This is a genomic window from Micromonospora sp. SCSIO 07396 (assembly GCF_053667945.1).
The window spans coordinates 710,172-766,072 of record NZ_CM132210.1 but is presented as its reverse complement, the minus strand read 5'-3'; the positions used below and the strand labels follow the sequence as shown (position 1 = coordinate 766,072).

Sequence of the window (55,901 nt, the reverse complement as noted above, 5' to 3'; positions counted from 1 at the left end):
GGCGGTGAGTTCCCGGATGATCCGGAACAGGTTGTCCACCTCGTCGTGCGCCAGCACCGCGCTCGGCTCGTCCATGATGATCAGCCGGGCCTCGTGGGACAGCGCCCGGGCCATGCTGACCACCTGCTTGCCGGCGGCCGGCAGCGCGCGCACCATCCGGCCGGGCGGGATCTCGCCGTGGCCGAGCCGGGTGAGGATCTCCCGGGTACGCCGGGCCATCAGCCCGCGCCTGACGAACCCGGCGACCTTCGGCTCGTGGCCGAGGAAGGCGTTCTCGGCGACCGACAGGTCCTCGACCAGGTCGAGTTCCTGGTAGATGGTGGCGATGCCGGCACGCATGGCGGCCTGCGGGTTGGCGAAGTGCGCCGGTTCGCCACGCCATTCCACCTGACCGGAGTCGGGCCGGTGCACCCCGGCGAGCACCTTGATCAGGGTGGACTTGCCGGCGCCGTTCTGCCCGAGCAGGCAGTGCACCTCGCCGGCCCGTACCTCCAGCTGCACACCGTCGAGGGCGCGGACGCCGGGGAACGTCTTGACCACGTCGGTCAGCCGCAGCACCACCTCACCGGCGACGGTGTCGCCGGGTGCCTCGACCAGCGGGGCCTTGTCCCCGGCGGCGGCCTTGTCCCCGGTGGGGGAGGTCGGTTGCTTGCTCATCGCGGGTACTCCGTTCGCGACTGCGGGGCTCGCAAAACCGGCTCACTCCTCGCGCTCACGATGCCTCCCCGAAGGCGACGTCGCTGGCGAGGACGGCCGCGCCGGCCACTCCGGCGCGCGGTCCCAGCTCGGACAGGACGACCGGCAGGTTGCCGGTGGCCAGCGGCAGCGAACGGCGGTAGACCACGCTGCGGATCTCGGCGAGCAGGATGTGCCCGAGGTGGGCCAGCCCGCCGCCGATGACGATCATCGACGGGTTGGTGAAGCTGACCAGCCCGGCCAGCACCTGCCCGACCCGGCGGCCCCCGTCGCGGATGAGCTGGATGCAGGTGACGTCGCCCTCGATCGCCGCTTCGGCGACGTCGCGGGCGGAGACCGCACCCCGGGCGGCGAGCCGCTCGGCCAGCGCCGGCGAGGTGCCGGTACGCGCCGCGACGGCGGCTTCCCGGGCCAGTGCCGCGCCGCTGAACACGGCCTCCAGACAACCGGCGTTTCCGCAGGTGCAGGCCGGTCCGCCGGCCTCGGCCTGAATGTGTCCGATGTCGCCGGCGCAGCCGTCGGTGCCCCGGTAGACCTCGCCGCTGAGGTAGATCCCACACCCTATTCCGGTGCCGATCTTGACGAAGAGGAAGTCGTCGACCGAGTGGGCCACCCCGCCGTGCCGCTCGCCGATCGCCATGATGTTCACGTCGTTGTCGACCACCGCCGGGCACCCGTGCTCACGGCTGATCAGCTCGCGCACCGGGTAGCGGTCCCAGCCCGGCATGATCGGCGGCGAGACCGGCACCCCGTCGCGGAAGCTGACCGGACCGGGGACGCCGATGCCGACGCCGTTGAGCCGCTCGTACGCCCCATCCACCCGGGCCTTGTGCAGCAGGTCGTTGACCCGGTGCAGGATGGCCTTCGGGCCGGAGCGGATGTCGGCCGGCTCGGCGTACGCGGCGACCGGTTCGAGCCGCCCGTTGACCACCTCGACGTCGATCGAACTGGCGCCCATGTCGATGCCGGCGAACCGCAGGTCCGGGTTCAGCTCCACCAGGGTGGACCGGCGGCCACCCCGGGAGGCGGCCAGCCCGGCCTCGGCCACCAGGCCCAGCCCGACCAGCCGTTCCAACTCGGCGAGGAGCCGGGGCCGGGGCATCTGCAACCGGTCGCCCAGCTCGGCCCGGGACGCTGGCCCCTCGTCACGGAGCAGCCGCAACAGCTGCACGTGCAGGGGATCTGCCGTCCGCACGGGACTCACCTCCGCCTCAGGGTTCACATTGACGTCACGCCGTTGTGTTGTGGTCGACACAGTAGGAGACTTCCGTGGCGCGTGTCCATAGCTTCGTTCGTTCCTCCGGCAACTTTTGTCCGAACGAACAAAAGCTACTAGTGGATCAAGAAAAGGTTGACAGACCGAGAAATCTCCGCAACGACCTGCTACCGGGGCCCGGCTAGTGCCTCCCCGCAGGCCCCGAACGGGCGGGGGAAGCATTACCCGATCACCCCCGGACATGACAAGACCCCACCCCGCCAGCTCGATCGTGGCGGGGCGGGGTCGGTGGGTCCGACGGGCCTCCCGGAGGCGGGGTCAGCGGCCGGGGGCGGCGTTGCGCTTCTTGCGCAGCTTGCGGTCGTCGCGCAGCTCGACGTACGGCTCCTCGTCCGGGTCGTGGCCGGCGGCGATCGCCCGACCCCGCTCCAACTCGGCGTCGAACTCCGCACCGAGCAGGATCGCGATGTTGCTCAGCCAGAGCCAGACCAGGAAGATGATCACCCCGGCCAGCGCCCCGTAGGTCTTGTTGTAGGACCCGAAGTTGCCGACGTAGAGGGCGAACAGGCCGGAGACCAGCAGCCAGAGCAGCACCGCCAGCACACCACCCGGGCTGACCCAGCGGAACCCGCCGTGCCGGGCGTTCGGCGACGCCCAGTAGAGGATCGCGAACATCAGGCTGACCAGCACCAGCAGCACCGGCCACTTGGCGATGTTCCACACCGTGACCGCCGTCGAGCCCAACCCGATGGCGCTGCCGGCCTGCTCGGCGAGGCCACCGGTGAAGACCACGATCACTGCGGCGGCGAGCAGCAGCACCCCCACCAGGGCGGTCACCCCGAGCCGGATGGGCAGGGTCTTCCACACCGGCCGCCCCTCCGGCACGTCGTAGATGCTGTTCGAGGCCCGCATGAACGCGCCCACGTAGCCGGAGGCCGACCAGAACGCGGCGACCAGACCGATGATCGCGGCGATGCTGGCCAGCCCACCCGACTGGCCGGCCTGGTCGATCGCGGTCTCGATGATGGTGCGGATGTTCTCCTCCGGCACCACCTGCCCGACGGTGTCCCGGACCCCACTGGTGGCCCGCTCGCCGAGCAGACCGAGGATCGAGATCAACACCAGCATCCCGGGGAAGATCGACAGCACCCCGTAGTAGGTCAGCGCGGCGGCCCAGTCGGTCAGGCTGTCCTCCTGGAACTCCCGCCCGGTGCGCTTGAGCGCCGCCTTCCAGTCCGCCCGGTGCAGGTCCGTGGGGCTGTCCGGGCCGTCGTCGGGACCCACCGGCCGGGTACGCGCGTCGGCCTCCCGCCGGTCGCCCCGCCGCCGGTCGCCGGACCCGGGCTCACCCGACGGGCGGTCACCGGAGCGCCGGTCACCCGACCGGTCCCGGTCGTGCCGGGCTGCGGTCACGGTGGCCGCGTCGTCGCGGTCGGCGTGGGTCTCGTCGGAGGCCATCGCCCCTCCTCGGGGATCTGCGAATGTCGCCCTCCGACATGCCCCACCGACCCCGCCGACTAAACCGGCAGCACCGACCCGTCACCTGGCCTGCAGACGACGACCAAGCCCCCACAGGGCCCCTCGACCATCCGCTCCGGCCAGGGTTCATGACCATGGGACCGAACCCCCGCCGCGTTGCCCCCTGGTTCGACATCGCAAGTTTGCTATAGTCGGCAACTGTCCTGGCCAGTCTTCTACCACCCTGAGGCCGAAACCGAGCTTCACGCCCTCCCCACCACCGAACAAGCAGCAATCGGTCACGCTGTCGAAAAGTTGGAAAGCCAGGGCGTGAACCTCGGCTACCCCCACTCAAGCTCCATCAAGACTGCGAACGGCCTACGGGAACTGCGCCCACGTGGTGGACGCAGCCGATGGCGAGCCATCTACGGACAGGCCGGCGCCGCGTTCATCGTCGGAGCAATCGGCCCTGAAGCCAGCGTCAACCAGCGAAGATTCAACCGAGCAGTGACAGCCGCAGAACAGAGGATCAAAGACATAGAGGACGCGTGATGAAGCTCTCCGACCTGAAAACCTCGCAGCAAGTCATCGACGAACGCCGCAAGGATCCGGCGTTCCGCGCCGAGTGGGACCGGACAGCATTCGCCCGCGACGTGGCTCTCCGCATCGTGAAGTACCGCGAAGACAACGGTCTCACCCAGACTGCCCTGGCGCGCATGGTGGGCATGACCCAGTCCGTCATTGCACGCTTGGAGTCCGGCGACCAACCACCCTCCATCGCCACCCTGGCAAAGCTCTCCAGGGGAACCGACATGAGCTTCGACGTCAAGATTACCCATGGTGAGGTCGAGTTCATAGCCGCCTAGAGTCTCGATCCCGGGGTGAGACTCTGTGTAGGCCTTCCCTGCGCGGCAAGCGACACATCGACGTTTCGATCAAATCCACGAGGTGCCGCTACGGAGCGCTGCGCCACGGATCGCCGCAGCCGTTAAGGTCGGCCGCCCACCTGTGCCACGAAGGCACACCAGGCGCGCGGTCCGAAGGCCAGCACCGGCCCGTCCGGGTCCTTGGAGTCCCGCACGACCACCACACCGGGCAGATTATCCGCCACCTCGACGCAGGCACCGCCGCCTCCGTTGCTGCGCGTGCTCTTGTGCCACCGGGCGTCGCTCAGATCCATGTCTCCGCCACCTCCGATATCAACTCGATGGACTGCTGCTGCGAGAGTGTCTCACCACGGATCGACTCCCATACCTCAACCACCTCCCGTAAGTAGTCGGTGCGGTCGACCACCTGCCCGTGACGCTGCCCCTCCAGATAGACGACGTCCTCACCGGTGGGCGCGGTGGCAATCACAAAGGGGCCGTCGAGGCCGGGGTAGGCACCTGCAGACAGCGGCACCACCTGGATTCGGACTCGCGGCAGTGTCGAGCCGACCTTCACCAGGTGCTGCAACTGCCCACACATCACCTCCGGCTGACCGATCTGGCGGCGCAACACGTACTCGTCAATGACGGCAGTGAGCAGCGGCGGCCGGTCTCGGGTAAGCACGACCTGTCGCTCGATTCGCGTAGCCACCTGCTGTTCGATTTCGTCGGCACCGAACAGCCCTGCACCGTCCAGAATGGCGCGAGCATATCCTTCAGTCTGCAGCAGACCGGGCACATAGAGCGGCTCGAACCAGCGGAGGGCCCGCGCCTCCGCCTCCACTGCCGTCCAGTCCCGGGCCCAGGGCACCACGGTTTCCCGGCTGATCCGGCGTTGGATTCGTTCGAAGCGGCCGTCGGTGGTGAACACCGTGTCGCAGCGGCGGGCGAAGTCCAGGCTCGGCCGGCGTTCGCAGGTCTCCACCTTGGCGACGAGTGCGCCCGAATAGCTCAACGCCTCGGCCAGCGCCGCCTGGGACATACCGTGGGCGGCCCGGGTGAGCCGCAGTTCCTCCGCGAAGTGGTCCAGCATGGACGGGCGTTCCACCAGACAGCCTCCGTACATTGTCGGACCGCTCGGGCTCGACCGGTCCACGCCTGCGTCGTCGGCACGGCGGACCTCCCACCGTAGTCGGATCATCAACAGAATGTCACCCAGCGGGACCGCTCCCGGGATCGGACGGTGGGCGGAACCAGGCCGGGAGCGTCCGTCGGTGTCGTCGGCGGGCGCTCCCCTCCACCAGTGACGGAGGCTCGACCATGCGCCAGACCAGCCGATCCCGCTGCGGATTCCCGCGTCACCCGCACCCCCGCAGCGGCCGGCCAGGGGTGCGCTGATGCCCCGGTACCGCCCACATGTCGCGGCCCGTCCCTCCTGGCGTTGCCGGGTGTGCGGGGCGGCCTGGCCGTGCTCGCCGGCCCGGTTGGCGCTGCTCGGCGAGTACCGCGAGGATCGCACCGCCCTGCTGTTCTATCTGGGCACACTGTTGGGCGAGGCAATGAGCGATCTCACCACCCTGCACGACGGTGTCGCCCCACCCGACCTGACCGCACGCTTCGTGACCTGGGCAAGAGCCCACTGAGCCGCTCGGAATCGGTCCGCCTGGGTCGGCCTCGGCCGGCCTGGCCGAGACGTACCCGCCGAGAGTCAGAGGTCGGCCGGGGCGGTGGCGGCGCGGGCGGCGGCGACGAGCTGGTCGGTTTCGGCGCGTACGTCGTCGGCGTCGACCGGGGTGCCGGGGTCGTAGCGGACCGTCCAGGTCAGACCGTCCGCCCCGGCCACCCGCCGGGCCGCGATCCGCCCCGAGCCGCCGGGCACCGGGTGCTGCTGGGTGTACGCCACCGAGCGGGTCACCCGGGCCCGCACCTGGTGCGGCAGGTCACCCGGATCGAGCAGCAGGTACGTCTCGGCGGGACCGTCGGCGACCACCAGGTAGCCGTCCCGCTCGGCAACCGTCGCGGCCGGGGTGACCGTCAACTCCCGCCCGGACCAGACGGCCTTGAGGATGTCGTGCCAGCCCAACCGCTGTCCCCGGCCCGCCAGCCAGAGCCCGAGGTTCGTGGCCACCAGCACCCCGCCACCGGCGCCGACCGACGCATCGGCACCGGCACCGGCACCGGTCGACGTGCCCTCGGCGGGCGACGCCTCGTCGACGGCGGACACCCGGTCGGCGGGCGGTGCGCCGTTACTGCTGCCGTTACCCGTGGCGGCCCAGGCCAGGACGCGTTCACCGGCGGCCAGGGGCGGGCGGACGGCGGACGGCAGCTTGCGCCTGCGGCCGAACAGTCCCATCAGAGTCCTCCTGCGGCCTGCTCGCGCAGGGCCCGCGCGTGCTGTTCCAGCGAGAGCAGTTCCCCGAACAGGGCGAAGTACTCGTCCTTCTGGGTGACCGGGTTGATCCGCTGGATCTTGGACTTGAGGTCCCTGATCCGGGCGGTCACCGAGCCCCACTGCAACCGGGCCATGGTGATCGAGACGTACCTCGGGTCGGGCTCGCCGTCGAGCCGCAGCGGCTCCACGGCCAGTTCGCCGACCAGTGCCTGGGCGGCCAGGTCGGCGCAGGCGTCCCGGACCGCCTCGATCCACACCGCGCCGCCGGCCGCGACGGCCACCCCGCCCGCCGCCGCGATCGCGGTACGCACCGCGACGTGCACCGGGTGCCGGTACTCGGCGGCCCCGACCGCGTCGAACATCGGGCCGGCGAGGACCGGCTCCTGGAGAGCGAGCTTCAACGCCTCCCGCTCGACCATCGACTCCGGACTGTCCACGGCGGGCACGGCGGTACGGCTCCGGCCCCGGGGCGGGGCGGCCCCCTCCCGTTCGCCGGGGGAGTTGGCGGCGGCCAGCACCGCACGCTGCACCGGCTCGATCTCCATGCCGAGGTCACCGGCGAGCTTGCGGACGTACTCGGGACGCTTCTCCAGGTCCTTGATCTTGGCAACCAGGGGCGCGGCCCGGCGCATCGCCTCCACCCGGCCGTCCACCGTGTCCAGGTCGTAGCGGTTGATGACGTGCCGGAGGGCGAAGTCGACGAGCGGCTCGCGGCGGGCCACCAGGTCACGGATCGCCAGGTCACCCTTTGCCAACCGCAGGTCGCACGGGTCCATGTTGTCCGGGCTGACCGCGATGAAGGTACGCCCGACGAAGCGCTGGTCGTCCTCGAAGGCACGCAGCGCGGCCTTCTGCCCGGCGGCGTCCCCGTCGAACGTGAAGATCACCTCACCGGCCACCGCGTCGGTGTCGAGCAGCAGCCGGCGCAGCACGCCGATGTGGTCCGCGCCGAAGGCGGTGCCGCAGGTCGCCACGGCGGTCGGCACCCCGGCCAGGTGGCAGGCCATCACGTCGGTGTAGCCCTCGACCACGACCACCCGGCCCTGCTTGGCGATCTCCCGTTTGGCCTGGTCGATGCCGTAGAGCACGTGCGACTTCTTGTAGATCGGCGTCTCGGGGGTGTTCAGGTACTTCGGGCCGTCGTCGTCGTCGAAGAGTTTCCGTGCCCCGAAGCCGATCACGTCACCGGCGATGTCCCGGATCGGCCACATCAGCCGGCGGCGGAACCTGTCGATCAGGGTGCCCGAGCGCGACGGCCGGGACAACCCGCCGGTGACCAGCTCGTCGTGGCTGAACCCATGCTGGCGCAGGTGCTTGGTGAGCAGGTCCCAGGCGTCCGGGGCGAAGCCGCAGCCGTACCGCTGGGCGGCGGCCCGGTCGAAACCGCGCCGGGCCAGGAACTCCCGCGCCGGACGCGCGCCGGCCGTGGTGAGCTGCGCCTGGTAGAACTCCACGGCGGCGGCGTGCGCGGCGACCAGCCGCTGCTTCTGCCCCTGCTGCGGGCGGGCCCGGGGGGCCGACTGGTCGTTCTCGACGTACCGGAGCTGGATGCCGGCGCGGTCGGCGAGCCGCTCGACGGACTCGACGAAGGTGAGATGCTCGGCGTCCATCAGGAACTTGATCGCGTCGCCGCCGACGCCGCAGCCGAAGCAGTAGAAGACGTTGCGGGCCGGCGAGACGTTGAACGACGGGCTCTTCTCGTCGTGGAACGGGCACAGCCCCTTGAGGTTGCCGCCACCTGCCGACTTGAGGGTCACCGTGTCCGAGATCACCTCGGCGATGGAGGTGCGCTCGCGGACCAACGCGATGTCCTCGTCCCGGATCCGCCCAGCCATGCGGTGCCACCCCCTCGGCCCTCCATCCTGCCCTGCCGGACCGACGATCCGTCGGGCGGGGGACGGGCGGGTGGCGAACGCCCGGCTCAGCGGGGAGGACGGTGCAGCCAGCGGGTGACCGGAGGCGCGTCCTCCTCGTCGTACGACCGGGCGGCCCGCACGGCGGCGGCCAGCCCGGACCGGCGGTCCCGGTCCGGGTGCGGGTTGACCGTCGGGTCCCGGGCCAGGTCGCGCAGGAGCGCCACGGCGAGCCCGAGCATCACCACCACGAACGGCAGCGCCACCATGATGGTCGCCTGTTGCAGTGCGGCCAGGCCCCCGGCGAGCAGCAGCGCGGCGGCGACCGCCCCGATCAGCACCCCCCAGAGCACCACGAGTACGCGGTGCGGGCGCAGCGCGCCACCCGAGCTGAGCGACCCCAGCACCAGCGACGCCGAGTCGGCGCTGGTCACGAAGTAGAGCGCGATGAGCACCATGGCCAACACGCTGGTGACGGTCCCCAGCGGCAGCGCGTCCAGCAGCCCGAACAGCGCCTGCTCGCTGCCCGCCCCGACGTCCGCCACCAGGTCGCGGGTGCCGCTGGCCTGGGTACGCAGGGCGCTGCCGCCCATGATCGCGAACCAGATCGCGCTGGCCCCGCTGGGCACCAGCAGGACCCCGACCAGGAACTGACGTACGGTCCGCCCGCGCGAGATGCGCGCGATGAAGGTGCCGACGAACGGTGCCCAGGAAATCCACCAGGCCCAGTAGAAGATCGTCCAGGACCCGAGCCAGGCCGGATCGGAGAACGCGCCGGTACGGGTGGACATGAACACCAGGCGGCTGAGGTAGTCACCGACCGACGCGGGCAGCACCTCCAGCGTGTAGATCGTCGGCCCCACCACGAACACGAAGATCATCAGCAGTACGGCCAGCAGGACGTTGGTGGTGGACAGCCACTTGACCCCCCGGTGCAGGCCGGAGAAGGCCGAGACGACGAAGGCCAGGGTGAGCGCGCCGATCACCGTCAGTTCCACCGCCCGGGTGTCCGGTACGCCGGCCACCAGGTCCAGACCGGCGGCCACCTGGAGCGCGCCGAGCCCGAGGCTGGTGGCCGAACCGAAGACCGTGGCGAAGACGGCGAGCAGGTCGACGGCCCGACCGGCCACCCCGTCGGCCCGCGCGCCGAGCAGCGGGCGGAACGCGGCCGAGATCCGGTTGTCCCGCCCCCGCCGGAAGGTCGAGTACGCCAGCGCCAGCGCGGTGACGGCGTAGATGCCCCACGGGTGCAGCGTCCAGTGGAAGAGGGTGTACTGCATGGCCGCCGCCCCGGCAGCCGGGGTCTGCGCCGCGATGCCGGTCGCCGGCGGCGGCGTGGCGTAGTGCTGGATCGGCTCGGCCACCGCGAAGAAGACCAGACCGATGCCCATCCCCGCGCTGAACATCATGGCGACCCAGGCCAGCGTGTTGAACTCCGGCTGCTCGTCGTCGGCGCCCAGCCGGATCCGGCCGTACCGGGAGGCCGCGACGGCCACCGCGAGCACCAGGAAGGCGTCCGCCGCGACGACGAAGAACCAGCCGAAGGTGCCGATCACCCAGGCCAGTCCGGACTCGCCGAAGTCGGCAAGCGAACCGCGCGCGGACACCCCCCAGAGCACGACCGCCAGCACCCCGCCGACACCCAGGGCGAGCACCACCGGGTCGGGCCGGCCACCCGCCCGCCTACCGACGTCCCGCGCCTGCTCAGCCATGGTCGTATCGTCCCGGCCGGCGGGCCCGGCAGCAGGCGGTTTCCGCCCATTTCCACGCCCCGTGGAGGGCCGAGGTCGTTAGCCGCACGCCCCGGGTGTCGTCGTTACGTGCCCGCACGCGGCGACGACCGATCCGGATCACCCCGCTCAGCCGACGGCGGCGGCCTCCTCGGCCTCGACCTGCCGGTTCCAGTCCGGCTTGGTGGAGCGCCAGCCCTCGTCGTCCATGCCCTGCCGCCAGTAGCCGGAGATGGACAGCGCCTCCCGGGGCACCGACCGCTCGACCCGCAGCAGCCGGCGCAACTCCTTGACGAAGGTGGCCTCGCCGTGCACGAACGCGTGCACCCGACCGGGTGGGAACTCCAGCTCCCGGACAGCCGTGACCAGTGCCTCGCCGACCGGTCGGCCGGCCCGGTGCAGCCAGGTCAGCGCCACCGCGCCGGGGCTGGGCAACACCTGCTCGTCGGCCGGGTCGGCGATCTCGACCAGGACGACCGCCGGGGCGCCCTCGGGCAGCCGCTCCAGCGCGGCACCGATCGCCGGCAGGGCGCTCTCGTCGCCCACCAGCAGGTGCCAGTCGGCCGTCGGGTCCGGCGCGTACGCTCCACCCGGGCCGACGAACAGCACCTCGTCTCCGGGACGCAGCCGCGCCGCCCAGGGCCCCGCCAACCCCTCGTCCCCGTGGTGCACCACGTCGATGGTCAGCTCACCGGCCGCCGCATCCCAGGCCCGCACCGTGTACGCCCGCAGCCGGGGCCACTGCTCCCGGGGCAGCTCCCGCTTGACCGCCGTCAGGTCCAACGGCCTCGGCAGTTCCACCCCGTCGGGCGGGAAGACCAGCTTGACGTAGTGGTCGGTGAACTCCCCCACCGGCAGCCCGGCCAACTCCTCCCCACCGAGAACGAGCCGGACCAGGTGCGGGGTGGGCCGTCCGGTCCGCACCACCCGAGCCGCAGTAACCATCTTGGAGCGCTCCGCCATAAAACTAAGGTTACCCTAACTCCCCAACCCCCTCCCTCCCCCACCCCACCAGCCTCCACTCCTCACCCGTCCGCGCCCTCACCCCCGCCCCTCCGCTCCCGCTCCTCCGCTCCGCTCCGCAGTGATCAAGAGGTTTGCGTCAACCTCCCCGGCGATCAAGAGGTTTGCGTCAACTCAGCGATCAACTTTGACGCAAACCTCTTGATCAACTGACGCAAATCTCTTGATCACCGGAGCGAGGGGCGGGAGCGAGCGGCGGGAGCGAGCGGCGGGGACGGGAGCGAGCGGCGGGGACGGGAGCGAGCGGCCCGGCGGGACGGGGGCGCCGGTCAAGGGCGGCCGGGAGGTGGGGAGAGCAGGGAGGGTGGGGAGAGTGGGGAGCCGGGGTTCAGGTGAGGTGGGTGTGCCAGGTCAGGGCGGCGGGGTCGGTGAGGGAGGCGACCTGGTCGATGATGACGCGCAGCCGGGCGGGGTCGTCCCCGGCCTGCCGCCACAGGGGGGCGAAGACCGGGTCGAGGGCGTCCGGGGCGCGGTCGGCGAGCACGGTGACCAGTTCGGTGAGGACCTCCCGCTGACGGTCATAACGGGCACGGGCGTCCGGGCGGCACATGACGTACCGCCAGGCGATGCCCTTGAGCAGGGCACACTGCGCCCTGATCCGGCGCGGCACGACCAGGTCGGCGGCGTAGCGGTGGTGTGGGCCGGGACCGAAGCGGTCCCGGGTCGCCCCGACCACGGTCGCCACGAACCGGCCGGTGAGCACGCTGGTGGTGGCCTTGAGGGCGACCTGCGCCCGGTGGCTGCCGTCGTACCCGGCCAGCGGGGTGAGCACCGGGTCGGCGAGCAGTTCGACAAGTACCTCTTCGAGGTCGCCCGGGGACTCCCCGGAGTAGACGTCGGCCACGTCGACGCAGAGCGCGGCGCGTTCGTCCGGGTCGTGCAGGAGGGGACGCAGCGAGACGTAGCCGCCGTGGATGCCGTCCTCGACGTCGTGCACCGAGTACGCCACGTCGTCGGCCCAGTCCATCACCTGCGCCTCCAGGCAGCGGCGGGCCGCATCGGACGGGTCGGGATCGGCGGGGGCGGGGCTGCCGGCGCGCAGCCAGTCGAAGACCGGGCGGTCGTCGCCGTACACGCCGAACTTGCGCAGCCCGGGGCGGCGGGGCCACGGGTACTTGCTGACCGCGTCGAGCGCGGCGCGGGTGAGGTTGAGCCCGGCCGGGCTACCGTCCGGGGCGAGCACCTTCGCCTCCAGCCGGGTGAGCACCCGCAGGGTCTGCGCGTTGCCCTCGAAGCCGCCGCAGGACGCGGCGAGCCCGTCGAGGGTGTCCTCGCCGTTGTGCCCGAAGGGCGGGTGCCCGAGGTCGTGGGCCAGCCCGGCGGTGTCCACCAGGTCGGGGTCGCAGCCGAGCCGGGCCCCCATCTCCCGGGCGATCTGGGCCACCTCCAGCGAGTGGGTCAGCCGGGTACGCAGGAAGTCGTCGGTGCCGGCCACGTGCACCTGGGTCTTCGCGGCGAGCCGCCGGAACGCCGCCGAGTGCAGCACCCGGGCCCGGTCCCGCTCGTACGGGGACCGGCCGTGGCCGGTGTCCTTGGGCGTCTCCTCGACCCACCGCTGCGCGTCGGCCGGGTTCCCCTCGACGCCTGGTGGTCGGGTGGGCGGCTCCACCATCCGGCCTCCCCTCCACGTCGTACCCCATGGTCGCGGGAGCCCAGGTTACGCCGCGCCGCGCCGCAGGGCGCGCGCACCGGGAACCCCGCGACCCGGCCGGGCACCGACGCCCCGTGCCGCCCACCGGCGGTGGGCCGGTGGGCGGCACGGGCGGTCAGCGGCTGTCGGAGCCGGTGGTCTCGATGGCGGCCCGGCCGGCCTCCAGCCGGGCGACCGGCACCCGGAACGGCGAGCAGGAGACGTAGTCCAGCCCCACCTCGTGGAAGAAGTGCACCGAGTCGGGGTCGCCGCCGTGTTCGCCGCAGACGCCGAGCTTCAGCCCGGGTCGGGCGGCCCGGCCCTCCTCGGCGGCGATCCGGATGAGCCGGCCGACGCCGTCGCGGTCGATCGACTCGAACGGGGAGATGCCGAAGATGCCCAGTTCCAGGTAGCGCCAGAAGAACGCGCCCTCGACGTCGTCGCGGGAGAAGCCCCAGCCCATCTGGGTGAGGTCGTTGGTGCCGAAGGAGAAGAACTGCGCCGCCTCGGCGATCTGGCCGGCGGTCAGCGCCGCCCGGGGTACCTCGATCATGGTGCCGATCAGCACCTGGACGCCGCTGTCCCCGACCACCTCGGCGATGATCTTCTCGGCTTCGGCGCGTACCGTCTCCAGCTCCTGGACCGCGCCGACCAGCGGGACCATGATCTCCGGGCAGGCCGTGCCGCCGTCGCGGGTGACCGCGACGGCGGCCTCGGCGATCGCGCGGACCTGCATCGCGAACAGGCCGGGGATGACCAGGCCGAGGCGCACGCCGCGCAGGCCGAGCATCGGGTTCTCCTCGTGCATCCGCCGGACGGCGGCGAGCAGCGCCTCCTCCTTGGCGACGTCCTCGCCGCGTTCCTGGGCGACGGCGACGTTGACCGCGAGTTGTTCCAGCGGGGGCAGGAACTCGTGCAGCGGCGGGTCGATCAGCCGGACGGTGACGGGCAGTCCGGCCATCTCGCGGAAGATCTCCACGAAGTCCTGGCGCTGTAGGGGCAGCAGAGCGGCGAGCGCGTCGGTGCGCTCGACGTCGGTGGCGGCGAGGATCAGCCGTTCGACAAGTTCCCGCCGGTCGCCGAGGAACATGTGCTCGGTGCGGCACAGGCCGATGCCCTCGGCGCCGAAGCGCCGGGCACGGGCCGCGTCGGCCCCGGTGTCGGCGTTCGTCCGCACGGCCAGCCGCCGCCGCGCGTCGGCGTGCCTCATGATCCGGTGTACGGCCCGGACCAGCGCGTCGTCGGTCCGCTCCGGGTCGAGGGTGCCCTCGAAGTACTGCACCACCTCCGACGGCGTGACCGGCACCTCGCCCAGGTAGACCTTGCCGGTGGTGCCGTCGATGGAGACGACGTCGCCCTCGGAGACGGTGCGCCCGCCGACGGTGAACCGCTTGGCCGGCACGTCGACCTCGATCTCGTCGGCCCCGGAGACGCAGGTCTTGCCCATGCCCCGGGCCACCACGGCGGCGTGGCTGGTCTTGCCGCCGCGCGAGGTGAGGATGCCCTGGGCGGCGATCATGCCGTTGAGGTCGTCGGGGTTGGTCTCCCGGCGGACCAGGATCACCGACTTCCCCTCGGCGGCCAGCTCGACCGCGCGGGCGGAGGTGAAGACCACCGCGCCGGACGCGGCACCCGGGGAGGCCCCGATGCCCCGGGCGACCGCCTCGATCCCGTGGTCGAGCTGGAAGCGGGGGAACATGAGCTGGGCGAGCTGCGCGCCGTTGACCCGGTGCAGCGCCTCGTCGAGGTCGATCAGGCCCTCGTCGACGAGCTGACCGGCGATGACGAACGCGGCGGCGGCGGTGCGCTTGCCCACCCGGGTCTGGAGCATCCAGAGCTTGCCGCGCTCGATGGTGAACTCGATGTCGCAGAGGTCCCGGTAGTGCCCCTCCAGCCGGGCCATGATGTCGAGCAGCTGGTCGTAGGAGGTCTTGTCGAGCTGCTCCAGCTCCTGCAACGGCACGGTGTTGCGGATGCCGGCGACGACGTCCTCGCCCTGGGCGTTGGCCAGGTAGTCACCGTAGATGCCCTGCGCGCCGCTGCCCGGGTCGCGGGTGAAGGCGACTCCGGTGCCGGAGTCGGGCCCGAGGTTGCCGAAGACCATCGCCACCACGTTGACGGCGGTGCCCAGGTCGGCGGGGATGCGTTCCTGGCGGCGGTAGAGGATCGCCCGCTCGGCGTTCCACGACGCGAAGACCGCCCGGATGGCCAGGTCGAGCTGCTCACGCGGCTCCTGCGGGAACTCCCGCCCGGTGTGCTTGGCGAAGATCTTCTTGTACGTCTCCACCAGCCCGCGCAGGTCGTCGGCGTCGAGGTCGAGGTCGTCGTGGGTGCCCTTGGCCCGCTTGGCCTCGTCGAGGGCGTGTTCGAACTCCTCGCCCGGCACCTCGCAGACGGTCTTGCCGAACATCTGGATGAGCCGGCGGTAGGAGTCCCAGGCGAACCGGTCGTTCTGCCCTGCCTGCTCGCTCAGTCCTACGACGCTGCGGTCGTTGAGCCCGACGTTGAGGACGGTCTCCATCATGCCGGGCATCGAGAACCGGGCCCCGGAGCGTACCGAGACCAGCAGCGGGTCCTGCGGATCGCCGAGGCGGCGGCCCATCGCGCGTTCCAGCGCCTCCAGGTGGGCCTCGATCTGCCCGGCCAGCCCGTCCGGTTCCCGCCCGGTCGCCAGGTACGCCTGACACGCCCGGGTGGTGATGGTGAAGCCCGGTGGCACCGGCAGGCCGAGATTGTTCATCTCGGCGAGATTGGCACCCTTTCCACCGAGCAGGTCCTTGAGATCCTTGTTGCCCTCGGCGAAGTCGTAGACGTACTTGTCCGTCTCGTGCGCTGTCACCAGAAGCCTCCCACGCGCGCCGGAATTGACACTTAACGAAGGTTCAGTTCTGACTTACCCCGGAGCCGACCACCGGATATCCGGCCTGGTCAGCGTTCGGTGGGCGAAGGTTAAGCGAACATCAGGCGGGCTGGGACCGTTCGGTGACAATAGGCACAGCCGTCCCGACTATCCGCGTTCACGCGGGTTTCTGGGAACGCTTCCACGAGCACGATCACGCAATTCCGGTTCCCCCTCGTACTCTTGACGTCACCCGTTGCGCCAAACCTGACCTTTGCCATATCCCTCGCGAATACACCCCTTGGAGCCGCCCCGTGTCGCGTACCCCACGTACCGGCGTCGCGCGCGCCGTCACGCCGGCTGCGGGCGCGCTGGCGCGCAGCGCCGCGCAGGCAGCCGGACGGCTGCTCACCCCGCCGACCGTCGGCCTGGGCGACGTGGTGCCGGCGCCCGCGGCGGTCCGGCCGCGACCGGCCGCCGACTTCGTCCTGGCCGCCGACGCGGCGATCCGGGTCAGCGCCGACGCGGACGCCCGGGAGGTCGCCGACCACCTCGCCGAGCTGCTCCGCCCGGCCACCGGCTACCCGCTCCCGGTCGCCGACCTGCCGCCCGCCCCGGGCCCGCTCCAGCTCACCCTCTCCGCCGCCGCGCCACACGGCCCGGTGGCGACGGTGTCCGGCGACGCCGAGGGCTACCGGCTCGACATCGACCCCGACACGGTACGGATCACCGCCGGCACCGCCACCGGCCTGTTCCACGGCGTGCAGACGCTGCGGCAACTGCTGCCGGCGGCCGTGGAGAGCCGGACCCCGGTGGCGCAGCACTGGGTGGTGCCCGGCGGCAGCATCGTCGACCGGCCCCGCTTCCCCTACCGGGGCGCGATGCTCGACGTGGCACGGCACTTCTTCGGCGTCGAGGACGTCTGCCGGGTGATCGACCACCTCGCCCGGTACAAGCTCAACCACCTGCACCTGCACCTCACCGACGACCAGGGCTGGCGGATCGCGGTCGACTCCTGGCCCCGGCTGGCGACCGTCGGCGGGCGTACCGCGGTGGGCGGCGGCCCCGGCGGCTGGTACACCGCCGCCGACTACCGGCGCATCGTCGCCTACGCCGCCCGGCGGCACGTCACCGTCGTCCCCGAGGTGGACCTGCCCGGTCACACCAACGCGGCCCTCGTCGCGTACCCCGAGCTGGCCCCGGACGGGGTCGCGCCGCCGCCGTACACCGGCACCGAGGTCGGCTTCAGCTACGTCGACCCCACGAACGAGCGCACGTACGACTTCGTCGCCGACGTGCTCGGCGAGTTGGCGGCGCTGACCCCCGGGCCGTGGCTGCACATCGGCGGCGACGAAGCGTACAAGGTCAAGGGGGCGGCGTACACCGGGTTCGTGGAGCGGGCCCAGCGGATCGTCGCCGGGCTGGGCCGCACCGTGGTCGGCTGGCACCAGATCGCCCCCGCCGGGCAGGTCGACGGGCGGGTGCTGCAGTGGTGGGGCACCGACGGCGACGACCCGGCGGTGGCCGAGGCGGTACGCCGGGGCGCCCGGGTGATCCTCTCCCCCGGCAACCACGCCTACCTGGACATGAAATACGCCCCGGACACCCCCATCGGGCACGACTGGGCGGGCCTGATCGACGTGCACCGCGCGTACCACTGGGACCCGGCGACCCACCTGACCGGCGTCCCCGCCGAGGCGGTGCTGGGCGTGGAGGCCCCGCTCTGGACCGAGTCGGTCACCTCACTGGCCGAGATCGAGTTCCTGCTCTTTCCCCGCCTGCCCGCCCTGGCCGAGCTGGCCTGGTCCGCGCCGTCGACCCGGAGCTGGGCGGGCCTGCGGGCCCGGCTGGCCGGCCACGGCCCGCGCTGGCACGCAGCCGGCATCACGTTCCATCCGTCCCCGGAGATCCCCTGGCCCGCCGGGCCGGCCGACCAGGCCCTCACCCCGGCTGCGGACCCGCACCGGGGTCCCGTCCCCCACCAGCCCGCGCCCGGCCGGGACCACACCGCGCCGGACACCCGCTGACCCACCCCTGCGGACCGCTGTTCGGCCCGCCGCCGCCGGCGGCTACCGCTCCCCCTGCGCTACCGCTTCTAGGACCACGATCCGTCACATTCGACGCAGGCGGCCCTACGTCACATTGAGTAATCGATTTCGGGCGGCAATCGCAGCCACCCTCCGCCCCCGCGCCGCCAAGAGCGACCTGACCTGCCCGTTCATGGCAGCCCCCGCCAGCCACCACCGACCCCCTCGACGACCTTTGCTCTGCTGCCGCATAGGCACCAGACACCCACGGTGATCGTCGCGCGGAGAGCAGCAGAGCAAAGGATGCCGGCGGGTCATCGTGGTGTCGGCGAGATACCACGCTGAGTGACCGGATGATTGATCGGGCTCAGAGGGGCACGCCCTGCGTTCCGCCGGCGGCGCGGGCCGGCTCAGCCGCCCGAGTCGTCCAGCTCGGCGCCCTCGGGGACGGTGTCGTCGTCCCGGCTGGCCAGCCAGCCCTCGGGCAGGAAGACCTTGCCTGGAGAGTTCGTCCGGCCGCGCGGCTGCCCCAGGGCGGCCACCGGGAACGGTTCGGCCGCGTCGAGCTTGCCGAGCAGGTCGTCGAGCTGGGCCAGGCTCTCGATCATGGCGAGTTCCCGGCGCAGCTCACTGCCCACCGGGAAACCCTTCAGGTACCAGGCGACGTGCTTGCGGAAGTCGGTGCAGCCGTCCCGCTCACCCCGCGCCGGGGTACGCGAGCCGGCGGTGAACTGCGCCACCAGCAGCTCGGCGTGCCGCCGCATGGTCACGGCCACCTCGCCGAGGGTCGGCAGCCGACGCTCCGGGCGGCCCTCGAACGCGGCCTGCAGGTCGGCGAAGAGCCACGGCCGCCCCAGGCAGCCCCGGCCGACGACCACCCCGTCCGCCCCGGTGTGGGCCACCATCCGCAGCGCGTCGTCGGCCTCCCAGATGTCACCGTTGCCGAGCACCGGCACGTCGAGCGCCTGCTTGAGGGTGGCGATGGCATCCCAGTCGGCGGCGCCGGAGTACCGCTGCGCGGCCGTCCGCCCGTGCAGGGCCACCGCCGCCACCCCGGCGTCCTGGGCGGCAAGCCCCGCCTCGACGTACGTCAGGTGGTCGTCGTCGATGCCCTTGCGCATCTTGACGGTGACCGGCACCCCGGCCGGTGATGCGGCGTCCACCGCGGCCCGCACCAGCCGGGCGAACAGCCGCCGCCGCCAGGGCAGGGCCGACCCGCCACCCCGCCGGGTCACCTTGGGCACCGGGCAGCCGAAGTTCAGGTCGATGTGGTCGGCGAGGTCCCGTTCCACCACGATCCGCACCGCCTGGGCGGTCACCTCCGGGTCGGTGCCGTAGAGCTGGAGGCTGCGTGGCCGCTCGTCGGCACCGAAGGCGATCATGCGCAGGGTCTTCGGGTTCCGCTGCACCAGCGCGACCGTGGTGATCATCTCGCAGACGTAGATGCCGCCGCCCTGCTCCCGGCAGAGCTGCCGGAAGCCGACGTTGGTGATGCCGGCCATCGGGGCGAGCACCACCGGCGGCCACACCCGGTGGGGGCCGATGGTGAGCGGGCGCAGGACAGGGGCGGGACTGGTCACGTACCCAAGAATCCCATGCCGCCCCCGATGGCGACCGGTCAGGAGCCGGCCGGCTCCGAGAGGATCAGCCCGGACACGTCGACGATCACCGCGGCGTTGCTGTTGACGTAGACCGCGAAGCTCAGCCCTTCGCCGTTGTACGCGCCGAGCTGCACCTCGACCAGGTTCGACAGGATCTGGTTCGGACCCCACCAGTTCACCGACGAGGTCTTCGGCCGGGCGATCGACGAGCTGTGGGTGATCAGCACGCCAGACGAGATCGTGCCCGCCACGGTGACGTTGACGTAGGCGGCGGTGGCCCGCTCGGCGAGCGCCCGCGGCACATTACGCACGGTGAGGTGGATCGTCTTGCCGGCGTTGAGCTTGCCAGCCGTCACCACCGACGTGGGGCTCACGATGTTGTGGGTGTAACTGATCAACGAGCGGGTGTCGAGGATCCGCACCGGGGCAACCGCCACCGTACTGTTGGCCCAGCGCGACGTGTTGACGTAGGCCTTCGTCCCACCCTTGCCACCGATCACCAGGTCGCCGGCCGGCGTGAGCGCGAGCGATCCGGTGGGCAGGTCGGTCGGAATCGCGGCCTCCGGGGTCGGCGTCAGCACCAGCGGCGGGTTACCCCCGGCCTGGGTGAGCGCCAGGGCCGGATTGGTCGAGGACCCGCCGACGAGCAGGGTCTCCGCGGTGCCGGCATCATTGACCTGCCCGATCCGCACCGCTTCGCCCACGGCGGCGTTGGCCGGGGTGGAAACGACGGTCGCCGCGCCGACGCCCACACCGGCCACCACGCCCGCCTTGATGATCCGACGTCGGGTCGGCGACGAGTTCCCGTCGGCGCTCATGCTGGTGTTCCCCTCAGCTGCGTGGTCACGCACCGGTCCGCACCTTCCGGTCGGCCCGCTCGGCGGCCGTCCTGATCTCACGGGCCCGCACGTCGGCGGTGCCCGAACCGGCGGCGCGTCCCGCCCGGCCCCCCTCCGGGTCGTTGATGACGGCGGCATCCGGATGCCAGACCAGTAGTCCGGTCACGTCGAGGATCACCGCGGCGGCGCTCTTCTGCACGTAGATCGCGACGACGTCCTCGTAGTACTCGCCGTCGACGGTCTCGTAGGCGCCCAGTTGGGTGAGCACACCGTTGGAGAGCAACTGTCCGGCACTCCACCAGTTGATCGTGGAGGCGTTGGGCAGGTCGCCCCGGCCGAAGACCGTCGCGAAGCCGCCCTTCGCCGTCTTGGCCACGGTGACGTTGCCGAACAGTCCGTCGCCGTACTCCACGATGTCGCGCAGGTGCACGACCAGCAGGGTCTCTGCGGCGGCCCGGCCCTGCGAGTCGATCCGCTGCGCCCCCTCCAGTAGCCGGGCCCGGCCGGCCGGGGAACGGGTGTCCAGGATGCGGGTGGGCGGGATCGGCACCAGCATGGTCGAGTTCGCCGTGGTGTGCGCCTCGTATGTCCGGACGTTGCCGTTGGCGTCGGTGGCCAGCACACCCAGGCCCTTGACCGTGGAGATCACCCCACCGGCCACATCCTGATAGTTGCTCTTGCGCTGCACCTGCAGTGGGGCACCGGTGCGGTTCTGCAGGGTCAGCGCGCAGGCACCGTCGGGTGCCGCGGTTCGCAGCGTCGTGGCGGCGGAGCCCTGATTGGGCAGGCCGATGGTGAGCGGTTCCCCGTTGGCCGCCGCGGCCGGCGCGGCGTGCGACGGTCCCGTCCGGCCCACCCACGCCCCACCGCCGGGTCGGACCTGACTCGGGTGACCGACCAACAGGCTGGTCAGATCGACGATCACGTGGGTCGGCGAGGTGGTCGACTGGATCGTGATGACGCTGCGGTACGCCCCGGTCGCCCCCAGCTCCGTGAAGAGGAAGTTGGACAGGATGGTGCCGGCGGTCGACCAGTTCACGGTCGACACCGCCGGCTTGGGCCCGGTGCCCCAGACGGTGAGCACACCGGAGCCCGTCATCCCGACCACGGTGACGTTGCCCTTCATCGCGTAGCCGTCCCGGACGTAGGAGTCCAGACTGACGACGATGGGCTTGCCGGGCACGACCCGCCCCGTCGGGTCGAGGGTTCCGGCACCGGAGACGATGTGCCGCCGAAGGTCGACGTCACGGGTGTCGAGCACCCGGGTGGGAGGGACGGCGACCGAGGTGGTGGCCCACTCGCTGGTCCAGGCCCAGCCGTTGGTGCCGTTCGCGCCGCTGTCCGCGCCGGCCCGGACGAACAGGTCACCCTCATGGTCGACTGCCAGCGTGCCCACCTCGGAGTCCAGCACCTGCGGGTAGAGGTCGGTGCCGGGCATCAGCCGTAGCGGGGCACCGACCGGATTCTCCAGGATCAGGGTGGCTCGGTCGTTGTAGCTGTGCAGCGTGGTGGTGGCCGGGCCGGCTTCGTTCGTCGTACCCATGATGAGCTGGTCGCCCGGGGCGGCCTGGGCGGCACCGGGCAGGCCGACGGTGGCGGCGACGCCCGCGCCGGCCGTGGTGGCGGCGACCGTGGCGGCCCGGCGCAGCAGCCGCCGCCGGTCCGGGTCGTGGCCCTGACCCTCGCCCTGGCCTGCCACGTGGTCCGGTTGCGACGCACGCGTCATGTACACCCCCGTGTAGAGATTCAACGCGGGGAATGCTCGCACGGGATCCGGGCGGGCTCAACAACCGGACGGTCGAAGATGTCGACCGCTGACCGGGCCACGCCGGCCCCGACCCGGTCAGCGGGGCGGGGCCGGTACGACGGCGGTCGGGGTCAGCAGCCGGGCAGGCGCTCGATCAGGTAGCGCTCGACCTGGTCGAGGGCGACCCGCTCCTGGGCCATGGTGTCCCGGTTCCGCACGGTCACCGCGTCGTCGTCGAGGGTGTCGAAGTCGACGGTGACGCAGAACGGGGTGCCGATCTCGTCCTGCCGGCGGTAGCGGCGGCCGATCGCCTGCGAGTCGTCGAACTCCACCACCCAGCGCTTGCGGAGCTGGGCGGCGAGCCCCTTGGCCTTGGGCGAGAGCGCCTCGTTGCGGGACAGCGGCAGCACCGCCACCTTGACCGGGGCCAGCCGGGGGTCGAACCGCATCACGGTGCGCTTGTCGACGCCGCCCTTGGTGTTCGGGGCCTCGTCCTCGTCGTACGCCTCCAGCAGGAAGGCCAGCACCGCGCGGGTCAGGCCGGCGGCCGGCTCGATGACGTACGGCACCCAGCGCTCGTTGCGGGTCTGGTCGAAGTACGACAGGTCGACACCGGAGTGCTTGCTGTGCGTGGCCAGGTCGAAGTCGGTGCGGTTCGCCACGCCCTCCAGCTCGGCGAACTCGGTGCCGCCGAACCGGAACCGGTACTCGATGTCGACGGTGCGCTTCGAGTAGTGGGAGAGCTTCTCCTTGGGGTGCTCGTAGAAGCGCAGGTTCTCCTCGGACAGGCCCAGGTCGAGGTACCAGTTCCAGCGCTCCTGCAACCAGTACTCGTGCCACTGCTCGTCGGAGCCGGGCTCGACGAAGAACTCCATCTCCATCTGCTCGAACTCGCGGGTGCGGAAGATGAAGTTGCCCGGGGTGATCTCGTTGCGGAACGACTTGCCGGTCTGCGCGATGCCGAACGGCGGCTTCTTGCGGGCGGCGGTCGCCACGTTGTTGTAGTTGACGAAGATGCCCTGGGCGGTCTCCGGACGCAGGTAGTGCAGGCCCTCGTCGCTCTCCACCGGGCCGAGGTAGGTCTTCATCAGGCCGTTGAACATCTTCGGCTCGGTGAAGGTGCCCTTGTTGCCGCAGTTGGGGCAGTTCAGCTCCTGCAACGAGGTCAGCGGCTTGCCGTGCTTCTCGGCGTACGCCTCCTCCAGGTGGTCGGCGCGGAACCGCTTGTGGCAGGACTGGCACTCGGTCAGCGGGTCGACGAACTCGGCGAGGTGGCCGCTGGCCTCCCAGACCTTGCGGGCGAGGATGACCGCCGAGTCGAGGCCGACGACGTCGTCGCGCTGCTGGACCATCGCCTTCCACCACTGCCGGCGGACGTTCTCCTTCAGCTCCACGCCGAGCGGACCGTAGTCCCACGCCGACCGGGTGCCTCCGTAGATCTCGCTGGAGGGAAAGACGAAGCCTCGGCGCTTGGCGAGACTGACGACGGCGTCGATACGGTCGGCTGGCATGTTTCCTCCTACGCCGGCTGGCGGTCGGCGTGGCCATGAAGACGGGTGGGACCGGACGGCCCGGGACAACGGTACGACCAGCAGCGCCCCGGGCCCAGCAGAATACCGCTGACGGCTCAGCTGACCCCGCAGACCTCCATGCCACCGCTCTGCTGGTCGGCGGCGAGGGTGACCTGCTGGGTGTCCCGCCCGCCGCCGCTGAAGGTGACGTCGACCGGCACGGTCAGGGTCTGCGGGTCGACGTCACCGACCCGGTAGCTGGCCACGGCCGGTTCCTCGGCGACCCGGCGGGAGAACTCGCCCCGGGACTCCCGCCGCCGCGCGTCCTCGCAGAGGGTGTCGTACGCCTTGCCGTACTCCTTGGCGACCAGGGCACGGTAGTAGTCGTCGGTGACCGCCTGGCCCTGTTCCTCGATGGCCTGCACGTTGCTGACCACCAGCCCGACGGCCGCCGCACCGCCACCGCCGCAGCAGATCAGCAGGGCCAGCGCGCCGACGCCGAGGCCCAGCCAGAGCCGCTTGCGGCTGCCCTCGGTGGGCGGGGCGGCGAACGGCGGGGCCACCCCGGGACCCTGGGGCGGCGGGGGCACGCCCGGGTCCGACGGCGGGGTGGGCACGCCCGGGTCACCCGGCGGGAGGCGCGTCCCCGGGCCCCCCGGGCCGGCGGGCGGCGGTGCGCCGGCCGGGCCGGGTGTCGCGGGGTACGGCGGTGGGGCTGCCGGGCCGGGAGCGGTCATAGGAGCAGGGTAGTGCCCCCCGGCTCAACGGTGCGGACTCGCGGCCCGATCACTGTCGACCACCACCACCTCGCCGTCGGGGGCCGCGCCGGCCAGCCTCTCGTACGCCGAGGGTTCGTCGACCGACTCGGCGAGCAGCGGCACGGCGGTGATCTTGACGTCGAAGCCGCCCAGCGCCCGCCGGTACGTGCCGACCGACTCCCACTCGGTGAGCAGGCACCAGTGCCGGGGGTCGTCGAGGGCCCGCAGCAGCTCACCGCGCCGGTAGCCGGGGCGGGCGGCGAGCGCGGCCAGCGCGGCGTGCGCCCTCGCGGTGAAGTCGTCCGCCGCCTCGACGGCGACCACGAACCGGTTGGTGACCAGCACCGGGTTCCTCCTCGTAGAGTCTGTGGGATGCAGCCTACGCAGCGCCCCGTGCTGGCCCGGTTGGCCCGGGCGAACCCGACGTCGGTGTTCCTCGCCACCCTCGCGCTGGTGCTGGTGGCGCTCTTCGCGCCCGGCCCGGTCGGTGGTCTGCTGCTGTTGGCGCTGGCCGCCGGGCTGGTCTACCTGCTGACTGTCACCTGGTCGGTGCAGGCGTCGCAGACCCGGCTGATCCGGTTGGTGATGGTGACGCTGCTGGTGGCGGTGGCCCTGGTCAAGCTCTTCTGACATGCACTCATGCGTTTTTGACAATCATTCTCGTTTTCACGGACAGTTGCCGACATGATCGCCCGCACCCGGTTCCGTGCCCTGACCGCCGCCACCGCCCTGCTCGCCCTGATCGGTCTCACCGCCTGCTCGACCGAGGGCGCCGGGGCCGACCCGGACCGGGTGGACGTGGTCGCCGCCTTCTACCCCCTCCAGTTCGTCGCCGAGCGGGTCGGCGGGGACGCGGTCACCGTGACCAACCTGGCCAAGCCGGGCGCCGAGCCACACGACCTGGAACTCAACCCCCGCCAGGTCGGCCAGGTCAGCGAGGCCGAGCTGGTCTTCTACCTCAAGGGCTTCCAGCCGGCGGTGGACGAGGCCGTCGCGCAGAACGCCGCCGACCGGGCGTTCGACGTGACGACCGTCGCGCCGCTGCGCGACGCGACAGCCGGCGGACACGACCACGAGGGTGAGGACGGTCACGCCGAGGAGGAGAACGGCGGCAAGGACCCGCATCTCTGGCTGGACCCGACCCGGCTGGCCACCGTCGCCGACAGGCTGGCCGAACGACTCGGCGTCGTCGACCCCGGTCGGGCCGCCGAGTACACCGGCCGGGCCCGGACGCTGCGCGGCGAGCTGGAGAAGCTCGACACCGAGTACGCCGCCGGCCTGAAGACCTGCCAGCGCCGGGAGATCGTGGTCAGCCACGCCGCCTTCGGCTACCTCGCCGAGCGTTACCAGCTGGAGCAGATCGGCCTGACCGGGCTCACCCCGGACACCGAGCCCGCCCCGCAGCGGCTGGCCGAGGTCGCCCGCGAGGCCCGCGAGCACGGCGCCACCACGATCTTCTTCGAGACGCTGGTCAGTCCGAAGGTCGCCGAGACCATCGCCGCCGAGGTCGGCGCGAAGACCGCGGTGCTCGACCCGATCGAAGGGCTCTCCACTGACGGCGGTGGGGACTACCTTTCGGTGATGCGCACCAACCTGACCACGCTCCGTACCGCCCTGGGGTGCTCGTGACCGCTCCCGTCATCCAGGTCGCGCACGCCACCGCCGGCTACGACGGCCGGCCGGTGCTGCGGGACGTCTCGCTGACCGTCACCGCCGGCGAGGTGGTGGCCGTGCTCGGGGCCAACGGCTCCGGCAAGTCCACCCTGATCCGGGCGGTGCTCGGGCTGGTCCCGCTGGGCGCCGGCACGGTCGAGCTGTTCGGCGTCCCGCAGCGCCGGTTCCGGCAGTGGCACCGGATCGGCTACGTCCCGCAGCGCCTCGGGGCCGGCAGCGGCGTGCCGGCCACCGTCGCCGAGGTGGTGGCCTCGGGACGGCTGGCCCGCCGGGGCGTGCTGCGCCCACCCGGCCGGGCCGACCGGACCGCGGTCGAGGCGGCGCTGCGCGCGGTCGGGCTCGCCGACCGGGCCCGGGACCCGGTGGCCACCCTCTCCGGCGGCCAGCAGCAGCGCACCCTGATCGCCCGCGCCCTGGCCGGTGAGCCGGAGCTGCTGGTGCTCGACGAGCCGACCGCCGGGGTCGACGCGGCCAGCCAGGAGGCGTTCGCCGGGGCGCTGCACGACTTCGTCGGCACCGGCGGCACCGTGCTGCTGGTCGCCCACGAGCTGGGGCCGCTGCGCCCGCTGATCAGCCGGGCCGTGGTGGTGCACCAGGGCGGCGTCTGCCACGACGGCCCGGTGCCGGAACCGGCCGGACACCACGCCGAGCCAGACCACGACCACGTGCACCCGCACGGTCCCGAGGAGCCCGCCGGGCTGTGGAGCAGCTGAACGATGGACCTCTTCCAGTACGACTTCATGCAGCGGGCGCTGGTCGGCGCCCTGGTGATCGGGCTGGCCGCCCCCGCCCTCGGCATCTACCTGGTGCAGCGGCGGTTGGCCCTGATCGGTGACGGCATCGGCCACGTCGCGCTCACCGGCGTCGGGGCGGGCCTGCTGCTCAACCGTTCCCCGGTGCTGGTGGCGGTGGTCGCGGCGATCCTCGGCGCGGTCACCATCGAGCTGGTCCGGGCCCGCGGCCGTACCTCCGGCGACCTGGCGCTGGCCCTGCTGTTCTACGGCGGCATCGCCGGTGGGGTGATGCTGGTCGGCCTCTCCGACGCCAGCAGCGCCAACCTCAACGCCTACCTGTTCGGCTCGCTCACCACCACCTCCCCCGCCGACCTGACCACCATCGCGGTGCTCGGCGCGGGCATCGCGGTACTCATGCTGGCGCTGCGCCCGGCGCTGTTCGCGGTCTGCCACGACGAGGAGTACGCCCGGGTCGCCGGGCTGCCCGTGCGGGCGCTGAACATGCTGCTGGCGGTCGCCACCGCGGTCACCGTCACCATCGCCATGCGGGCCGTCGGGGTCCTGCTGATCAGCGCGCTGATGGTGGTGCCGGTGGCCACCGCGCAGCAGGTCACCAGGGGTTTCCGCAGCACCATGACGGCCGCCATGGCGCTCGGCCTGTTCGCCGCCGGGGCGGGGGTGTGGGTGGCGGCCACCGCCGACACCGCCCCCGGCGCCTCGGTGGTGCTGCTGGCGATCGCGTCGTTCCTCGTGGTGGCGTTGGCCGCAGCCGCCCGGCGGGTGCTGCGCCGCCGGGGGACCCCGACCGTCGCCAGCACCCCGGAGCCGCACGAGGTGGTGCTGCGGTGACGCCGACCGGCGTACCGTCACCGGTGTTGGTTACCGTTACGGAGTGACCGGCACCCACGGCTACGACGCCTTCGAGGGCGCGGGCGAGCTGCTCCGGGCGCTGTCCGCGCCGATCCGGCTGGCGATCGTCAGCGAGCTGGCCCAGGGCGAGCGGTGCGTGCACGAGCTGGTCGAGCAGCTCGGCGCACCGCAGCCGCTGGTCTCCCAGCACCTGCGGGTGCTGCGCGGCGCGGGGGTGGTGCGGGGTTCCCGGCGCGGCCGGGAGATCGCCTACGCCCTGGTCGACGAGCACGTCGCGCACATCGTCGCCGACGCGGTCAGCCATGCCGGGGAGGGGCCGTCGCCCGCCGGGGCACCGGCAGCCGGGCGCGCGGGGGGTGCCGGGCGGCCCGCGTCGTGGCACGCTGTCGGCCGTGAAGATCTACGCTGACCGTTTTCCGGTCGCCCTCCGCCAGTTCCTCACCGATCTCCTCGTCGTCGTCTGGGTCTACGCGGCGATCCGCTTCGCGATGTGGCTGTACGACCTGGTGGAGAAGCTCGCCGTACCGGGGCGGAAGCTGGAGGGGGCCGGCGGCGGCCTCGCCGACAACCTGGCCGAGGCCGGCGGAAAGGTGGGCCGGGTGCCGCTGGTCGGCGACGAGCTGACCGGCCCGTTCACCAAGGCCGCCGACGCCGCCCGGGCGGTGGCCGAGGCTGGCCGCGACCAGCAGGAGCTGGTCGGTCAGCTGGCGTGGGCGTTGGCCATCGCGGTGCTGGTCTTCCCGCTCGGGCTGGTGCTGTTCGGCTGGCTGCCGCTGCGGCTGCGCTGGATGCGCCGGGCCGCGTCGGCGAAGGCCCTCGCCGCCGGGCCGGCCGGCCGGGACCTGCTGGCGCTGCGCGCGCTGACCAGTCAGCCGCTGCGCCGGCTGACCAAGATCGACCCGGACGTGGCGCAGGCGTGGCGGCGGGGCGACGACGCCACCGTCGACGCGCTCGCCGCCCTGGAGCTGCGCCGACTCGGCCTGCGCGCCGGCCGCTAGGCACCGTCACCTGTTGTGTCTCCCCGACCCGCAGGCTTAGATGATGGTAAATGTCTTAGGTCTGCAAGCCGTCGGCGTGCGTCGGCACGGACGGCCCGGAGAGGGAGCGTCCCCATGCCCGTGTCCCGCAGTCGGTCGATCCTCGCGGCGGGAGCCGCCGGGGTGGTGGCGGTGCTGGCCGCCACCCTCATCGGCCTGCCCCCGGCCAGCGCCGCCACCGGTGACGGCTCCCCCACCGACGCGAACATCGCGTTCGTCGGCCGCTGGGACCGCAGCAACAGCAGCGCGTACGTGCCGAACTGGGCGGGTGCCTACCTGAAGACCGGGTTCACCGGCACCACGGTCAAGCTGCGGCAGCGCAGCACCATCGACCTCTACTACAGCATCGACGGGGCCGACTTCCGCTACCTGACCAACGTCAGCGGCACGGTCAACCTGACCCCGACCCCGCTGCGCGCCGGCAACCACACGCTGGTGGTGTCGTACCGGGTGGTCGCCGGTTCGTACACCGGGGACGCGGTGTTCCAGGGGCTCACCCTCGACTCGGGCGCGCGTACCCTGCCGGCGGCGGTCCGGCCCCAGCTGATCGAGTTCGTCGGCGACTCCATCACCCTGGGCACCACCTCGTCGCGGACGGCGCTGACCGCGTACGGCTGGCTGACCGGCGAGCAGCTCGGCACCGAACACACCCAGCTCGGCTACGGCGGGGGCTGCCTGGTCGCCACCGCCGACGGCTGCGTCAGCGTCGCCAGCCAGTTCCTCCGCACCGGGTACGCGGCGAACAGCCCGGCCTGGGACTTCAGCCGCTACCAGGCCGACGCCGTGGTGATCAACCTGGGCACCAACGACCGCAGTCACGGGGTGAGCGGCGCGGACTTCCAGAACCAGTACGCCACGTTCATCCGTACCGTGCGGGGCAAGTACCCGCGCGCGGCGATCTTCGCGCTGCGCACCTTCAGCGGCCGGTACGCCGCGGAGACCGCCGCCGCCGTCAGCACGGTCACCGGGGGCGGCGACCGCAACGTGTTCTACGTGGACACCACCGGCTGGCTGCCGGCCGACGGGCTCAGCGACTCGGTGCACCCGAACGACGCCGGGCACCGGGCGATCACGGCCCGGCTCGCCCCGGTCATCGCGGCGAAGCTGTCCACCACGCCGACGCCCACCCCCACCACCACACCGCCCACCACGCCGCCGGTGACCACCGCGCCCCCGACCACCACCGCGCCGCCGGTGACCACGCCGCCGGCCGGCGGGACCGGCTGCGCCGTCGGGTACGCGGTCACCGGGCAGTGGCAGGGTGGCTTCCAGGGCGAGGTGACGATCCGCAACACCGGCACCGCCCCGGTCGACGGCTGGACGCTCCAGTGGAGCTTCGCCGACGGCCAGCGGATCAGCCAGGCGTGGAATGCGGGCTACACGCAGAGCGGCGGCACCGTCCGCGCGACCAACGTCGCCTGGAACGGCACGATCGCGGCCGGCGCGACGACGAGCTTCGGTTTCCTGGCCGACGTCACCGGCACGAACAGCCGCCCCGCCGGCTTCACCCTCAACGGCACCGCCTGCACGCTGTCCTGACCGTGCTCGGGCGGCCCCGGTCCGGGGCCGCCCGACCGCACACCGTCAGCGCAGGTAGGCCGCGAGGCCGAGCTGCTGGTTACGCAGGGCGGTGGCGACCACGCCGGCGATCTGCCGGGCCCCGGCCGTCTCGAAGTGGGTGTGGTCGGCGCAGAAGAACGCGCCCACCGCGCCCGAGTTGTAGTCGCCGTTGTTCGGGCAGAGCTTCAGCGTGTTGTAGAGCGTGTAGCTCAGCTTGTGCAGGTCGATGACGGGCACGTTGTTGGCCCGGCCCGCGTCGAAGGTCTCGGTGAGGAAGCCCCGGTTGCCCACGGCGGTGCTGCCCGAGCAGGTGATCGCCGCGGCCGGGGTGAGGAAGATCGGGTACGCGCCGCGCTGCTGGGCCGCGCGGGCCATCACGCCGAGCAGTTCCTTGTAGCGGGCCGAGCCGACGTGCCGGTTGCAGGTGGTGCTGCCGTCGTTGATGCCGAACTGGATGAACAGGTAGTCACCGGCCTTCATCCCACCGTTGGCGTTGAGCATCGCCTGCCAGCGGGTCGAGTACGTCTGCGGGTTGACCACGCACTCGCCCGCCGAGTTCATCGTGGTGGTGACGTTCGGGTCGTACAGCCAGGTCTGGATGCTGCGCCCGCCGACCGCGCTGTTGACCACGGTGGCGTTGGCGTTGAGGTACTGGCTGAACTGGTTGCCCCAGCCCACCGGGCAGGCCCCGCTGGACGACGGGTTGGCGACGGTGGAGTCACCGGCCAGCCACACGGTGACCGGCGGCTGCGTCGAGGGCGTCGGGCTGGGCGTGGGGGTGCGGGTCGGGGTGGGCGTCGGAGTCGGGGTGGGCGTCGGGGTCGGCGGGGTGGACGGTGGCGGGCAGGGCGTGACGGTCGGGGTCGCGCCGGTGCAGGAGACCCCGTTGAGCGCGAACGCGGTGGGCACCGGGTTGGCGGTGGTCCACGCGCCGTTGAACCCGAAGCTGACGGCGGCCCCGGTCCCGATGGTGCCGTTGTAGCCGACGTCCGTGGCGCTGACCGCCGTCCCGTTCTGGGTGACGGTGGCGTTCCACGCCTGGCTGACCCGTTGTCCGCTGGCGAACGCCCAGGTGAGCGTCCAGCCGGTGACCGGGTCGCCGAGGTTGGTGATGGTCACGTCCGCGCCGAAGCCGCCCTGCCACTCACTGGTGACCTTGTAGTCGACCCGGCAGCCGGTGGCCGCCGCGGTGGCGTTCCCGGCCGCGACCGCCACCCCGCCGGCGAGGACCGCCAGGGTGATCGCGCCCAGTCCGGCGAGACGTCGCCGTGCTGCTCTCATGGTGTGCTCCTAGTCGCCGGTGCCGGGCCGGCGTCGCCCGCCCCCATCTGGACGGCCGCCCGAGCCCCGCGACGATGGCCGCACCCGGGACGGGAGGAGGCAAAAATCGATGTTACTCGATATTAATCTGCTCTCCCACCTTCGCCCGGTCGGGCCGACACGCCGGGCGACGCCGCACCGGGCCGCGGGTGGTCGCGCTCGGTCGTCGGGCACCGCAACCGGCTCGTCTAGGGTGGTGCAGTGCTCTACTTCCTGATCGTCATCGCCGTGCTGCTGCTGGCGTACGCCGGCGTGCTGGTCAGCTTCGTCCGGCGCGGACGCAAGATCCCGCCGCAGGCGTACCTGGTGCTGGCGCTGCTCAACGGGCTCATCCTGGCCGCCGTGCTGGCCTGGGCCATCGCCCGCTGACCCGCGGGCCCCGACCGGCGGACGGGCCGGGGGCCCGCCCCGGCCACCGTCGGCCCGGACGGGCCCCCGGCCCACCGCATCCACCACCCACGGGCGGGATCAGTCCCCGTTGAGCACCACCGGGTCGTCATCGTCGTCATCGATGTCGTCGTCACCCCAGTTGCGCCTGGCGAACGGCAGGATCACCCAGAAGGTCAGGAACCACAGGCCGGTGATCACCGTGAGCACCACGGCGATGCCGGTGTCGAGCACGAAGTCGGCGATCAGCAGGACCGCGCTCACCATCGCGACCAGCATGAAGGCCAGCCCGCCGGAGGCCATCCGGTGCGCGAAGCGGACCAGTTCCGGCTTGCGGCCCTGGCGGAACAGCGCCCGGTGGAAGGCGACCGGCGAGATGATCATCGCGGTGGCCGCGGCGGCGGACAGCAGGGCCAGGATGTAGACGTCCCGCTGGAACTCGCTGGTCCGGGTGAACCCGTTACTGAACGGCAGGGTCAGCAGGAAGGCGAAGAGGATCTGCACGCCGGTCTGGGCGACCCGCAGCTCCTGGAGCAGATCGGCGAAGTTGCGTTGCCATCGCTGCTTCTCGGATTCCTTCGACACGCGCTACCTCCGGTTCAGACGGTACGACCGACGGGGGCACCCCCCGTCGGCAGCAACGCCTGTGCCCGATCCGCGATCGCCCGAAACCGATTCACGAACCCCGATCGGCCCGCGTCCACGCGTCCTCAGGCAGAGCCGTGCACCCGGGCCAGGATCACCTCGGCCAACCGGCCCGGCGCCTCGTCGGGAATCCAGTGGGTCACCCCGCCCAGCACCACGAACCGGTAGTCCCCCGAGACGTGCCGCACGCACGCCTGCGCGGCGGCCCGCCCGATCGCCACGTCCCGGTCGCTCCACACGTAGCTGGTCGGCACGCCCACCGGGCCGACCGCCTTCAGGTCCCGCCCCGACATCGCCCGGTACCAGTTCAGCGCCCCGGTCAACGCGCCGGGCGTCCGCAGCGGCCCGGCGTACCCGGCCACCCGGGCCGGGTCGCCGACGCCGGACAGCAGCCGGCGCAGCACCACCCCCCGCCCGGCCAGCAGCACCTTCTCCGCCAGGCCCGCCCGGCGGAACAACGCCATGTACGCCGAGCGCGCCCGCTGCCGGCGGTCGGTGGCCAGCGCGTACCCGAAGGCGGCCGGGTGCGGCACCGAGACCGCGGTGAGGGTACGCACCCGCTGCGGATGCCCCGCCGCCAGCGCCCAGGCGACGACCGCGCCCCAGTCGTGCCCCACCACGTGCGCGGTGTCGACGCCCAGCGCGTCCAGCACCGCCACCGCGTCGGCGACCAGCTCCGGCAGCCGGTAGTCGGCCACCTCGGCGGGACGGGCCCCGGGCGAGTAACCCCGCTGGTCGGGTGCGAACGTGCGCAGCCCGGCGGCGTGCAGGGCGGGCGTCACCGCGTCCCACTCCCCACCGTGCTGGGGGAAGCCGTGCAGCAGCAGCACCGCCTCGCCGCCCTCGGGGCCACCGGCCCGTACGTCGAACGTCAGGCCGCGCGCGCTCACCTGCATGATCGGCAGCCTACCCAGTGGCCCGGGCCCCCGCCCGGGCGTGCAATGCCGGGAACCATGACCTGCTGGGCCGTTGCCGCAGGTCGGTGCTAGCGTCTGCCGAGACAACTTCACATCCGACAGGGGAGCGCACAGCGCTGAGAGTGCGGGCACCGCCCGCAGACCCTCGAACCTGATCTGGGTAATGCCAGCGCAGGGAGTTCGGTCGACCTCCAGCCGCGCCGCCGTCCGGCTGCCGCCGGGCGCGGCGTGCGTCTTCTCCTGGTTCGATCGCTGGACTGGGAGGCACCGACATGCAGCACACCACCACCAACCGGTGGCGCACCATCGACATCGTGGTCGCCGCCGTGATCGCCGTCGCCTTCGGCGTCATCTTCTGGGCCTGGGGGCTGGTCTGGAAGGCCGCCGACCCGGCCTTCGCCGCCGCACCGGCCAGCCAGGCCGTGATGTACGGCGTCTGGCTCGTCCCGGCCGTGCTCGGCGGCCTGGTCATCCGCAAGCCCGGGGCGGCCCTGTTCTGCGAGGCCGTCGCCGCCACCGTCTCCGCGCTGCTCGGCGCGGAATGGGGCGGCATCACCATCGTGCAGGGCCTGATCCAGGGTCTCGGCGCGGAACTGGCCTTCGCCGCGTTCCGCTACCGGGCGTACCGGCTGCCGGTGGCGGTGCTCGCCGGGGCGATGACCGGGCTGAGCGCCGCCCTGTTCGACTTCTTCGTCTGGAACTCCGAGTACGCCCTGGCCAGCTACCGCCTGCCGTACGCGGCGCTGACCGTGCTCAGCGCCGCCGTCGTCGCCGGGGTCGGCGGCTGGTACCTGACCCGGGCGCTGGCCGAGACCGGGGTGCTCGACAGGTTCCCCGCCGCCCGCGACCGCACGCTCGTCTGACCCTGCCGTGACGAGCGGGGAGGGGTCGCCGGCGTGACCGGGGTGCGGCTGGTCGGCTTCGGCTGGCGGCACGCCGGGCGGCGGGCTTGGGCGGTACGCGGGGTCGACCTGCGCATCGACCACGGGGAACGGGTGCTGCTGCTGGGGCCGTCCGGGGCGGGCAAGAGCACCCTGCTGGCCGCGCTGGCCGGGCTGCTGCCGGCGGACTCCGGCGAGCAGGAGGGCACCGTCGAGATCGACGGCCTCGACCCGGCCAAGGCCCGCGAACGGGTCGGCACCGTCTTCCAGGACCCGCAGTCCCAGCTGGTGATGGCCCGCTGCGGCGACGACGTCGCGTTCGGGCTGGAGAACCGGGGGGTGCCCGGCGACGAGATCTGGCCCCGGGTGGACGAGGCGCTGCGCCGGGTCGGTTTCCCGTACCACCGGGACCGGCCCACCGCGGCGCTGTCCGGCGGCGAGCAGCAGCGGCTCGCCCTGGCCGGGGTGCTGGCGCTGCGGCCGGGGCTGCTGCTGCTCGACGAGCCGACCGCCAACCTCGACCCGGCCGGGGCCGAGCTGGTGCGCGGTGCGGTGGCCGGCGCGGTGGACCACGACACCACACTGGTCCTGGTCGAACACCGGGTCGCCGACGCCCTGCCCCTGGTCGACCGGGTGGTGGTGCTGACCCCCGGCGGCGGGGTCCGGGCCGACGGGACACCGGATGCGGTGTTCGCCGCGCACGGGACCGCGCTCGCCGCCGAGGGGGTGTGGGTGCCCGGCCACCCCACCGCGACCCGGCCGGCCGCCGGCCCGCCCGGCGCGGAGTTGCTCACCGCCGACCGGCTCGGCCTGCCACCCCGGCTGGCCCCCACCGACCTGGTGGTACACGCCGGCGAGGCGCTCGCCGTCCGTGGGCCCAACGGGGCCGGCAAGTCCACCCTCGCGCTGCTGCTCGGCGGCCTGCTCCGCCCCGGGACCGGCCGGCTGACCGCCACCGCCGCCCTGGCCGGCGGGGACACCCGCACGCCCCCGCACCGGTGGCGGGCCCCCGCCCTGGCCGGCCGGATCGGTTCGGTCTTCCAGGACCCGGAGCACCAGTTCGTCACCCGTACCGTCCGCGACGAACTGGCCCTCGGTCCGCGCCGCACGGGTCGCCCCGAGCCGGCCGTCCGGGCCACCGTGGACGAGTTGCTGGAGCGGCTGCGGCTGACCCGGCTCGCCGGGGCCAACCCGTACACCCTCTCCGGTGGGGAGGCCCGGCGGCTCAGCGTGGCGACCGCCCTGGCCACCGCGCCCCGGCTGCTGATCTGCGACGAACCCACCTTCGGCCAGGACCGCCGCACCTGGGGTGAGCTGGTCGACCTCTTCGCCGACCTACGTGACGCCGGACACGGCGTGGTCACCGTCACCCACGACGGGGACTTCGTCGCCGCGCTCGCCGACCGGACGGTCACCCTGCGCCCCGCCCGGGAGCAGCCGTGAGCGCCCCCACCCGGCTCCCCCGCACCGCCCACCCGAAGGCGTGGGGGCGGTCGTGATCGGCCTGGAACCGGTCGCGACGCCCGGTGCGCCGCTGGCCCGACGCAACCCGGTGGCGAAGCTCGCGGCCGGGCTGGTCTTCTCGTTCGTGCTGGTCGCCAGCCTCGACCCGGTCGCACCGGCGGTCGCCATCGCCGTCGAGCTGGCGCTGCTGCCGCTGTTCGGCATCCGCTACCGGGTGCTGGCCCGCCGGGCGTGGCCGCTGCTGGCCGGTGCCGTCGGGATCCTGGTCACCCTGGTGCTGTTCGCCGCCGACCGCTCAGGCCCGGTGCTCTGGGCCGCCGGGCCGCTGGTGGTCACCTCGGGGGTGCTGGTCACCGCGCTCGGGTTGGTGTTACGGATGCTCGCGGTCGCGCTGCCCGGGGTGATCGTGTTCGCCACCACCGACCCGACCGACCTGGCCGACGCGCTGGTGCAGAACGCGAAGGCCCCGGCCCGTTTCGCGATCGGCGCGCTGGCCGCGTTCCGGCTGGTGCCGCTGCTCGGCCAGGAGTGGCAGATGTTGACCATGGCCCGGCGGGCCCGGGGCGTGGACGCCGGCCGTAACCCGCTGGCCCGGCTGCGGCTCTTCGCCGCCACGGCGTTCGCCCTGCTGGTGGGGGCGATCCGGCGCGGCACCCGGCTGGCGGTGGCGATGGACGCCCGGGGCTTCGACGCCGGCACCCCGCGTACGGTGGCCCGCCGCCAGGTGTTCCGCCCGGCCGACTGGCTGCTCGTCGCCGGAGCAGCCGTCCTGGCCGGCGGTGCCCTCGCGGTCAGCGTCCTCCTCGGCACCTTCCGCCCCCTGATCGGCTGACCCGCCCGCACGGCACGCCGAACGGCAGGCCGCCGATGCAATGGAGCCGAAACAGCGGTATCCGAGCCCTCGGATACCGCTGTTTCGGCTCACTGGGTAACGGGCCGCCGGCCCGGACGGGACCCCGGCCGAAGCGGGACCCGGCCGAGGCGGGTCAGCTGCGGCGGAAGGCGTACCGCCGGTTCTGGCCCTGGGCGGTGGTGGAGCCGGCCCGGACCGACCGGCCCGACCGCGACGGCGGTGGGGGCGGCGTCGGCCGGGCGGCGGCGTCCGGGTGGGACGACGCGACGGCGAGGGGAACCGGGCGCACGGGCGTCACGGTCAGTGCCGCGAGCGCCGACGCGTCCACCTCCACCGGGGACGGTACGGGACGACGGGACTTCTTCGGACTGCGCTTGGCGGGCATACGCTGCCTCCTGACGAGGTGCGGAGGGCCGCCCTGCCACACGGGCGGCGGGCGGGCGGTCGACGGACGGGATCTGCTCCGAACGGCCGGCCACGGGTCATCCCCTGCGGGGAGAAGTGGGAGACGCGGACGCCCGAGCACGCGGACCCGCAGCCTCGGCGGCGGGTCGGCTCTGGAGAGAAGGGCGTCAGATGCGCATGCCATCACGCTAACCGACCCCCGCACCCGACGCACCCGCTTTTCGGCGCGGCCGACGGCGGTGGCCCCGGTCGGGCGCACGCGACCACCCTGTGACACTGGGTGGACGGCGGCTGCCGGCCCTCGCGGGCGCGCGATAGGTTCACAACACACAGGTGACGTGAGAGGTGGCGGGTACGAGATGACGCAACAGGCGACGGCGCAGATCGGCGTGACCGGGCTGGCGGTGATGGGTCGCAACCTGGCCCGCAACCTGGCCCGGAACGGGTTCACCGTGGCGGTGCACAACCGCTCCCCGGAGCGCACCCGCAGCCTGGTCGCCGAGCACGGTGACGAGGGCACCTTCGTGCCGTCGGAGTCCCTGGCGGACTTCGTCGGCTCGCTGGAGCGGCCCCGCGCGGTGATCGTCATGGTCAAGGCGGGTGCCCCCACCGACGCCGTCATCGACGAGCTGGTGCCGCTGCTGGAGGAGGGCGACATCGTCGTCGACGCCGGCAACGCGCACTTCGCCGACACCCGCCGCCGGGAGGAGACGCTGCGCGAGCACGGGCTGCACTTCGTCGGCACCGGCGTCTCCGGCGGCGAGGAGGGCGCGCTGCTCGGGCCGAGCATCATGCCGGGCGGCTCGGCGGAGTCCTACCAGAAGCTCGGGCCGATGTTCGAGAAGATCGCCGCGCAGGTGGACGGCGTCCCGTGCTGCCAGCACGTCGGCCCCGACGGCGCCGGCCACTTCGTCAAGATGGTCCACAACGGCATCGAGTACGCCGACATGCAGCTCATCGCCGAGGCGTACGACCTGCTGCGGGCCGGGCTGGGGGCGACCCCGGCGGAGATCGCGGAGATCTTCCGGGAGTGGAACACCGGCGAGCTGGAGTCGTTCCTCATCGAGATCACCGCCGACGTGCTGGCGCACACCGACGCCGCCACCGGCAAGGCGTTCGTCGACGTGGTGCTCGACCAGGCCGAGCAGAAGGGCACCGGCCGCTGGACGGTGCAGATCGCCCTCGACCTGGGCATCCCGATCACCGGCATCGCCGAGGCGACCTTCGCCCGGTCGCTGTCCGGGCACGCCGGCCAGCGTGAGGCGGCCCGCCGCACCTTCGGCGACGCGGGCGAGAAGTGGCAGGTCGAGGACCGGGACGCGTTCGTCGAGGACGTCCGCCGGGCGCTGCTGGCCAGCAAGATCGTCGCGTACGCGCAGGGCTTCGACCAGATCCGGGCCGGCAGCCGCGAGTACCACTGGGACATCGACCTGGGCGGCACCGCCACCATCTGGCGGGGCGGCTGCATCATCCGGGCCCGCTTCCTGGACCGCATCCGGGAGGCGTACGACTCGCAGCCGGAGCTGCCAACGCTGCTGGTCGCCCCGTACTTCGCCGAAGCGGTGAGCGACGGCGTGCCGAGCTGGCGGCGGGTGGTGGCGGACTCGGCACGGGCCGGCGTGCCCACCCCGGCCTTCTCCTCGTCGCTGGCCTACTTCGACGCGCTGCGCGCGGAGCGGCTGCCGGCGGCCCTGATCCAGGGCCTGCGGGACAACTTCGGCGCGCACACCTACCACCGGGTCGACCGGGAGGGCGCGTTCCACACCCTGTGGGCGACCGCCGACCGCTCCGAAGTGGCCGGCTGACCACACCTGCTCGACGCCGGTGCGGTGTCCGCACCGCACCGGCCACCGGGCGGCACGCCCGTCCGGGGCCACGACGGCACGCGACGCCCCGCCGGACCGGTCCGACACCGGTCCGGCGGGGCGTTCCGACGTATCGGGGCCGGTGTCCTCGTCGGTCGACCGGAGACGGTCGGGCCGACAGGTGGTCAGCGGCACACGCGCGCCGACAGCCGTGGCCCGGTCAGCGCGGCGGGGCGACCGGGTTGGGCAGCGCGCCACCGAAGCGGCGGTCCCGCTTGGCGTACAGCTCACAGGCGTACCACAGGTGGCGGCGGTCGAAGTCCGGCCAGAGGGTGTCCAGGAACACCAGCTCCGCGTACGCCGACTGCCAGAGCATGAAGTTGGAGATCCGTTCCTCGCCGGAGGGGCGCAGGAAGAGGTCCACCTCGGGGACCTCCGGGTGGTAGAGGTACTTCGCCACGGTCTTCTCGGTGATCCGGTCCGGGTCGAGCCGACCGGCGGCCACCTCCCGGGCGATCGCGGCGGCGGCGTCGGCGATCTCGGCCTGGCCGCCGTAGTTGACGCAGAACTGGAGGGTCAGCGTCGAGTTGCCCCGGGACATCTCCTCGGCGGTCTGCAACTCGGCGATGACGCTCTTCCACAGCCGACCGGCCCGCCCCGACCACACCACCCGCACCCCCAGGTCGACCAGTTGGTCGCGGCGGCGGCGGATGACGTCCCGGTTGAAGCCCATCAGGAACCGGACCTCGTCCGGCGAGCGCCGCCAGTTCTCGGTGGAGAAGGCGTACGCCGACAGGTAGGGCACGCCCAGCTCGATCGCCCCCTCGACGGTGTCGAAGAGGCTGTATTCGCCCTGCTCGTGGCCCTTGGTGCGGGGCAGGCCGCGCTCCTTGGCCCAGCGGCCGTTGCCGTCCATCACCACCGCGACGTGCTTCGGCAACGCCTCCGCGGGCAGCGCCGGCGGACGTGCCCCCGACGGGTGCGGGGTCGGCGGCACCGGCTCCCGCCGGCCGGACCTCAACGATCGGATCACTCGGTCATCTCCCTGTCCACACCCTCCACACCGACCCGGGGCGGCAGCACCCGGCCACCCCGGTGGCCACCCGGCGCACCGCCGTCATCCCCGGCCGGCACGCCGCCGGCCGGGCCGGTGTGCGGCGGGCCGTCCCGGTCGACCAGCGGCAGCGAGCGTAGCGCGCGTTCCAGGTGCCACTGCAGGTGCGCCGCGACCAGGCCGCTGCACTCCCGGCGTACCCCGGTGGCCGTGGCGTCGGCGACCTGCCAGTCGCCGCTGGTGAGGGCGGACATCAGGTCGATGGTGGCCGGCGCGGGGTGGGCCGCGCCGGGCGGCCGGCAGTCCGGGCAGACCGCACCCCCGGCCGGTACGGAGAACGCCCGGTGCCGCCCCGGGGTGCCGCAGACCGCGCAGGCGGTCAACGCCGGCGCCCACCCGGCGAGGCTCATCCCGCGCAGCAGGTACGCGTCGAGCACCAGCGTGGTGGCGTGCTCGCCCCGGGACAGCGCCTTGAGCGCGCCGAGGGTGAGCTGGAACAGCCGCAGCGACGGCTCCCGCTCGACCGGGGTGAGGCGTTCGGCGGTCTCCGCGATCGCGCTCGCCGCCGTGTACCGGGGGTAGTCCCCGAGGAAACGCTTGCCGTACAGGTCGATCCCCTCGACCTGGCTGACGCTGTGCAGCGAACTGCCGGTGTTGCCCTTCGGGTCCCCGGCGAGCTGGAGGTCGACGTGCCCGAACGGTTCCAGCCGGGCACCGAACTTGCTGGTGGTGCGGCGTACCCCCCGGGCCACCGCGCGCAGCCGGCCGTGCCGGCGGGTCAGCAGCGTGATGATCCGGTCGGACTCGCCCAGCTTCTGCACACGCAGCACCACCGCGTCGTCGCGGTAGAGCTGTCGGCGGTACCCGGCCATCGGGTCATTCTCTCTCGGGGTGGGAAATCAGGGTCGGATCGGGGTGGCCCGGCGCTGCGCCCCGGATGTGCGCCGGGGTACGACGGTCGTAGGTTGCTGGTCATGGCACTTCCCCGCAGCGCGGTCGCCCTCGGCGCGACCGCCGCCCTCATCCTCGCCACCGGGTGCGACACACTCGCGTTCCGGCGGCTGGACTTCGACACCACCGAGGCGGCGACGATCGCCCGGATCACCGTCCGGCCCGGCTCCGGGGACGTCGTGGTGCGGGCCACCGGCCCGGCCACCGGCGTACGCGTCAAGCGGGTGCTCCGCTACCAGGGCGACCAGCCCGACACCACGTACCAGATCACCGGCGACGAGTTGATGCTGGACACCGGCTGCGGCCCCCGCTGCTCGGTGTCGTACGAGGTGACCGCCCCGCCCGGGGTGCGGGTGCAGGGCGAGACCGGCTCCGGTGACGTCGAGCTGGCCAAGATCGGGTCGGTCGACTTCTCCCTGGGCTCGGGCAACCTGCGGATCGCCGACGCCAGCGGCCCGGTGCGGGCCGAGACCGGCTCGGGCAACATCGAGGTGCTCAACGTCGCCGGCCCGGTCGACCTGCGGGCGTCCTCGGGTGACGTCACCGGTACCCGGCTCGGCGGCGACGTCTCGGCCACGACCGACTCCGGCAACATCACGCTCGTGCTGAGCACCGCGGCCTCGGCCCGGGCCCACGCCGGCAGCGGGGACGTCGAGCTGACGGTGCCGGCGGGCCGCTACCGGGTGAAGTCGAACGTCGACTCGGGGGAGGCCGAGATCGGGGTGACCAACGATCCGACGGCGTCGCTGGTGCTGGACCTGGAGGCCGACAGCGGGAACGTGACGGTCGTACAGCGGTGAGGCGTCCCGGCGTACCTCAGCGGGCCCTGATCTCGACGGTGTCGGCCCCGGGTGTCCGGGGGGCCGGGACGACGGGCGTCGCCGGCACCGGTCGGGCCGGCCGCCGGCCGGGGACCAGCTCGGGGCGGCGGCGGGCCGCCACGTCCTCGACCCAGCCGACCAGCAGGGTCACCACGCCGACCAGGAGGAAGACCAGCACCACCCGGATGGCCAGCCCCCACGGGTCGCGGGGTGACCAGCCGACCAGCCCGACCAGCGGGGTGAGCGCCACCACGAAGGGCATGTGCCACAGGTAGACGGTCAACGCGCGCCGGTTCACGATCGTCACCAGCCGGCTGACGATCAGGTTGCGGTCCACCCAGGCGGCGGTGGCCGGGGCCCGGCCGATGACCACCAGGATGAACGCCGCCGACCACAGGGCGTTGCCCAGCGGAATGTCGTTGAGGTCGTAGCCGCGCGGCCCGGGGTGGGTGAGGATCCAGCCGGCACCGACCCCGGCCAGCAGCAGCGCCGCCGGCACCAGCACCCGGCCGGCCAGCCGGCGCAACAACCCGTCGTGGTGGGCGAAGCCGAGCAGCCAGGCACCGAAGTACAGGCCGAAGTGCTGCAGCACCGCCGAGGTGGTGGTGAACAGACCCGCCTCGATCGCGATCAGCAGCAGGTAGGGGGCGGCCAGGGTGGGCAGCGGCACCCGCCGGAACAGCCACAGCGCCACCGGGGAGACGAGCACGAACCACAGGTAGTCCCGCAGGTACCAGATCGGGCTGAGCGCCAGCCCACCCCAGTAGTTGGCGGGCGGGTCGGCGACCGGGAACAGCCAGAGCACCACCCGGGGGGTGAACACCAGGCCGGTGAGCAGCATCGCCGGGACGAAGACCGCCGCCACCACCCACAGCGAGGGCAGCAGCCGGCGCAGCCGACGCCCGACCGCAGGCACGCCGGAGCGGTCCAGCGACGCGGCCATCAGCGATCCGGCCAGGGCGAACATGACCGACATGGCCGGGAAGACAAGCGTCAGCGAGGCCAGCCCGGTGACGTGGTAGACCACGACCCGGACGATGGCCAGGAACCGGAGCAGATCCAGATATCGGTTACGCATCAGGCTGCATCTATGTGGGGGACGGATGGACGTCCCCTACCCTGCGCACCCGACCTGTGAAACCGCTGCTAATCGGTACCTGACGTGAAACTTCCCATATCAGGGTCCGAATTCCACCAGCCGCACGCGATCAGAACCCGAGCTTGCGCAACTGCTTCGGATCGCGCTGCCACTCCTTGGCCACCCGGACGTGCAGGTCCAGATAGACCCGGGTGCCGAGCAGCTCCTCGATCTGCTTACGGGCGGTGGTGCCGACCTCCTTGAGCCGGCTGGCCCGGTGACCCAGCACGATCGCCTTCTGGCTGGGCCGCTCGACGTAGACGTCGGCGTAGATCTTCATGAGCTGCCCCTCGGGGATCATCTCCTCCACCACCACGGCGATCGAGTGCGGCAGCTCGTCGCGGACCCCCTCCAGCGCCGCCTCCCGGATCAGCTCGGCGACCAGCACCTGCTCCGGCTCGTCGGTGAGCATGTCGTCCGGATACAGCTGCGGCGACGGCGGCAGGTGACCGGTCATCACGTCGACCAGGGTGTCCACCTGGTGCCCGGAGACCGCGCTGACCGGCACCACGGCGGCGAAGTCAGCCAGCTCGCTGACCGCGAGCAACTGCTCGGCCAGCCGCCGCTTGTCCACCAGGTCGGTCTTGGTGACCACGGCGAGCACGGTGGCCTTCAACTCGCTCAGCTCGCCGCTGATGAACCGGTCGCCCCGGCCCACCGGCTCGTCGGCCGGGATGCAGAGGCCGATCACGTCGACCTCCGTCCAGGTGGTGCGCACCAGGTCGTTGAGGCGTTCGCCGAGCAGGGTGCGCGGCCGGTGCAGGCCCGGGGTGTCGACCAGCACCAACTGCGAATCCGGCCGGTGCAGCACGGCCCGGATGACGTGCCGGGTGGTCTGCGGCTTGTTGGAGGTGATCGCGATCTTGGTGCCGACGATCGCGTTGGTCAGGGTCGACTTGCCGGCGTTCGGCCGCCCGACGAAACACCCGAACCCCGCCCGGTACGGCCGCTGCTCCACGCCGGTCACTCGATCACCGTGCCGAGGACCGTGCCGTCCGGCGCGGCCACGTGGATCGGCGCGTCGGCGGACAGGTCCCGGACCGCGGCGTGACCCGCCCCGTCCAACGTCGACGCCTCGGTCACCACCACCGCCGCCTCCAACCGGCTCGCCCCGGCCGCCGCCGCCGACGCCACCGCGAGCTGCAATGCCGTCACCGTCAACGAGGGCAGCGCGACACTCGCCGCCGCGTACGTCCGGCCGTCCTGGTCGCGGACCGCCGCGCCCTCCACGGCGGCCACCCGGGCACGGGCGCCACGGGCCAGCACGACCAGCTTGCCGTCCTCGGCGCTCAACCCGGCCGGATCGGACGGGGTGGGCCGGGCGGCCGGCTCGACGGGTGTCTCAGGCATCGGCGGGTTGCCTCTCCTCGGTGCTGTGTTGACCGTCACGGGAATCGGGACCGTCCGACGGCACCCGGCTGACCAGCACGGTGTCTATCCGGTTACGTCGGCCGGTAGTGCCCTCGGCGACCAGTTTGAGGCCGGCCACCTCGGCGTCGGCACCCGGGATCGGCACCCGCCCCAGGGCCTGCGCCAGCAGACCACCGACCGTCTCCACCTCGTCGGTGGGCAGCTCGGTGTCGAACAACTCGCCCAGGTTCTCCACCGGCAGCCGGGCGGTGACCCGCACCGCGCCGTCAGCCAGGTGCTCCACCGGCGGGCGCTCGACATCGTACTCGTCGGTGATCTCGCCGACGATCTCCTCCAGGATGTCCTCGATGGTGACCAGGCCGCCGGTGCCACCGTACTCGTCGACGACGATGACCAGGTGGTTGCGGGCAGCCTGCATCTCCGACAGCAGGTCGTCGACCGGCTTGGACTCCGGCACGAACGTCGCCGGCCGCATCAGCTCGGCCACCGGCGTCTGGTGGGCCCGCAGGTCACCACCCCGGGTACGCCTGATGAGGTCCTTGAGGTAGAGCACGCCGAGCACGTCGTCGACGCTCTCGCCGATCACCGGGATACGGGAGAACCCGGAGCGCAGGAACAGCGCCAACGCCTGGGAGAGGGTCTTGCCCTCCTCGATCCACACCATCTCGGTGCGCGGCACCATCACCTCCCGGGCGATGGTGTCGCCGAGCGCGAAAACCGAGTGGATCATCTGGCGTTCGCCGTGCTCCACCACCCCCCGCTGCTCGGCCAGGTCGACCAGTTCCCGCAGCTCGACCTGGGTGGCGAACGGCCCCTCCCGGAACCCGCGCCCCGGGGTGACCGCGTTGCCGATCAGGATCAGCAGCGAGGCCAGCGGATTCAGCGCCCGACCCAGCCAGCGCACCAGCGGCGCCACCGCCCGGCCCACCGCGTACGCGTGCTGCCGGCCCAGGGTGCGCGGGGCCACCCCCACCACCACGAAGCTGACCACGGTCATCGCCCCGGCGGTCACCAGCGCCGCCCGCCAGCCCGCGCCGAAGCTGTCCACCGCGACCAGGGCGACCAGGGTGGTGGCGGTCAGCTCGGCGAGCAGCCGGAGCAGCAGCAACAGGTTGAGGTGGCGGACCACGTCACCGGCGACGGCCTGCAGGGTACGCGCGCCGCGCGCCCCGTCGCGGGCCAGCTCCGCGGCGCGGGCCGGGGAGACCGCGGCCAGCGCGGCCTCGGTCATCGCGATCAGCCCGGCGAGCACCACCAGCCCGGCCGCGAAGAAGATCAGCTGAAGATCGGGAAGGCCGGCGGTCGGACCGGCCGCGACTATGTCCATCACCGGGACCGGGTCGACCGCCAGCTGGCCAGCAGCCGGGCCTGGAGGGCGAACATCTCCCGCTCCTCCTCCGGCTCGGCGTGGTCGTAGCCGAGCAGGTGCAACACCCCGTGCACGGTGAGCAGGTGCAGCTCGTCGGCCGCGCTGTGCCCGGCGGTGGCCGCCTGCTTGGCCGCCACCTCCGGGCAGAGCACGATGTCGCCGAGCAGGGCCGGTTCACCGCCGGCCGGGGCGCTCTCCCCCGGGCCGTGGTCGACGCTGCCCTCGTCCATGGGGAAGGCGAGCACGTCGGTGGGGCCGTCGCCGCCCATCCAACGATGGTTCAGCTCGGTCATGTAGCCGATGTCGACAAGCAGCACGGACAGCTCGGCGAGCGGGTTGACCCCCATCTCGTCGAGGGCGTGCCGGGCCACGGCGAGCACCGCGTCGGTGTCGACCTCGGCACCGGACTCGTTGGCGATCTCGATGGACAACTGTCTTCCTCTGGTTGGTTGGCGGCGTCGGCCGGCCCGTTGGTTAGCGGCGTCGGCCGGCCCGGCCGCCCTGGGCGGTCCGCCCCGGCACGGCGTGCACGGCCTGCGCCTGCTGGTTCTCCCGCTCGTCCCAGCGGGCGTACGCGTCGACGATCTCACCGACCAGCCGGTGCCGGACCACGTCCGCGCTGGAGAGCTGCGCGAAGTGCACGTCCTCGACGTGGCCCAGGATCTCCCGGACCACCCGCAGCCCGCTGGCCGTCCCGCCCGGAAGGTCCACCTGGGTGACGTCACCGGTCACCACGATCTTGGAACCGAAGCCGAGCCGGGTGAGGAACATCTTCATCTGCTCGGGCGTGGTGTTCTGCGCCTCGTCCAGGATGATGAACGCGTCATTCAACGTCCTACCCCGCATGTACGCCAGCGGCGCCACCTCGATGGTGCCGGCGGCCATCAGCTTCGGGATGGACTCCGGGTCGAGCATGTCGTGCAGCGCGTCGTAGAGCGGGCGCAGGTACGGGTCGATCTTCTCGTTCAGGGTGCCCGGCAGGAAGCCCAGCCGCTCGCCCGCCTCGACCGCCGGACGGGTCAGGATGATCCGGCTGACCTGCTTGGCCTGGAGCGCCTGGACGGCCTTCGCCATCGCCAGGTAGGTCTTGCCGGTGCCGGCCGGGCCGATGCCGAACACGATCGTGTTCGCGTCGATCGAGTCGACGTACGTCTTCTGGCCCAGCGTCTTGGGGCGGATGGTGCGCCCGCGCCGGGAGAGGATGTTGAGGGTGAGCACCTCGGCGGGCCGCTCGGTGCCGCCTTGTTCGAGCATGCCGACGGTACGCCGGACAGCGTCAGTGGTCAGGGTCTCGCCTTTCTCGATCAGTTCGAGCAGCTCGCTGAAGAGGCGCTCGGCGAGCGCGTTGTCCGCGGGCGCACCGGTGATGGTGATCTCGTTACCGCGTACGTGCACGTCGCTGGTGACCGAACGTTCGACGAGTCGCAGGATCTCGTCGCCCGCGCCGAGCAGGTTGACCATGATCTTGGCGTCGGGAACCGTGATCCTGGTCTGCACCCGGGGCGGGCCGGGAGGTGAGGTGCCGGTCATAGGTCGGGCCGTGGGGCCCTGCGCCACCTGCTTCCATCTCGCGCCGTGCCCTGCTGGCGCGGCGTGCGGACGATACTCCCATCGTATCCGCTCGGCCCCGGCGGCACCGTGTCACTTTTTCCGCCCGGGCGGACCGGGTGGTCGTAGCGGCCTCCCGGCCCGTCCAGCGACCGGCACCGGCCCGGGAGCCGGCGGGTCCGGCCCGGGAGCCGGCAGGTCCGGCCCGGCTGGCCGGCGTCGGGCCGGAGGCTGGCGGTCGAGGTCGAGGGGCCGGCCGGTCAGGCCCGGAAGTCGTACCGGTCGAAGGTCTCCTGGTGGCGGGTGAAGCGGTAGGTGGCCCAGTGCATCGCGACCACCGTCCCGTCGGCGTCACGGGTGAGCCGCAGCAACTCCCCGACCTCCCGCCCGGAGACCGTCCGGAACACGTCAGGCGAGTGCGGCGTCGGCGCGAACACCGCCGGAGGTCGCCCCGCCGGATCGTCCGCGCCGCGGGCCCGTAACGCCCCGTCGTGCCAGGAGAAGACGTACTCGAAGCCCTCGCCCCACCAGCGACCCAGCACCCCGCGCAGCGGGCCGGGCGCACCCGGGCCCGGCTGCCACGGCACGATCTCCGCCGGGGCGTGTTCGACCGAGGCGGCGAGCAGCCGGTGCGGCAGTTCCAGCACCTCGGCGGCGGTGCCGGAGGAGGCGAGCACCGCGCAGCCCATCGCGCCGGGGGTGCCGTCCCCGCCGCGCCGGCCGTAGACGCCCGCCAGGAAGCCAGGCATCGCGCCGTCGTGCCCCACGTGCACCACCCGGTCCGGGTACGGGACCAGGATCAGCCCGAGCCCGAAGCCGGCCCTCCAGGTCGTCTCGTCGGTGGTGGTCACCGGCCAGCGCATCTCGTCCAGCGTCGTCGCGGCGAGCACCGCCCCGGTCGGGTCCAGCGCGGCCGGGTCGGCCAGGAACGCCGCCCAGCGGGCCATATCCGTCGCGGTGCTCCACAACTGGGCGGCCGGCCCGACCGCCCCGAAGTCGGTCGGCGGCTCCGGATGCGCCTCATCGGAGTACGCGTCGACCAGGAAGCCGGTCACCGCCTGCGGCCCCGGGTCGACCGAGGTGTCGGCCAGCCCCAGCGGGGTGAGCACCCGGTCGGCGAGCACCTCGGCCCAGGTTCCGCCGCGTAACGTGCCGACCAGCCGGCCGAGCAGCGCCATGCCCAGGTTCGAGTAGTGGTAGCGGCGGCCGGTGGGCAGCACCCGCTCGACCCGGGCCAGGTCGGCGACCAACTCGTCCACCTGCGGCGCGCGCAGCGTGTCCCAGACGTCGCCGTACGGCTCGCGTTGCAGCCCGGCGGTGTGCGACAGCAACCGGCGTACGGTCAGCTCGCCGTGCGCGGGCAGGTCCAGGTGCCGCTCCAGCGGGTCGTCCAGGTCGAGCAGCCCGTCGTCGCGGCACTGCAACACCAGCACGGCGGTGAAGGTCTTGGTGACCGAGCCGATCCGGAACCGGCTCGCCGGGCCGAGGACGGTGTCGTTACCGGTGCCGCCGACCTCGAAGCTCCAGAGCGGACCGTCGGCCCGGTGCAGCGCCACCGCCAGCGCGGGCACCCGGGCCTGCGCCTGGGCGCCCCGGACCATCCGTTCCAGCCGACGCCGTACCCGCGCCCCGTCGCCGCTCGGGTCCCCGTCGCCGCCCGGGTCGGTTTCCCCGTCGACCGTCGACGTCACACCAGGTCCCGGGCCAGCATCGGGCCCAGCGGCGCGCCGCCGAGCAGGTGGGCGTGCACGTGGAAGACCTCCTGGCCGCCGTACGGGCCGGTGTTGAACATCAGCCGGAAGCCGTCCCCGGTCAGCCCCTCGTCCTCGGCCACCGCCGCCGCCGTGGCCAGCACCTCACCGGCCAGCCCCGGGTCACCCTGGCCGAGCGTCGCCACATCGGCGTAGTGCTCCTTGGGGATGATCAGCACGTGCACCGGCGCCTTCGGCCCGATGTCACGGAACGCCAGGATGGTGGCGGTCTCCTTGACGATGGTGGCCGGAATCTCCCCGGCGACGATGCGGCAGAACAGACAGTCGGCTCCCATCCCCCCACTCTAAAGACCACCCCACTCCCCTCCCCCGCCCCCTCCCCGCCCTCCCCCGCTACCCCCGCCCCACCGTTCCCCCGGTGATCAAGAGGTTCGCGTCAGAATCCGGCCGGCCGATGACGCAAACCTCTTGATCACGGGGCACACCACCAGGGGGCGGCGGTGCGGGCGCGGTGACCAAGAAGTTTGGGGCAGGAATGGGGCTGGCGATGACGCAAACCTCTTGATCACCGAAGACACCGCCAGCAGACGGCACCAATGGGACGGTGACCAAGAAGTTTGCGGCACGAATCGGCCCCGGCGATGACGCAAACCTCTTGATCACCAGGGCAGGTCGGGGGCGAGGCGGGGGCGAGGCGGGAGGGCAGCGTGGGGTGGGGTGGGGTGTTACCAGCGGGTGAGGCGGGTGGAGAGGACGGCCAGGGCGGCGGGGCCGGCGGTGGAGGTACGCAGGACCGAGGGGCCCAGGCGTACCGGGCGGGCACCCGCATCGGTGAAGGTGGCCAGCTCGGCCGGGGCGATGCCGCCCTCGGGCCCGACGACCAGGACGATCTCGCCGGCGCTCGGCAGGTCGACCGTGGTGAGCCGCTCCTCGGCCTCCTCGTGCAGGACGAACGCCGTGCCCGCCCCGGCGATCCGACGCGCCACCGTGGCGGTGGACTCGTCCGGGGAGCCGGCCACCACCGGCAGCCACGCCCGGCGGGCCTGTTTGGCCGCCTCCCGGGCCGTCGTCACCCACTTCTCCCGGGCCCGTACGCCCCGGTCACCGCGCCACTGCGCCACCGAGCGGGACGCCGCCCAGGGCACGATCTCGTCCACTCCGACCTCGGTCATCGCCTGGACTGCCAACTCGCCCCGGTCACCCTTGGCGATGCCCTGCACCACCACCAGCCGGGGGACGTCCGCGTCGACGTACCCCCGGGAGGTGACGGTGAGGTCGAGGGCGCCCCGGCCGACGGCGGTGACCACAGCGGTGGCGGTGCCGCCCCGCCCGTCGGCGAGCAGCAGTTCCTCGCCGACGCGCAGCCGTTGCACGGTCGCGGCGTGGTGCCCCTCGGGGCCGTCCAGGGTGACCTGGTCGGCGGGGGGCAGCGACTCGACCAGGAACAGCGGCGCGGACACGCCGATCAGGCTAACCGGCCCGGCCGGCCGGGGAGCCACCCGGGACTCCGGCCGACCGGGACGCCCCGACCGGGACGAGCCGACCGGCACGAAACCGCACGGGACCCGACCACAACAGCCCGACCGGAGGAGGCCGGCCGGTCAGCCCGACCCGTCACGCGTGGCCGTTGAAGGCGTCGCGCATCCGGGAGAAGAAGCCGCCCTGCTTGCTCAGCTCGGCGACCTCCTCGCCCCGGGTCTTGGCGAAGTCCCGCAGCATCTTCTCCTGGTCGGCGTCGAGCTTGGTCGGGGTACGCACGTCGAGGTGGACGTAGAGGTCGCCCCGGCCGGTGCCGCGCAGGTGCGGTACGCCCTGGGCGCGCAGCCGCAGCGTGCTGCCCGGCTGCGTGCCGGCCTTGACGTCGACGGTCTCGTCGCTGTCCAGCGTCTTGATGGTGAGCCGGGTACCCAACGCGGCGGCCGTCATCGGGACGGTGACCCGGCAGTGCAGGTCGTCGCCCTTGCGGGAGTAGACGTCGTGCGGCCGCTCGTGGATCTCGACGTAGAGGTCACCGGCGGTGCCGCCACCCGGGCCGACCTCGCCCTGCTGGGCGAGCCGGATGCGCATGCCGTCCTCCACCCCGGCCGGGATCTTGACGGTCAGCGAGCGGCGGGTCCGCACCCGGCCGTCGCCGGCGCAGGTCGGGCAGGGGTGCGGGATGGTGGTGCCGTAGCCCTGGCAGACGGTGCACGGCCGGGCCGAGACGACCTGGCCGAGGAAGGTGCGCTGCACCGACTGCACCTCGCCCCGGCCGCCGCACGCCTCGCAGGTCGCCAGGTGGGTGCCGGCCGCGGTGCCCGCTCCGGAGCAGGTGGTGCAGAGCACGGCGGTGTCCACCGTGATCGGGGCTTCGACGCCGAAGGCGGTCTCGTGCAGGTCCAGTTCCAGCCGCAGGATCGCGTCGGCACCGGGCCGGGTACGCGGCCGGGGACCCCGCGAGCCACCGGCCGCACCGCCGAAGAAGGCGTCCATGATGTCCTGGAAGCCGACGAACGGGCCCGCCCCGCCGGGGCCGCCCGGGCCGCCGGCGCCCCCGCCGCCCGGGGCGAGCGGGTCGCCGCCCAGGTCGACGATCTGCCGCTTCCGGTCGTCCGAGAGGACCTCGTACGCGGCGTTGATGTCCTTGAACTTCTCCTGTGCCTCCGGGTCCGGATTGACGTCCGGGTGGAACTGCCGCGCCAGCTTGCGGTAGGCGCGCTTGATCTCGTCGTCGGAGGCTTCCCGGCTCACCCCGAGAATGCCGTAGTAGTCCCTGGCCACTGCGTTCCGTGTCCTCATGTTCGTCTCGCGTTTGCGCCGGTCGGCGGCCGGAGCCGGCCGCCGGCCCGGACTGGTCAGTTCTGGGCCAGCAGCTCGCCCACGTAGCGTGCCACGGCCCTGACCGTGGCGATGGTGCCGGGGTAGTCCATCCGGGTCGGGCCGAGCACGCCCAGCCCACCGACGATGGTGGTGCCCGGGCCGTACCCGGTGCTGACCACCGAGGCGGCCCGGAGATTGTCGACCTCGTTCTCGTCGCCGATCAGCACCCGGGTGGTGCTCGGCTGCGCCTCGCCGATCAGCTTGAGCAGCACGACCTCCTCTTCGAGCGCCTCCAGGATGGGTCGCAGCGAGCCCTGGAAGTCGAGTAGGCCACCCCGGGTGAGGTTGGCGGTGCCGGCCAGCGCCAGCCGCTCCTCGGTGCGTTCCACCAGGGTCTCCAGCAGCACCGTGGACAGGGTGGTCATCGCGCCGCGCAGGTGTGGCGCACTCTCGTCGACGAGCGCCTGCACCAGCGGCGGAGTGTCGGACAACCGACTCCCGACCAGTTTCTCGTTGACCAGCCGGCGCAGGTCGAGGACGTCGTCGGCGGGCACCGGCGCGGCCAGCTCGACCAGCCGCTGCTCGACCCGCCCGGTGTCGGCGATCATGACCAGCATCAGCCGGGTGGTGGAGATCGGCACCAGTTCCAGGTGGCGCACCGACGAGCGGGCCAGCGACGGGTACTGCACCACGGCGACCTGTCGGGTGAGCTGTGCCAGCAGGCGTACGGTGCGGTGCACCACGTCGTCGAGGTCGACCGCGCCGACCAGGAAGCGCTCGATGGCCCGGCGTTCGGCCGGGCTGAGCGGCTTGACCCGGGAGAGCCGGTCGACGAAGAGGCGGTAGCCCCGGTCGGTGGGGACCCGGCCGGCGCTGGTGTGCGGCTGCCGGATGTAGCCCTCCTCCTCCAGGACCGCCATGTCGTTGCGGACCGTCGCCGGGGAGACCCCGAGCTGGTGCCGCTCGACGAGCGTCTTGCTGCCGACGGGCTCCTGCGTGGCGACGTAGTCCTCGACGATCGCCCGCAGCACGGCGAGTTTGCGGTCGTCGAGACCCATCTCCCACCTCCTGACGCACGTCGCCCCGGGCGCTTGCGCACCCGGGCAAGCACTCTGGCACTCGACTGTAGCGAGTGCCAGTCTACGTCGGCAGTACCGCCGCCGCGATGATCAGGACGGACCGTCGGTGCGCCCGCCCCGGCGGATCCCGGCGCTGACGCAGCGTCGAGGCCAACCTCACCAGTGTCGCTCTGGTGCACCCTTGCCGGCAGCCCCTACCGTGGCGGGCATGACTGAACCACCTCGCCCGCCCGGCGCGGGGGACGGCTATCCGCCGGACCCGAACGCCGGCCAGGGCTCGCCATACGAGCCGCCCACCGCACCACTGTCCGGCGCTCCGGGGGCGGGCGGGTATCCCCCGCCCGGCGGGTATCCGCCGCCCACCGGTGACCAGCCGCCGGCGGGTGGCTACCCCCCGCCGGGTGGCTACCCCCCGCCCGGCGCGGGTGGTTATCCCCAGCCCGGCGGCGGATATCCGACCGGCGGCACCTACGGTGCACCGGGCGGCGGCTACGCCAACAGCGAGGACAAGACCTGGACGCTGGTCGCACACTTCGGCGGGGCCGCCGGTGCGCTGATCAGCTTCGGCCCGCTCGGCTTCGTCGCCCCGCTGATCGCCTACCTGGTGCGCGGGCAGCAGTCGCCGGCCGTCCGGGCGCAGGCCCTGGCCGCGCTGAACTTCCAGATCCTCTGGTCGATCATCGCGTTCGTGCTGCTGTTCGTGAGCTGGTGCCTGTTCTTCCTGCCCAGCATCGCGGTCGTGGTGATCCAGATCCTGTTCGGGATCATCGCCGGCATGAAGGCCAACGAGGGCCAGGCCTACCGCTATCCGATGTCCACCAGCTTCATCAAGTGAGTCCCGACCGGCCGCTCCCCCGGCCGGTCGGGCACCACCGCCGACTCCGGCGCACCCCGGCGGGTGGCGGCCGGCGCAACCGTGCTCAGGGCAGCAGGTCGCGCACCACCGCGTCGGCCAGCAGCCGGCCGCGCAGGGTGAGCACCGCCCGCCCCTGCGGGTACGCCACCGGGTCCAGCAACCCGTCGGCCAGCGCCCGCGCGGCGGCGGCCCGGCCCGCGTCGTCCAGCACGTCCAGCGGCAGCCCGGAGGCGAGCCGCAGGCGCAGCATCACGTCCTCCGTGTGCGTCTCGGTCGGGGTGAGGATCTCCCGGGCCAGGCCGGGTGAGTGCCCGGCGGCGAGCCGCTGGGCGTACGTCGTGGGGTGTTTGACGTTCCACCAGCGCACCCCGCCGACGTGGCTGTGCGCCCCCGGGCCGAGGCCCCACCAGTCGCCGCCGGTCCAGTACAGCAGGTTGTGCCGGCACCGGGCGGCCCCGCTGCGGGCCCAGTTGGAGACCTCGTACCAGGAGAAACCGGCCGCGTCGAGGGCGGCCTCGGCGGCCAGGTAACGGTCCGCCGCCACGTCGTCGGAGGGGTACGGCAGCTCGCCGCGCCGCATCCGGGCGGCCAGCCGGGTGCCGTCCTCCACGATCAGGGCGTACGCGCTGACGTGGTCGACCCCGGCGGCGACCACCTGGTCCAGCGAGGCGGCGAAGTCCTCCGGGCGCTCCCCCGGCGTGCCGTAGATCAGGTCGAGGTTGACGTGGTCGAACCCGGCGTCACGGGCCTCCCGGGCGGCCTCGGCGGCGCGTCCCGGGCGGTGGTTGCGGTCGAGGACGGCCAGCACCCCGGCGGCGGCGGACTGCATGCCCAGCGAGATCCGGGTGTAGCCGGCGGCCCGCAGGGTCTTCAGCGACTCCGGGGTCACCGACTCGGGGTTGGCCTCGGTGGTCACCTCGGCGTCGGCGGCCAGCCCCCAGGTGCGGTCGATGCCGTCCAGCAGCCGGGCCAGGTCGTCGGCGGGCAGCAGGGTCGGCGTGCCGCCGCCGACGAAGACCGTGTCGACCCGGGGCGGTGGGGTGTCGCCGAGCACCCGGGCGGCGAGCGCCAGCTCGGCGAGCACGGTGTCGGCGTACGACTCGCGGTCGGCACCCCCGCCCAGCTCGGCTGCGGTGTAGGTGTTGAAGTCGCAGTAGCCGCAGCGACTGGCGCAGAACGGCACGTGCAGGTAGACGCCGAAGCCGCGCCCGCCGACCTCCCGCAGAGCGGTGGCGGGCAGCGCGCCGTCGACGGGAACGGTCTCACCATCTGGAAGGACGCCCGGCATGGCCACTAGTGTGCCCGGCATGACCTCTCCCGACCGACTCGTGCGGGTCGCCACCGCCCGTGGGGTGACCACCCTCACCCTGGACAGCCCGCACAACCGCAACGCGCTGTCCACCCCGCTGATGACCGAGCTGCTGGCCGGGATCGCCGGGGCGATCGCCGACGACGCGGTCCGGGTGGTCGTGCTGGACCACACCGGCCCGGTGTTCTGCTCCGGCGCCGACCTGAAGGAGACGGCGGCAGCGTACGCCAGCGGGTCGGTGCCGGCCGGGATACTCGGTGACGTGCTGGTGGCGGTGCGGGAGTGCCCGAAGCCGGTGCTGGCGCGGGTGGCCGGGCCGGCCCGGGCCGGCGGCCTGGGCCTGATCGCGGCGGCCGACCTGGCGGTCTGCGCGTCCGAGGCGACGTTCGCCTTCACCGAGGTGCGGATCGGGGTGATCCCGGCGGTGATCTCGGCGACCGTGCTGCCCCGGCTGCACCCCCGGGCCGCCGCCGAGCTGTACCTGACCGGTGACACCTTCGACGGCCGGCGGGCCGCCGAGGTGGGGCTGGTGACCGCCGCCGTGCCGGCCGCCGAGCTGGACGCGGCGGTGGCCGGGTACTGCGCCTCGCTGGTCCGGGGCGCTCCCGGGGCGCTGGCCGGGACGAAGGAGCTGCTGCGCCGCCCGGCCGCCACGGACCTGCGCGCGGAGGTCGCCGACCTGTCCGCCCGGTCCACCGGCTACTTCCTGTCGGCCGAGGGCCGCGAGGGGGTGGAGGCGTTCCGACAGAAGCGGGACGCGGCCTGGGTGCCCCGGGATTGACCTGGTTTCTTCTGATTTCCTGCGGGAACGTGAACCGGTCGACCGACCCGGGGCCGACGGTTGGCGACGTACGCTTGGCGAACGTTGAAACGGGAGGTGCGGGTGCGGACTCGGACATTCGTGGCAGCCGGGGTCGTGGTGGCGTTGTTCGCCATCGTCGGGGGCTGGGGGGTCCGTCAACTCGACGGGGAGTTCCGGCTTCCCGTCGCCGGCCGTAGCTGCACCGTCCAGGCCGACGGCACCGTGAAGCTCGACGCCGACCAGATGGCCAACGCGGCCACCATCGCCGCGATCGGCATGCAGCGGCAGATGCCCGAACAGGCCGTGGTGGTCGCCCTCGCCACCGCCTACCAGGAGTCGGGGCTGCGTAACCTC

At 72.8% G+C, this 55,901-nt stretch carries 54 protein-coding genes, 1 pseudogene and 1 riboswitch (2 of these 56 cut by a window edge); of the genes and pseudogenes, 20 read left to right on the top strand and 35 right to left on the bottom strand.

What is annotated here, in order from left to right:
• The 3 genes from ACWCHM_RS03545 to ACWCHM_RS03535 form a co-directional block, all read right to left on the bottom strand.
• A protein-coding gene (locus tag ACWCHM_RS03545) for a sugar ABC transporter ATP-binding protein (protein WP_239485538.1) crosses the window boundary here: on the bottom strand, positions 1 to 657 show its 5' end (the start). Its footprint begins 951 nt before the window's first position; the window shows 657 of its 1,608 coding nt (coding positions 1-657); the start codon lies at positions 655 to 657; its stop codon lies beyond the left edge, outside the window.
• Between the two features lie 55 nt (positions 658 to 712).
• Entirely contained in the window at positions 713 to 1,891 is a 1,179-nt protein-coding gene (locus tag ACWCHM_RS03540) for an ROK family transcriptional regulator (protein WP_204959527.1), read from the bottom strand.
• A gap of 339 nt (positions 1,892 to 2,230) precedes the next feature.
• Positions 2,231 to 3,370 carry a YihY/virulence factor BrkB family protein gene (locus tag ACWCHM_RS03535; RefSeq protein WP_454221480.1) on the bottom strand — a complete coding sequence of 380 codons (1,140 nt, stop codon included), beginning with the start codon at positions 3,368 to 3,370 and terminating at the stop codon, positions 2,231 to 2,233.
• Between the two features lie 177 nt (positions 3,371 to 3,547).
• On the opposite strand from ACWCHM_RS03535, the gene ACWCHM_RS03530 reads away from it, so the two are divergent.
• The gene (locus ACWCHM_RS03530) at positions 3,548 to 3,922 is read left to right on the top strand and encodes a type II toxin-antitoxin system RelE/ParE family toxin (RefSeq protein WP_454221479.1); all 375 of its coding nucleotides are present in this window, start codon (positions 3,548 to 3,550) and stop codon (positions 3,920 to 3,922) included.
• Complete coding sequence (locus ACWCHM_RS03525; RefSeq protein ID WP_357022939.1) at positions 3,922 to 4,236, top strand: helix-turn-helix domain-containing protein; 315 nt, start codon at positions 3,922 to 3,924, stop codon at positions 4,234 to 4,236. Before ACWCHM_RS03530 ends, ACWCHM_RS03525 begins: the two co-directional genes overlap by 1 nt.
• 122 nt (positions 4,237 to 4,358) lie before the next feature.
• Here ACWCHM_RS03525 and ACWCHM_RS03520 read toward each other — a convergent pair whose 3' ends face one another.
• Both ACWCHM_RS03520 and ACWCHM_RS03515 read right to left on the bottom strand, forming a co-directional pair.
• A complete protein-coding gene (locus ACWCHM_RS03520; protein ID WP_454221478.1) occupies positions 4,359 to 4,550 on the bottom strand; it encodes a DUF397 domain-containing protein in 192 nt (63 codons plus the stop codon).
• Positions 4,541 to 5,344, bottom strand: coding sequence for a helix-turn-helix domain-containing protein (locus ACWCHM_RS03515; protein ID WP_454221477.1), 804 nt, complete (start codon positions 5,342 to 5,344; stop codon positions 4,541 to 4,543). Before ACWCHM_RS03515 ends, ACWCHM_RS03520 begins: the two co-directional genes overlap by 10 nt.
• 289 nt (positions 5,345 to 5,633) lie before the next feature.
• Between ACWCHM_RS03515 and ACWCHM_RS03510 the strand changes: the two genes are divergently transcribed.
• Positions 5,634 to 5,879: a flavin reductase gene (locus ACWCHM_RS03510; protein ID WP_454221476.1), complete on the top strand. Its 246-nt coding sequence runs from the start codon at positions 5,634 to 5,636 to the stop codon at positions 5,877 to 5,879.
• A gap of 65 nt (positions 5,880 to 5,944) precedes the next feature.
• Here ACWCHM_RS03510 and ACWCHM_RS03505 read toward each other — a convergent pair whose 3' ends face one another.
• The 6 genes from ACWCHM_RS03505 to ppdK form a co-directional block, all read right to left on the bottom strand.
• Positions 5,945 to 6,589 (bottom strand): hypothetical protein, encoded by a 645-nt coding sequence (locus tag ACWCHM_RS03505; RefSeq protein ID WP_454221475.1) that lies wholly within the window; start codon positions 6,587 to 6,589, stop codon positions 5,945 to 5,947.
• A complete protein-coding gene (dnaG, locus tag ACWCHM_RS03500; protein ID WP_454221474.1) occupies positions 6,589 to 8,463 on the bottom strand; it encodes a DNA primase in 1,875 nt (624 codons plus the stop codon). Before dnaG ends, ACWCHM_RS03505 begins: the two co-directional genes overlap by 1 nt.
• Before the next feature lie 86 nt (positions 8,464 to 8,549).
• Complete coding sequence (locus tag ACWCHM_RS03495; protein WP_454221473.1) at positions 8,550 to 10,193, bottom strand: BCCT family transporter; 1,644 nt, start codon at positions 10,191 to 10,193, stop codon at positions 8,550 to 8,552.
• 147 nt (positions 10,194 to 10,340) lie between these two features.
• Positions 10,341 to 11,174 (bottom strand): siderophore-interacting protein, encoded by an 834-nt coding sequence (locus ACWCHM_RS03490; RefSeq protein ID WP_204959533.1) that lies wholly within the window; start codon positions 11,172 to 11,174, stop codon positions 10,341 to 10,343.
• Positions 11,175 to 11,562: 388 nt separating this feature from the next.
• On the bottom strand, positions 11,563 to 12,846 hold the full coding sequence (locus tag ACWCHM_RS03485) for a deoxyguanosinetriphosphate triphosphohydrolase (protein ID WP_454221472.1): 1,284 nt from the start codon (positions 12,844 to 12,846) through the stop codon (positions 11,563 to 11,565).
• Between the two features lie 154 nt (positions 12,847 to 13,000).
• On the bottom strand, positions 13,001 to 15,703 hold the full coding sequence (gene ppdK, locus ACWCHM_RS03480; RefSeq protein WP_454221471.1) for a pyruvate, phosphate dikinase: 2,703 nt from the start codon (positions 15,701 to 15,703) through the stop codon (positions 13,001 to 13,003).
• Between the two features lie 314 nt (positions 15,704 to 16,017).
• Between ppdK and ACWCHM_RS03475 the strand changes: the two genes are divergently transcribed.
• The gene (locus tag ACWCHM_RS03475) at positions 16,018 to 17,730 is read left to right on the top strand and encodes a beta-N-acetylhexosaminidase (RefSeq protein ID WP_454221470.1); all 1,713 of its coding nucleotides are present in this window, start codon (positions 16,018 to 16,020) and stop codon (positions 17,728 to 17,730) included.
• Positions 17,731 to 18,140: 410 nt separating this feature from the next.
• Here ACWCHM_RS03475 and dusB read toward each other — a convergent pair whose 3' ends face one another.
• From dusB to ACWCHM_RS03445, 6 genes are all read right to left on the bottom strand, one after another.
• Complete coding sequence (gene dusB, locus ACWCHM_RS03470) at positions 18,141 to 19,310, bottom strand: tRNA dihydrouridine synthase DusB (protein ID WP_454221469.1); 1,170 nt, start codon at positions 19,308 to 19,310, stop codon at positions 18,141 to 18,143.
• 38 nt (positions 19,311 to 19,348) lie between these two features.
• Positions 19,349 to 20,149, bottom strand: a complete 801-nt coding sequence (locus tag ACWCHM_RS03465) for a hypothetical protein (protein WP_454221468.1) — start codon at positions 20,147 to 20,149, stop codon at positions 19,349 to 19,351.
• A 25-nt stretch (positions 20,150 to 20,174) separates the two neighbouring features.
• Positions 20,175 to 21,896: a hypothetical protein gene (locus ACWCHM_RS03460; protein WP_454221467.1), complete on the bottom strand. Its 1,722-nt coding sequence runs from the start codon at positions 21,894 to 21,896 to the stop codon at positions 20,175 to 20,177.
• A gap of 152 nt (positions 21,897 to 22,048) precedes the next feature.
• Positions 22,049 to 23,428: a glycine--tRNA ligase gene (locus ACWCHM_RS03455; RefSeq protein ID WP_204926316.1), complete on the bottom strand. Its 1,380-nt coding sequence runs from the start codon at positions 23,426 to 23,428 to the stop codon at positions 22,049 to 22,051.
• A 116-nt stretch (positions 23,429 to 23,544) separates the two neighbouring features.
• Positions 23,545 to 24,018, bottom strand: coding sequence for an Rv0361 family membrane protein (locus tag ACWCHM_RS03450; protein WP_454223006.1), 474 nt, complete (start codon positions 24,016 to 24,018; stop codon positions 23,545 to 23,547).
• A gap of 171 nt (positions 24,019 to 24,189) precedes the next feature.
• The gene (locus ACWCHM_RS03445; RefSeq protein WP_454221466.1) at positions 24,190 to 24,531 is read right to left on the bottom strand and encodes an antibiotic biosynthesis monooxygenase family protein; all 342 of its coding nucleotides are present in this window, start codon (positions 24,529 to 24,531) and stop codon (positions 24,190 to 24,192) included.
• Between the two features lie 27 nt (positions 24,532 to 24,558).
• Between ACWCHM_RS03445 and ACWCHM_RS03440 the strand changes: the two genes are divergently transcribed.
• The 7 genes and pseudogenes from ACWCHM_RS03440 (at position 24,559) to ACWCHM_RS03410 (ending at position 30,040) form a co-directional block, all read left to right on the top strand.
• Positions 24,559 to 24,816 (top strand): DUF6703 family protein, encoded by a 258-nt coding sequence (locus tag ACWCHM_RS03440; protein ID WP_204959542.1) that lies wholly within the window; start codon positions 24,559 to 24,561, stop codon positions 24,814 to 24,816.
• A gap of 54 nt (positions 24,817 to 24,870) precedes the next feature.
• Complete coding sequence (locus ACWCHM_RS03435) at positions 24,871 to 25,815, top strand: metal ABC transporter substrate-binding protein (protein WP_454221465.1); 945 nt, start codon at positions 24,871 to 24,873, stop codon at positions 25,813 to 25,815.
• Entirely contained in the window at positions 25,812 to 26,573 is a 762-nt protein-coding gene (locus ACWCHM_RS03430; protein ID WP_454221464.1) for a metal ABC transporter ATP-binding protein, read from the top strand. The genes ACWCHM_RS03435 and ACWCHM_RS03430 overlap by 4 nt, the downstream gene beginning before the upstream one ends.
• 3 nt (positions 26,574 to 26,576) lie before the next feature.
• Positions 26,577 to 27,443, top strand: a complete 867-nt coding sequence (locus ACWCHM_RS03425; RefSeq protein WP_204959545.1) for a metal ABC transporter permease — start codon at positions 26,577 to 26,579, stop codon at positions 27,441 to 27,443.
• Between the two features lie 43 nt (positions 27,444 to 27,486).
• Positions 27,487 to 27,777, top strand: a pseudogene (locus tag ACWCHM_RS03420) (ArsR/SmtB family transcription factor); the annotation flags it as partial.
• Between the two features lie 79 nt (positions 27,778 to 27,856).
• Complete coding sequence (locus tag ACWCHM_RS03415) at positions 27,857 to 28,462, top strand: hypothetical protein (protein WP_454221463.1); 606 nt, start codon at positions 27,857 to 27,859, stop codon at positions 28,460 to 28,462.
• A 114-nt stretch (positions 28,463 to 28,576) separates the two neighbouring features.
• Positions 28,577 to 30,040 (top strand): cellulose binding domain-containing protein, encoded by a 1,464-nt coding sequence (locus tag ACWCHM_RS03410; protein ID WP_454221462.1) that lies wholly within the window; start codon positions 28,577 to 28,579, stop codon positions 30,038 to 30,040.
• A 45-nt stretch (positions 30,041 to 30,085) separates the two neighbouring features.
• Here ACWCHM_RS03410 and ACWCHM_RS03405 read toward each other — a convergent pair whose 3' ends face one another.
• Positions 30,086 to 31,342: a cellulose binding domain-containing protein gene (locus ACWCHM_RS03405; protein ID WP_454221461.1), complete on the bottom strand. Its 1,257-nt coding sequence runs from the start codon at positions 31,340 to 31,342 to the stop codon at positions 30,086 to 30,088.
• Between the two features lie 240 nt (positions 31,343 to 31,582).
• Between ACWCHM_RS03405 and ACWCHM_RS03400 the strand changes: the two genes are divergently transcribed.
• Entirely contained in the window at positions 31,583 to 31,750 is a 168-nt protein-coding gene (locus ACWCHM_RS03400) for a hypothetical protein (RefSeq protein ID WP_204959548.1), read from the top strand.
• 99 nt (positions 31,751 to 31,849) lie between these two features.
• Here the strand turns inward: ACWCHM_RS03400 and ACWCHM_RS03395 are convergent, their stop codons facing one another.
• Together ACWCHM_RS03395 and ACWCHM_RS03390 are read right to left on the bottom strand one after the other, a co-directional pair.
• Positions 31,850 to 32,353, bottom strand: coding sequence for a DUF6328 family protein (locus ACWCHM_RS03395; protein ID WP_145921266.1), 504 nt, complete (start codon positions 32,351 to 32,353; stop codon positions 31,850 to 31,852).
• A gap of 125 nt (positions 32,354 to 32,478) precedes the next feature.
• Positions 32,479 to 33,309, bottom strand: coding sequence for an alpha/beta fold hydrolase (locus tag ACWCHM_RS03390; RefSeq protein WP_454221460.1), 831 nt, complete (start codon positions 33,307 to 33,309; stop codon positions 32,479 to 32,481).
• A 111-nt stretch (positions 33,310 to 33,420) separates the two neighbouring features.
• Positions 33,421 to 33,526, top strand: a riboswitch (TPP riboswitch).
• Positions 33,527 to 33,602: 76 nt separating this feature from the next.
• On the opposite strand from ACWCHM_RS03390, the gene ACWCHM_RS03385 reads away from it, so the two are divergent.
• The 3 genes from ACWCHM_RS03385 to ACWCHM_RS03375 are packed head-to-tail and all read left to right on the top strand — an operon-like array spanning position 33,603 to position 36,507.
• Positions 33,603 to 34,193 (top strand): ECF transporter S component, encoded by a 591-nt coding sequence (locus ACWCHM_RS03385; protein ID WP_204959550.1) that lies wholly within the window; start codon positions 33,603 to 33,605, stop codon positions 34,191 to 34,193.
• Between the two features lie 33 nt (positions 34,194 to 34,226).
• Complete coding sequence (locus ACWCHM_RS03380) at positions 34,227 to 35,654, top strand: ABC transporter ATP-binding protein (RefSeq protein WP_454221459.1); 1,428 nt, start codon at positions 34,227 to 34,229, stop codon at positions 35,652 to 35,654.
• Between the two features lie 52 nt (positions 35,655 to 35,706).
• Positions 35,707 to 36,507 (top strand): energy-coupling factor transporter transmembrane component T family protein, encoded by an 801-nt coding sequence (locus ACWCHM_RS03375; protein ID WP_454221458.1) that lies wholly within the window; start codon positions 35,707 to 35,709, stop codon positions 36,505 to 36,507.
• 154 nt (positions 36,508 to 36,661) lie between these two features.
• Here the strand turns inward: ACWCHM_RS03375 and ACWCHM_RS03370 are convergent, their stop codons facing one another.
• The gene (locus ACWCHM_RS03370) at positions 36,662 to 36,913 is read right to left on the bottom strand and encodes a hypothetical protein (RefSeq protein WP_204959553.1); all 252 of its coding nucleotides are present in this window, start codon (positions 36,911 to 36,913) and stop codon (positions 36,662 to 36,664) included.
• A 379-nt stretch (positions 36,914 to 37,292) separates the two neighbouring features.
• Between ACWCHM_RS03370 and gndA the strand changes: the two genes are divergently transcribed.
• Positions 37,293 to 38,738: an NADP-dependent phosphogluconate dehydrogenase gene (gene gndA, locus ACWCHM_RS03365; protein WP_204959554.1), complete on the top strand. Its 1,446-nt coding sequence runs from the start codon at positions 37,293 to 37,295 to the stop codon at positions 38,736 to 38,738.
• Positions 38,739 to 38,958: 220 nt separating this feature from the next.
• Here the strand turns inward: gndA and ACWCHM_RS03360 are convergent, their stop codons facing one another.
• Both ACWCHM_RS03360 and recO read right to left on the bottom strand, forming a co-directional pair.
• Entirely contained in the window at positions 38,959 to 39,735 is a 777-nt protein-coding gene (locus ACWCHM_RS03360) for an isoprenyl transferase (protein WP_204959675.1), read from the bottom strand.
• Between the two features lie 32 nt (positions 39,736 to 39,767).
• The gene (gene recO, locus ACWCHM_RS03355) at positions 39,768 to 40,664 is read right to left on the bottom strand and encodes a DNA repair protein RecO (RefSeq protein ID WP_204959555.1); all 897 of its coding nucleotides are present in this window, start codon (positions 40,662 to 40,664) and stop codon (positions 39,768 to 39,770) included.
• 102 nt (positions 40,665 to 40,766) lie between these two features.
• On the opposite strand from recO, the gene ACWCHM_RS03350 reads away from it, so the two are divergent.
• A complete protein-coding gene (locus ACWCHM_RS03350) occupies positions 40,767 to 41,543 on the top strand; it encodes a DUF4097 family beta strand repeat-containing protein (protein WP_204959556.1) in 777 nt (258 codons plus the stop codon).
• A gap of 16 nt (positions 41,544 to 41,559) precedes the next feature.
• Here the strand turns inward: ACWCHM_RS03350 and ACWCHM_RS03345 are convergent, their stop codons facing one another.
• The 11 genes from ACWCHM_RS03345 to hrcA all read right to left on the bottom strand — a co-directional run bounded on the left by ACWCHM_RS03345 (position 41,560) and on the right by hrcA (position 52,559).
• Entirely contained in the window at positions 41,560 to 42,642 is a 1,083-nt protein-coding gene (locus ACWCHM_RS03345) for an acyltransferase family protein (RefSeq protein WP_421487639.1), read from the bottom strand.
• A gap of 130 nt (positions 42,643 to 42,772) precedes the next feature.
• A complete protein-coding gene (era, locus tag ACWCHM_RS03340) occupies positions 42,773 to 43,669 on the bottom strand; it encodes a GTPase Era (RefSeq protein ID WP_145921275.1) in 897 nt (298 codons plus the stop codon).
• Complete coding sequence (locus ACWCHM_RS03335) at positions 43,666 to 44,052, bottom strand: cytidine deaminase (RefSeq protein WP_204959558.1); 387 nt, start codon at positions 44,050 to 44,052, stop codon at positions 43,666 to 43,668. Before ACWCHM_RS03335 ends, era begins: the two co-directional genes overlap by 4 nt.
• On the bottom strand, positions 44,045 to 45,424 hold the full coding sequence (locus ACWCHM_RS03330) for a hemolysin family protein (RefSeq protein WP_204959676.1): 1,380 nt from the start codon (positions 45,422 to 45,424) through the stop codon (positions 44,045 to 44,047). The genes ACWCHM_RS03335 and ACWCHM_RS03330 overlap by 8 nt, the downstream gene beginning before the upstream one ends.
• Positions 45,400 to 45,873, bottom strand: coding sequence for an rRNA maturation RNase YbeY (gene ybeY / locus ACWCHM_RS03325; RefSeq protein WP_088644390.1), 474 nt, complete (start codon positions 45,871 to 45,873; stop codon positions 45,400 to 45,402). The genes ACWCHM_RS03330 and ybeY overlap by 25 nt, the downstream gene beginning before the upstream one ends.
• 43 nt (positions 45,874 to 45,916) lie before the next feature.
• Positions 45,917 to 46,972: a PhoH family protein gene (locus tag ACWCHM_RS03320; RefSeq protein WP_204959559.1), complete on the bottom strand. Its 1,056-nt coding sequence runs from the start codon at positions 46,970 to 46,972 to the stop codon at positions 45,917 to 45,919.
• Positions 46,973 to 47,250: 278 nt separating this feature from the next.
• On the bottom strand, positions 47,251 to 48,591 hold the full coding sequence (locus ACWCHM_RS03315) for a serine hydrolase domain-containing protein (RefSeq protein WP_454223005.1): 1,341 nt from the start codon (positions 48,589 to 48,591) through the stop codon (positions 47,251 to 47,253).
• An 86-nt stretch (positions 48,592 to 48,677) separates the two neighbouring features.
• Positions 48,678 to 49,037, bottom strand: a complete 360-nt coding sequence (locus ACWCHM_RS03310; protein WP_454221457.1) for a histidine triad nucleotide-binding protein — start codon at positions 49,035 to 49,037, stop codon at positions 48,678 to 48,680.
• A gap of 390 nt (positions 49,038 to 49,427) precedes the next feature.
• Positions 49,428 to 50,162 (bottom strand): 16S rRNA (uracil(1498)-N(3))-methyltransferase, encoded by a 735-nt coding sequence (locus tag ACWCHM_RS03305; RefSeq protein WP_454221456.1) that lies wholly within the window; start codon positions 50,160 to 50,162, stop codon positions 49,428 to 49,430.
• A gap of 154 nt (positions 50,163 to 50,316) precedes the next feature.
• Positions 50,317 to 51,462: a molecular chaperone DnaJ gene (dnaJ, locus tag ACWCHM_RS03300; RefSeq protein ID WP_454223004.1), complete on the bottom strand. Its 1,146-nt coding sequence runs from the start codon at positions 51,460 to 51,462 to the stop codon at positions 50,317 to 50,319.
• Positions 51,463 to 51,536: 74 nt separating this feature from the next.
• A complete protein-coding gene (gene hrcA / locus ACWCHM_RS03295; RefSeq protein ID WP_204959561.1) occupies positions 51,537 to 52,559 on the bottom strand; it encodes a heat-inducible transcriptional repressor HrcA in 1,023 nt (340 codons plus the stop codon).
• A gap of 229 nt (positions 52,560 to 52,788) precedes the next feature.
• Between hrcA and ACWCHM_RS03290 the strand changes: the two genes are divergently transcribed.
• Entirely contained in the window at positions 52,789 to 53,415 is a 627-nt protein-coding gene (locus ACWCHM_RS03290) for a DUF4870 domain-containing protein (RefSeq protein ID WP_204959562.1), read from the top strand.
• A gap of 85 nt (positions 53,416 to 53,500) precedes the next feature.
• Here the strand turns inward: ACWCHM_RS03290 and hemW are convergent, their stop codons facing one another.
• Positions 53,501 to 54,724 (bottom strand): radical SAM family heme chaperone HemW, encoded by a 1,224-nt coding sequence (gene hemW, locus ACWCHM_RS03285; RefSeq protein ID WP_281902901.1) that lies wholly within the window; start codon positions 54,722 to 54,724, stop codon positions 53,501 to 53,503.
• Positions 54,725 to 54,743: 19 nt separating this feature from the next.
• Between hemW and ACWCHM_RS03280 the strand changes: the two genes are divergently transcribed.
• Complete coding sequence (locus ACWCHM_RS03280) at positions 54,744 to 55,526, top strand: enoyl-CoA hydratase-related protein (RefSeq protein WP_204959563.1); 783 nt, start codon at positions 54,744 to 54,746, stop codon at positions 55,524 to 55,526.
• A 96-nt stretch (positions 55,527 to 55,622) separates the two neighbouring features.
• On the top strand, positions 55,623 to 55,901 hold the beginning of the coding sequence (locus tag ACWCHM_RS03275; RefSeq protein ID WP_204959680.1) for a hypothetical protein. It continues 585 nt past the right edge of the window; only the first 279 of its 864 coding nucleotides appear in the window; it begins with the start codon at positions 55,623 to 55,625; the stop codon falls past the right edge of the window.

What these genes read in the sequence shown, in the direction of transcription:
- ACWCHM_RS03535 (WP_454221480.1), bottom strand. Translation starts at nt 3,370, where the DNA reads ATGGCCTCCGACGAGACCCACGCCGACCGCGACGACGCGGCCACCGTG.
- ACWCHM_RS03525 (WP_357022939.1), top strand. Translation starts at nt 3,922, where the DNA reads ATGAAGCTCTCCGACCTGAAAACCTCGCAGCAAGTCATCGACGAACGC.
- ACWCHM_RS03520 (WP_454221478.1), bottom strand. Translation starts at nt 4,550, where the DNA reads ATGGATCTGAGCGACGCCCGGTGGCACAAGAGCACGCGCAGCAACGGA.
- ACWCHM_RS03510 (WP_454221476.1), top strand. Translation starts at nt 5,634, where the DNA reads ATGCCCCGGTACCGCCCACATGTCGCGGCCCGTCCCTCCTGGCGTTGC.
- ACWCHM_RS03505 (WP_454221475.1), bottom strand. Translation starts at nt 6,589, where the DNA reads ATGGGACTGTTCGGCCGCAGGCGCAAGCTGCCGTCCGCCGTCCGCCCG.
- dnaG (WP_454221474.1), bottom strand. Translation starts at nt 8,463, where the DNA reads ATGGCTGGGCGGATCCGGGACGAGGACATCGCGTTGGTCCGCGAGCGC.
- ACWCHM_RS03495 (WP_454221473.1), bottom strand. Translation starts at nt 10,193, where the DNA reads ATGGCTGAGCAGGCGCGGGACGTCGGTAGGCGGGCGGGTGGCCGGCCC.
- ACWCHM_RS03490 (WP_204959533.1), bottom strand. Translation starts at nt 11,174, where the DNA reads ATGGCGGAGCGCTCCAAGATGGTTACTGCGGCTCGGGTGGTGCGGACC.
- ACWCHM_RS03485 (WP_454221472.1), bottom strand. Translation starts at nt 12,846, where the DNA reads ATGGTGGAGCCGCCCACCCGACCACCAGGCGTCGAGGGGAACCCGGCC.
- ACWCHM_RS03465 (WP_454221468.1), bottom strand. Translation starts at nt 20,149, where the DNA reads ATGAGCGCCGACGGGAACTCGTCGCCGACCCGACGTCGGATCATCAAG.
- ACWCHM_RS03460 (WP_454221467.1), bottom strand. Translation starts at nt 21,896, where the DNA reads ATGACGCGTGCGTCGCAACCGGACCACGTGGCAGGCCAGGGCGAGGGT.
- ACWCHM_RS03455 (WP_204926316.1), bottom strand. Translation starts at nt 23,428, where the DNA reads ATGCCAGCCGACCGTATCGACGCCGTCGTCAGTCTCGCCAAGCGCCGA.
- ACWCHM_RS03440 (WP_204959542.1), top strand. Translation starts at nt 24,559, where the DNA reads ATGCAGCCTACGCAGCGCCCCGTGCTGGCCCGGTTGGCCCGGGCGAAC.
- ACWCHM_RS03435 (WP_454221465.1), top strand. Translation starts at nt 24,871, where the DNA reads ATGATCGCCCGCACCCGGTTCCGTGCCCTGACCGCCGCCACCGCCCTG.
- ACWCHM_RS03425 (WP_204959545.1), top strand. Translation starts at nt 26,577, where the DNA reads ATGGACCTCTTCCAGTACGACTTCATGCAGCGGGCGCTGGTCGGCGCC.
- ACWCHM_RS03410 (WP_454221462.1), top strand. Translation starts at nt 28,577, where the DNA reads ATGCCCGTGTCCCGCAGTCGGTCGATCCTCGCGGCGGGAGCCGCCGGG.
- ACWCHM_RS03405 (WP_454221461.1), bottom strand. Translation starts at nt 31,342, where the DNA reads ATGAGAGCAGCACGGCGACGTCTCGCCGGACTGGGCGCGATCACCCTG.
- ACWCHM_RS03390 (WP_454221460.1), bottom strand. Translation starts at nt 33,309, where the DNA reads ATGCAGGTGAGCGCGCGCGGCCTGACGTTCGACGTACGGGCCGGTGGC.
- ACWCHM_RS03385 (WP_204959550.1), top strand. Translation starts at nt 33,603, where the DNA reads ATGCAGCACACCACCACCAACCGGTGGCGCACCATCGACATCGTGGTC.
- ACWCHM_RS03370 (WP_204959553.1), bottom strand. Translation starts at nt 36,913, where the DNA reads ATGCCCGCCAAGCGCAGTCCGAAGAAGTCCCGTCGTCCCGTACCGTCC.
- gndA (WP_204959554.1), top strand. Translation starts at nt 37,293, where the DNA reads ATGACGCAACAGGCGACGGCGCAGATCGGCGTGACCGGGCTGGCGGTG.
- recO (WP_204959555.1), bottom strand. Translation starts at nt 40,664, where the DNA reads ATGGCCGGGTACCGCCGACAGCTCTACCGCGACGACGCGGTGGTGCTG.
- ACWCHM_RS03350 (WP_204959556.1), top strand. Translation starts at nt 40,767, where the DNA reads ATGGCACTTCCCCGCAGCGCGGTCGCCCTCGGCGCGACCGCCGCCCTC.
- ACWCHM_RS03345 (WP_421487639.1), bottom strand. Translation starts at nt 42,642, where the DNA reads ATGCGTAACCGATATCTGGATCTGCTCCGGTTCCTGGCCATCGTCCGG.
- ACWCHM_RS03335 (WP_204959558.1), bottom strand. Translation starts at nt 44,052, where the DNA reads ATGCCTGAGACACCCGTCGAGCCGGCCGCCCGGCCCACCCCGTCCGAT.
- ACWCHM_RS03320 (WP_204959559.1), bottom strand. Translation starts at nt 46,972, where the DNA reads ATGACCGGCACCTCACCTCCCGGCCCGCCCCGGGTGCAGACCAGGATC.
- ACWCHM_RS03315 (WP_454223005.1), bottom strand. Translation starts at nt 48,591, where the DNA reads ATGGTCCGGGGCGCCCAGGCGCAGGCCCGGGTGCCCGCGCTGGCGGTG.
- ACWCHM_RS03310 (WP_454221457.1), bottom strand. Translation starts at nt 49,037, where the DNA reads ATGGGAGCCGACTGTCTGTTCTGCCGCATCGTCGCCGGGGAGATTCCG.
- hrcA (WP_204959561.1), bottom strand. Translation starts at nt 52,559, where the DNA reads ATGGGTCTCGACGACCGCAAACTCGCCGTGCTGCGGGCGATCGTCGAG.
- ACWCHM_RS03290 (WP_204959562.1), top strand. Translation starts at nt 52,789, where the DNA reads ATGACTGAACCACCTCGCCCGCCCGGCGCGGGGGACGGCTATCCGCCG.
- hemW (WP_281902901.1), bottom strand. Translation starts at nt 54,724, where the DNA reads ATGCCGGGCGTCCTTCCAGATGGTGAGACCGTTCCCGTCGACGGCGCG.
- ACWCHM_RS03280 (WP_204959563.1), top strand. Translation starts at nt 54,744, where the DNA reads ATGACCTCTCCCGACCGACTCGTGCGGGTCGCCACCGCCCGTGGGGTG.